Genomic DNA, 40,672 nt, shown 5'->3' on the forward strand with positions numbered 1-40,672 from the left:
CTTCTGGACGATGTAGATGAACTGCTGGGTGGGGTTGACGCTCTTGAGGACTTCGGCGCCGACGGCCTTGGCCTTGACGCGTTCGATGAAGTCCTTGACGATCTTGAAGTTGACGTCGGCCGAGAGGAGGGCGCGGCGGACTTCCTGGAGGCCCTCCTCGATGTTGCTTTCGGTCAGGCGCCCGCGGCCGGAGAGTTTCCGGAAAACGGCGCCGAGGGATTCCGTCAGGGATTCGAACATGGGGGCATTCTACGGACCGGAGGGGCGGAAGGCAAAGGCTGATCCGGCGCAACCGGGGGGCGCAGGGCGGGGTTGAATGGAAGGAGCGGGACGATCGGATGAATTGGAAAGGAGGAGGCGATGGGTCTTGGACGATGGGCCGGGGCGCTGGCCCTGGGGCTGGCGCTGGCGGTCGCGGCCGCGGCTCAGGAGGAGAAAAAGCAGGACAAGAAGCCCGGGCGTGCCTTGGGGCTTCCGACGCCGGCGGATCTGAAGGAGAAGGTTGCGTTCGACGACGAGCAGTGCAAGAAGGCGGACGAGGTTCTGGCCGGCTACAAGGACAAGATCGCCGAGCTTCAGAAGAAGATGAAGGAGACGCCGGAGGCGGACCGGAAGGCGGTGATGCAGGAGGTCAAGGCCCTGCGCGCCGAGGTTCTGGGGAAGCTCCGGGAGATCTGCAAGGACGACGAGCAGAAGAAGAAGTTCGACGAAGCGACGGCGCCGGTGAAGAAGAAGAAGGAAGGCGCCGGGTCGTAGCGGAAAACCGGGTCATCCGAAGGGCGCGCTCTCCGAACGCCGGGGGGCGCGCCTTTTTTTCTACACCGCCTCGCGGAAGGCGACGGGTTCCGGCTTGAGGTCCACGCGCTTGATGCGGGCGCCGAGGGCCGCCAGGCGCTTTTCGATCTGGTCGTAGCCGCGGTCGATGTGGTAGACGCGCTGAAGGAGCGTCTGTCCGCGGGCGGCCAGCGCCGCCACGAGAAGCCCTGCGCCGGCCCGGAGATCGCTCGCCATGACGGGAGCGCCGGAAAGTTCTTTGGGCGCGCCGATGACGATCGCGCTGGGACCTTCGCGGCGGATGTTGGCCCCCATGCGTCCGAGCTCGGGGACGTGGTTGAAGCGCTCGGGGTAGATGCGCTCGGTGATGATGGAGATGCCCTCGCCGCGGGTCATGAGGGCCATGAACTGGGCCTGCATGTCGGTGGGGAAGCCGGGGTAGGGGAGGGTGGCGACGCTGACGGGGCGGAAGAGGCCGTTTCCGATGACGCGGATCCAGTCGGGGCCGGTCTCGATGTGGACGCCGGCCTGGCGCATGCACTCGATGACGCACATGAGGTGGTCGGGGGTGCAGCGCTCGATCGAGACGTCTCCGCCGGTCATGGCGGCAGCGGCCATGAAGGTGCCGGCCTCGATGCGGTCGGGGATGACGTCCCAGACGGTTCCGTGGAGTTTGCGGACGCCGTGGACGGTGAGGCGGGGGCTTCCGATGCCGTCGATGCGGGCGCCCATGCGGACGAGGAGCCGGGCGAGTTCCTGGACTTCCGGCTCGCAGGCGGCGCATTCGATGACGGTGGTCCCGGGGGCCAGAACGGCGGCCATGAGGACGTTTTCGGTGCCGGTAACGGTGGAGCCGAAGGGGCCGCCGAGGTACATGGTGGCGCCCTGGAGGCGGCGGGCGGTGGCGATCACGTAGCCGTGTTCGACGGCGACGGAGGCGCCGAGGGCGGCCAGGCCCTTGAGGTGCAGGTCGATGGGGCGGTCGCCGATGGCGCATCCGCCGGGCATGGAGACTTCGGCGCGGCGGCGCTTGCCGACGAGGGGTCCCAGGACGCAGACGCTGGCGCGCATCTGCGAGACGAGCTCGTAAGGCGCGCGGCAGTTTTTCTCGCTGAGGACCTGAAGCGTCATCTCGTCCCCGCGGCGGTCCACGCGGACGCCGAGTTGCTGGAGGACGGAGACCATCGTCTTGATGTCGCGCAGGTCGGGAACGCGGCGAAGGACGAGTTTTCCGTCGGAAAGGAGCAGCGACGCCGCCATCATGGGGAGGGCGGCGTTTTTCGATCCGCGGACTTCCACGGAGCCGCGCAACGGGCGGCCCCCTTCGATGACGAAAGCGTCCATGAATGTCCCCCTCTCGCGTTCGTCATAATTTATAAATCATAAAATACAAAAAGCAAGGACCCTCGTCCGGATCTTCGCCCGGGGTCAGCGCGGAAGGCGCGCCTTCTGGGCGGAAGCGAGCGTCTTGAGTTCGGGGGTGGCTCCCGGGGCTCCGAGCGCCCGGTCGTACCACGCGGCGGCCGCCGCGGCGTCGCCCCGGCGGCGGTGGAGCTCGCCCACAAGGTACGCGGTTTCCGCGGCGGTTCGGGGGTCGAGCGCCCCCGATTCGAACGCGGCCGCGTAGGCGGCGCCCGCCTTCTCCTGGTAGGCGCGCTCCAGGGGAAGGGACGCGCGCAGGCGGGCGGCCGCCTGGGCCACCACGGAGTTTTCCGCCTCGTGCGGGGAAAGCGCCTCGAGCAGGCGCGCGGCGTCCGCGTTTTCCCCGTGGCGGCGGTAGAGCCAGGCGGCGAAGTAGAGCGCCAGCGCGCGCGGGGCGCCCACGGCTTTTCCGGCCCGGAGATCCGCCTCCAGCCGCGCGGCGGCCTCGAGCTCCAGCTCGGTCCGGTTGCGGCGGCCGACCTCGAGCGGCAGTCGGTGGAGCCCCGCGCGCTGGAGCAGGGCCTTCCACTCCTCGAAGTCGTCCAGGGCGGGGGCCCCCTGCTGCCGGGCGCTCCAGGAGGCGTAAAGGTACGCGCGCCCCACTTCGGCGGGCGGCGCCCCGCGGAGTCGAGCCGTCTGCGCCAGAAGATCGAACTTGACGTGGCCGGGGATCTCGTCCTGGCGCATCCCGCGCCGCAGCGGAACGGCCGGCTTGAGGCCCTCGCGAAGGCGCCGCCGCTCCTCGTCGGACAGCGCGGCCGAGAAATCCTTCTTGAGCCCCGCGAACCCGCAGGAGGGGCAGACCCAGGCCAGGAACTCCAGCGGCGTCGTCTTGAAGGCGTGCGGGCAGCCGTCCGCGTCGCGGCCGCCCCATGAATTGGTCGAGAGAATCTCCACCGCCGTGAACCGGAAACCGTCCACGGGGCAGAGCGCCTCGACCGATCGCTTTTCGTCCGCTCCGGCCGCTCCCAGGAGCGCCGCCGCGAGGATCGCCTTCATGCCCCGGCCTCCACGACCCGGTCGAACCCGTCGAGGTCCTTCAGTATATGGACGTCGCGGAAGCCGGAGCGTAAGGCGAGATCCGCGACGGCCGCGGTCTGATGGGGAGCGCACTCCACGAGGAGCCGCGGGGCGAAGGCGCGCGCTCCCGAGACGAGGCGCCGGAGGATCTCCATTCCGTCGGGTCCCCCGTCGAGGGCCAGGCGCGGCTCGTGCCGCACCTCGGGGGGAAGGGAGGCGAATTCCGGCGTCGCCACGTACGGCGGGTTGGAGATCACCAGGTCGTAGGACCCCGGCGCGAAAAGATCGGCCTGGACGAATTCGATCCGGTCGGCCACGCCGTGGCGGAGGGCGTTGCGGCGGGCGATCTCGAGGGCCCGCTCCGAGACGTCGGTGGCGACGCCGCGGGCGCCGCGGACGGCCAGGGTCACGGCCACGGCCCCGGATCCCGTGCCCACCTCGAGGAAGCGTCCGGGGACCCCGGCCGCCTCGGCCAGGGTTTCCGTGCTCGGGCGGGGGATGAGGACGGAGGGAGTGACTTCGAACTCCAGTCCGCAGAATTCCTCGGTGCCGACGATGTAGGCGACGGGCTCCCGCCGTTCGCCGCGTCGGGCGACCAGGCGCCGGAAGCGGGCTTCCTGTTCGCGGGTGAATTCAGGGGGCGGGGCGCCGAGCGCGGTTCGGAGCGGCCGCCCGGCGGCGAAAGCCGCCAGGAGCTTGACGTCGGGTTCGGGGTTCGCGATCCCCTGGTCGCGCAGGTATTTGGCCGCTTCGGTGAGAAGGTTCACGGTCCGGCGCGATCCGGTTCCGAGGGGGGTCCGGACGGCTTCTTGCCGAGGGCCTCCAGCTTCTTGCGGCGCTCGGCCTCCTGGAGTTTCCGGATCATCTCGTCCAGCTCTCCCTCCTTGAGGAAGGCGTCGAGCTGATGGACGGTGAAGCCGATCCGATGGTCGGTGATCCGGTTGTCGTGGAAGTTGTAGGTGCGGATCTTCTCGCTGCGGTCGCCGGTGCCCACCTGGGTGCGGCGGAGCTCGCGCCGCTCGCGGGCGCGCTGCTCCTCGTAGTGCTCGTAGAGGCGGGCCCGGAGCCAGCGCCAGGCCAGCTCCCGGTTACGCGTCTGGGAACGCTGATCCTGGCACTGCACGACGATCCCCGTGGGCAGGTGCGTCAGGCGCACGGCGCTCTGGGTCTTGTTGACGTGCTGGCCGCCGGGCCCGCCGGCCGAGTAGGTGTCCACGCGGACGTCTTCGGGCTTGATGTCGACTTCGACCTCTTCCGCCTCGGGGAGGACGGCCACCGTGGCGATCGAGGTATGGATGCGCCCGCTCGCCTCGGTTTTGGGCACGCGCTGGACGCGGTGGGCGCCGGTCTCGTACTTGAGGTGCTTGTAGACGTCCTCGCCCTCGATCGCGAGGGTTCCGTACTTGAGCCCCCCGAGGTCGGTGTGGACGACGTCCATGAGCTGGACCTGCCAGCCCTTGCGCTGGGCGTAGCGCATGTACATTTCGAGGAGCTCCCGGGCGAAGAGGCAGGCCTCCTCGCCTCCGACGCCGGGGCGGATTTCCACGATGACGCTCCGGGCGGCGTGCGGGTCGGCGGTGAGGGCGATCTCTTCGAGCTGGGCGATCAGTTCGGCCTCGCGCGTCTCGAGGGCGGCCACTTCGGCCCGGGCCTCGGCCTTGAGCTCCGGGTCTTCGAGGAGCGCCTGGGCCTCGCGCTTCTGTTTCTGGACCCGTTCCAGCTCGCGATAAGGGGCGACCACGCGCTGGAGCTGGCCGCGCTCCTTCATGAGGGCGGCGTAGCGGGCGGGCTGGGAGGCCACGGCGGGATCGGCGAGGAGTCGTTCGATTTCCTCGAAGCGGTCGACCTTCTGGCGGATCTGCTCAAGCATGGAGTATCCCCGGGGAGGGGAGAAGCGGGGTTACGGATTCCGGGCCGGCCCTTCCTGCGGGTTGGCGGGGGCGGGGCCGGCGGGTTTGGGGGTGCCGAGCGTGGCGGCGATCGTCTGTTGGGCGCGGGTGGCCTGCGTCTTGGCCGGCGCCGCGGGCTTCCGGGAGGCGGGCTTGGCGGCGGTTTCCTTGGCCTTCTGGGCGGCCTGGCCCTGCCATTTGCGCTGGAACTTCTCGACCATGCCGGCGGTGTCCACGAACTTCTGCTTGCCCGTGTAGAACGGATGGCAGTTCGAGCAGACCTCGACGGCGATACGCTCCTTGGTCGAGCGGGTCTTGAAGGTGTTCCCGCAGCCGCAGACGACGGTCGCCTCTTTGTATTCGGGGTGAATGCCCTTCTTCATGGGGTGGGGAAGATAGCACACGGCCCCGTCGAAATCAACAAAAAGGGCCCTGAAGCGCGGCCCCCGGGAGGGGGCCGCGCTCAGGGCGACCAGGGGAGGATCAGTGCGCGCGACGTACGCCGCGGACGATAAGGGACCGGGCCGGCGGCGGGAGGATCGTGGTTTTGCCGTCGTACTCGATCTGAACGCTTCCTCCGACCGTGAGGTCGGGCTCTACGATGCTTCCCGTGGAGACGAGGGAGCCCGGGGTATCGGTGGCGTTGACGGCCAGGAGGGCGCCCTGGAGCGTGTAGTTGCCGCGGGCCTCGATCTGCTCGTTGGCCAGGACGACGCCCTGGTACTGCACGGTGCCGGCCGAGCCCGTTCCACGCAGCCGGACGTCCCCGTTGGCGACGAGGAGCGTGTTGGAGGAATTGCCGTCGGGTTTCTTCCAGGGGACGAACTTGCTGTTGCCGCCCAGGTGGACGTGGCCATCCACGATCAGGGTCATTTCGTAGGGGGAGGAGCTTCCGGCTCCGGTCATTTTGAAATCGCCTTCGACGTAGTAGATGCGCGGCGGGACGGAGGCGCCGCCGCTGATCGTCCAGGTGTAGCGGCCGGTGGTGCCGTCCACCGAGCCGGTGAAGGGGTACGTGGCGTCGGTTGCGGCCACCCGGTTTCCCGCCGCGTCCACCCTGTAGAACCGGCCGTCGCGGCCCAGGATGACGACCCAGTCCCGGTATTCGTATTCGGCGGAGATGTAGTCGGTGACGTTGACGCGGTCGATCGGCAGAGCGGGCTGGTTGGAGCGGATGCCGCCGGGGGGCGGATTGCTCATCGTGATCGAGGCGGTGCCGCTGGCGGTGACGGACTGGGAGACTTCGGCCTGGGCGCTGCCGTTGCCCGTGACATTTTCGTTGGAATGGACCAGGCCCTTGGCTCCGCGGATCTTGAAGGCGCCCTGGAGGTTGATCGAGCCGTTCGAGAGGACCGCGCCGGGCGGCTCCGGGTCTTTGCGCGGGTACTCCACGGTCGCGGTGATCTGCCGCTGGGTGCCGTCGCGGAGCGTGGCGGTCACGGTGACGTGGACGGTCCGATCGCCGTCGATGGCGGGGTCCCGCTGAGCCTGGCCGGCGTCCTCGGGATTCTCGACTTCCCAGCGGTCTCCGTCGCCGTCCTCGTCCATCCCGTCGCCGTGCTCGTCGTCGTTGTCGATCATGACGACGTGGTAGGCGCCCTTGCCGAACGGGATGTTGACGGCCAGGAACTCCCGGAAGTCGGAGGGGATGAGGGTGTTGTCGGTGGAATCGGGGCTGTAGGATCGGAAGGCGGGATCTCTCTGGAGGTCTTCGAAGTACTCCTGCCGGACATGGGAAAGGCGGGTGAGCCTCCAGGGGTTGATGGGCGAGAGCCCGCCCTCGGAGAGAGCTCCGGAACCCGGTCCCGGAGCCTGTCCGGAAAGCTCTTCTTCGAGCTGGCGGCAGTAGGCCAGGGCGTCGTTCCAGGCGTCCGGGTTGGCGTTGCGCCAGTGGAGGAGGGCGCGTCGCGCCCGCTCGAAGCCGGCTTCGCAGATGAGGAGGGCCTCGTCCGCCTGGAGGGCCGCGTGCTGGGCGCGGGTCCGGAAGAGCGTCAGGGACAGGAAGGCGCCTCCGAGGCCCACGACGAGGACCACCACGATCGTCGAAGTCAGGAGAGCGCTCCCACGGATGCGCGCGTGCCGGTTGTTCGTCATCGCTGCCTCCTCTCGCGCGGGACCCGGGAGGCCGAACGGACCGGGGAGAACGGCGCTCGCCGGAGGGGTCGGAGAAAAACGTCCCGGCGGCGGGCGGCATCCCCCGCCTTCCCTCCTCAAGTCCTCTGTCTCTTGTATAACCCATTGTCAATGTAATCAGCGCAAAAATTTTGGGTTACCGGGCGGAGCGGAGGGGTGAAGGGACGCGGAGGAATTACTGTTCCTGCGACCGCTTCCACCAGTCGGACCAGCGCTCGTGGTCCAGGCCGATGGACTGTCCGGTGATGCCGCGGAGGGCCCGGCTGGCCGCCTGCTGCATGTTCGGATCGGGGTCGAGCAGCCAGTCGATGAGCACCGGAACCGCCTTGCGGAGCCTGAGGGTCTTGGCGGTTTCGGCGAGCTGAACCCTCGGCCAGTAATCGCGCTCGAGAGCCAGGCGCTCCACGATCTGGTCCTCGAGATCGCGCGCCTCGACCGTGGCCAGCCCCAGCGCCGCATGGGCCCGCACGAGAGGCTCCTCGGCCACGAGGAGCCTCGAGAAAAGCGGGGTCAACGTCTTGTTCGTGGACTTGGCCAGGGCGGCCACGAGATCCACGCGCGTTTCGCCGCGCGCGCGCTCCACGGCCTCGCCGAGGACGCGCAGGAGATCCTCGCCGCGGCCCTGCTTCTCGGCCAGGGTCGAAAGCGAGAGAATCGCCTGGCCTCGGACGGAACGGTCGGCGTCGAGACACAGCTCGGAGAGAGCGTCGAAGGCGTCCGGATCGTTGAGGCGTTCGAGGGCCGCGGCGGCGGCCGCGCGCACGCCCGGCTGGGCGTCCTTCAGGAGCGGCCGGACGAGGGCGGCGCGTCCGGGCTCGCCGAACTCGCCCAGAAGGCGCGCCGCCTCGGCGCGCACGTCCCCCGCGGGGTGGCGCAGGAGCTTCTCGAGCGCCGGAAGGGCCGCCTTGTCCTTCTTCTCGAGGAGGGCCGCCGAAACGGCGGGGCGGATCTCGGCGTCCGCGCGCGCCAGGAGGTCGGTCAGGAAGGCGGCCGGGTCGGCGCGGCCCTCGGCGGCCTGAAGGATCATCTCCTTCCGGCGCTCGGGCGTGGCGTCCTTGAGGCGGGCCTCGAAAGGATCGGTCTTGGCGGAGGAGCGGTTCGATGCTTCGGAGGAAGGATTTCCGGAGGGTTCGGAGGTCCGGGCGGCGGCCGGCGCCTCGCCGACCGGCGACGGCTTGGGGACGACCCGCGCGGGCTCGCCCAGGCTGCGGAGCTTGACGAATTCGATCCGCTCAATCTGATCCCGCCGAATGATCATCTCGCCGGCCGACATGCGCAGGACGATCTTGGAACCGTCCTGGCGGACGAGATGGCCGTCCAGGAAGTTCCCGTTGCGGAGATGGACCCGGTGGAAGCGGACGTCGTCCCTGGAGCCGTCCTGGCCGAGGGCGGGGCGCGCCAGGAGAACGAACGCGCCCACCAGGAATCCCGCGACGCCGGCGAAGGCGCCCCTCACTGGACCCTCCGGACGCTGCGGACGATGAGGGCGCGGGCCGGCGGCGGGAGGATCGTGCTCTTGCCGTCGTACGTGATCGTGACGCTGCCGCCCACGGTGAGATCCGGCTCGACGGTGCTTCCGGTGGAGACGAGCGAGCCCGGCGTGTCCGTGGCGTTGACGGCGATGAGCGAGCCCTCCAGCGTGTAGTTTCCGCGCGCTTCAACCTGTTCGTTGGCCAGGACGACCCCTTGGTACTGGACGGTGCCGGACGTGCCCGTTCCGCGAAGTTGGACGTCCCCATTGGCGATCACAAGCGTGTTTGAGGAGCTTCCGTCCGGCTTTTTCCACGGGGCGAATTTGCTGTTGCCGCCCAGATGGACGTGGCCGTCCACGATCAGCGTCATTTCGTAGGGCGAAGTATTGCCCTGGCCGGTCATCTTGAAATCGCCCTCGACGAAGTAGATCCGCGGAGGAACCGAGCCTCTGCCGCTGATCGTCCAGGTGGAGCGGCCGGTCTGGCTGTCGACGGATCGGGAAAACGGATAGGTCGCATCGGTGGCCGGGACGCGGTTGCCGGCGGCGTCGATTTTATAGAAGCCGCCGTTTCGGCCCAGGATGACGATGGCCGACCGATTTTCATACGTGGGGGAGAGGTAATAAGAGAGATCCACCCGATCGATCGGAATGGGGGGCTGATTGGAATTGATCCCGCCGGGAGGGCGATTGCTCATCGTGATCGAGGCGGTACCGCTGGCGTTGATGGATTGCTGAACCACCGCCTGGGCGCTTCCATTCCCTCGCACGTCCTCGTTGGCCTGAACCATTCCCTTCGCGCCGAGGATCTGAAAAGCTCCCTGGAGGTTGATCGTTCCGTTGGAGAGCACCGCGCCGGGCGGCACCGGGTTGGTCGACGGATATTCGACGAAAGAGACGATCTGCCGCTGGGTGCCGTCCCGGAGCGTGGCCGTGACGATCAGGAAGACCGAGCGGTCCCCGTCGATCGCGGGATCCCGGTTGGCGGCCGCCTGTTCCGCCGGGGTGTCCGGGTTCCAGCGATCTCCATCGCCGTCGTCGTCCACTCCGTTTCCGTGCACGTCGTCGTTGTCCACCATCACGATATGATAGGCCCCTTTGTTGAAGGGGAAATTCCGGCCGAGGAGATCCTTGTAGTTAGAGGGCACGACGGTGTTATTGGACGCGTCGGGGCTGTAGGTACGGAACCGGGAGTCTTTCTTGAGGGCCTCGAAGTATTCCTGCTTGATGTAGGGAAGGCTCGTGAGCTTCCAGCTCACGATGGGGGAAAGGGACGGGGAGGATCCGCCCCCGGGCCCCTGAAACGAACCTTGCATGGAAGACGTGGTGGTCTGGGAGGGATCGCTCACCGTTCCGGAGAGCTGCTGTTCCAGATCGCGGCAGTACTGGAGCAGCTCGTTCCATGCGGAAGCGTCGCGGTTGCGCCATTCGACCAGGGCCCGGCGGGCCATCTCGAGTCCCGCCTCGCACACGGTCATGGCCTCGTCCGCCAGGATGGCGGAATGCTGAGCCCGGGATCGAGAAAGGGTCAGAGAGAGAAAAGCGCCCCCGAGGCCCACGACAAGCACCACAATGATGGTGGAGGTGAGCAGGGCGCTGCCCCGGCGGCGTTCGCGCGCGTTTTTCCGCATGGTGTTCCTCCCCGATCGAGCGCTGTTTCTCATGGCTGATCGTTCCTGAAGTAGATCATTTCCGTAGCCCGCCGCACCATGAAGTTCTTGCCCGTGTCGTCCCACGTGCCGTGGTGGACGGTGACGCGGATTCCCGCGGAATTGGTTCCGGGCGTCGCGCTGGTGATGGTGGCTCCGCTTGCGTCCACGTAGCGGAAGAGCCAATCCCGGTCGGCCGGAGTCGCGGCCGAGCCGTCGAAGTCGCCGTTAAACCGGCCGGAGGAGGCGACCGCCAGCATCGCCTGATCGCTCAGGACGGACCGGCGTTCCACGAGTCCCGTGGCGGCCAGGACGTACTGAACGATCTTGCCCCGGACGAAGGTGTCGTTGCGGTCTCCGTCCCGGTTGACGTCGAGATTCGCGACGCGGGTCTGGAGCACCGGCAGGAGCGGGAGCCCCGCCGTATTGGTCGCCTGGGCCGTGATGGGGGCCGAGGAGCTTTCCCGGATGGCCAAATCCGCCTCGAACCGCAGGACGCAGGTTTTCCCCACGCCGGAGGGATCGTTGTAGCCGGAAGCGACCGAGTAACCGAACTGGACCTGGCCGGCGGCGTTCTGGCTGACGGGGATCTGGTACCGAAGAAGCGTATTGAAGGAGGAAAGGTCCGAAAAGCGCGCGGTCATGAACTGAGATTTGCAGAAGTCGATGAACGCACGCCCCCGCGTCTCGAGGTCGGACCCGATCGTCCCTTTGGCGGCCGTTCCGGAGGCGGCGATCATGACGCTGAGGGTCATGAGCACGACCAGCACGAGGATGATCGAAGCGATCGAGACCTCGAGAAGGCTCATCCCCGCCCGGCGGCGTCGCGGCGTTCGGCTCATGGCGAGTACATGCTCCTCATGGAGTACTGGGAGGGACCCCGGACGCCGACCCACTGGATCGTGACTTCGACGTCGATGAGGTTGGCGTTCGTCGGGACGCCGCCGGGGCCCAGGTTGCGGATCCGCGCCAGGCCGTGGCGCCCGCCGTTGGTCTTCGGAGGATTGAGTCCTTCGACGGTAAAGGGCTGATAAAGGGACGAGGAGGGGTTGGAGACCTCGGTCCAGGGCCGCACGCGGAGCTCCTCGAGCTTCGTGGCGGCGGCGTGTTTGGCCACGTCCAGCTCGCGCGTGTATTCCTTGGCCCGGACGGTGTGCAGGATCATGCTCACCGCGCCGAAAAGGGCGATCGCGACCACTCCGAGGGCGACCATGAGTTCCATCAGGGTCAGGCCCCGGCGGTGTCGGGGCGGGCGGAAGGTCGCGGCGGCCGGCTCGTTCATCAGAGTCATCTTCATTCGGGCTCCAGGATACTATAACCCATTTGCAATGGGATCAGCGGAGAAATCCGAGCGGACGGCGCGGAGGGCGGGCTACCGCTTGGGCTTGTTCTCTTCCCACCAGGTGCGCCAAGGGGCCGGATCGGCCCCCAGGTTCTGGCCGGTGATCGTCCGGAGCGCCCGGAGCGACGAGACCCGGACTTCGACGTCGGAGTCCTCCAGCCATTCGATGAGCGTCTCGGTCGCGTCGCGAAGGACGAGCTTCTGCACCGCCTGGGCCAGGGCGACCCGCACGGCGCGGTCCTGCTCGACGGGAAGGCGCGCCACAAGGGCCGGGCCCGAATCGCGTCCCCCGAGGGTTCCGAGGGCGGTGACGGCGGCCGCGCGCACGTCGGCGTCGTCGTGATCGAGGTATCGGACGAGCGTGGTCCAGACGCGCGGCTGCCCGGTGTGTCCCAGGGAGGCGAGGACGTCCAGAAGCGCGGCTCCTTGCGCGCGCTCCGCCGCCGTCTCCAAGGTCGTGCTCAAGAGATCTCCCATGTCGTGTCGCCGCGCCAGGTCGGCCAGGGCTCCGAGCGCGCGCGTGCGGACTTCCCGGTCGGGGTCCGCCGCCAGCGGGGCCAGCGCGTCGAACGCGTCGCGGTCGCCGATCGTCTGGAGGCCCGACACCGCCGCGGCGCGCACGGACGGATCCGGGTCCCGCAGGAGCAGCGTGAGACGCGGGGCGGCTTCCGCTCCGGCGATGGAGGTCACCAGATGGATCGCGTTCTGGCGGACGAGGGCGCTCGGGCTTTCAAGCTGCCGGTAAAGGACGGGGACGCTCCGCGGGTCCCGCAGGGACTCGAGCGCGTTGACGACATAGACGAGGATCTCGCGGTCCACCTTTTCCATGAGGCTTGCCAGATAGGGGGCGGTCTCGCCGCCGAGCTCCACGAGGCGCTGAACGATCGGGTCGCGCTGCTCCGGGTCGGACCGTTCGAGCTGACGGAGGAGAGGGTCCACCTGTTCGCGCGTCTCCGGGCGGGGGCTGAAGAGGGAGTCGGGCGTGCGGGGGCCCGCCGTTCGCGGGGGACCGGGGGGCGGCGTGGGCGGACGGGACGCCGGCGGGCGGGCAAAGGGGTCGCGGCGGCCGGCGGGATCGTCCTTGGGCGGCGGGGACGGACGACGGGGCGGCGTCAGCTCCTCGGCCTTCTCGCCGACGCTCCGGAGCTTGATGGCCTCGATGCGCTCGATCTGGTCTGCGGCGATGCGCATCTCGCCGAACTTCATCTTGAGGACCACTTCTCGGGAGGTCTGCTGGACGATGAGTCCGTCGAGGAAGTTGCCGTTCTTGAGGTGGACGCGCTGGAAGCGGACTTCGGTGCGGTCTTCCTGAGGGGAGGCGAGAGATCCGGAGAGGACCAGCCCGATCCAGAGCGCCCCGGTCTCGAACATGGTTCCGTCCTCCCTGGGAATCCCGACTTTTAAGGATAGCCTGCGTCCGGCGGGATCGCAAATCTTATCGGAGACGGCCGCGCCGGGCGGGTCCTTTCAAACTTTCCCGCCGATTTCCGGGAAAATCGTGTATCTATGAGACGAGGGTAGAAAGGGAAGGTGCGACCGTGCGGGTTCGACGCGGTTGGGGAGGGAGTTCCGGCCTCTCGCTGATCGAGGTCATGATCTCGATCACGGTGCTGGCGTTCGTCCTTCTGGCGTTCCTCGGGATCATGCACAGCTCCAGCCAGCTGAGCGCTTCTTCGGAAGAGATGCGGCTGGCGATCGTGGATCTCCAGGCGGCGATCGAGGACACGTTCGCCGAACCCTTCGGCGCGGCCTTTCTGACGAACTTTCCGAACGGCTACCCGCAGCCCGTCGTCGTGGGCGGCGAAACCCGGCCGAACCCGGCGACCCATCGTTTCGCCAAGTACTGGGATCACAGCGGCAATCGCCGGGTTCTGAGAAACGAGCGCGTCTGGATGGTGCATCGCGCCTGGGGAGGCAATACGGCGGCCGACCCCGACTGGCTGGAATACGAGATCGTGATGACCTTTACCAACCATAAAGGACTGCCCCAGCGCGAAAGCGTGGTTCTGCGGAGGTCCAAGTGAAGGCACGGCGGCGGGACGGGGGCTTTACGTTTCTGGAGGCGATCATCGTCCTGGCGATTACGGCGGTGGTCGTGGCCGGGACCTACGCGGTGATCGTGGCCACGGTGCGCGGGGACGAGAACCTTCGCGCCCGCATGAAGCTGCAGCTCGAAGCGATCCGCACGCTCCAGGAGCTGACCAGCCTTCTTAAGACATCGGGTCCGGCGGACTTGAACCGCAACGGCATCCGTGACGCGGACGAACCGCCGCTTTTCGTTCAGGACGGAAATCCGTGGTCGGGCTCTTTGTCCGCCCTGAACACGGATAATCCCGCCGTTGTTTATGGAAGTCCGGATCCCTACGGCTATGGAGGACGCAGCGTCGAGATGGCGTTCATGCTTCCCGGGCCGGCCGACCCGAGCGATCCGCGCGGTCGTCCCGTGGGGTCCGACGGGTTCACCCGGTGGGGATCCCAGGGGGTTCCGGGAAGGACGGACGTCTACGCCGTCGTGCTCGTTCCCGACCCGGAGGCGCGCACCGCCGCGCAGCGGCAGGATCCTGCGCGCAACGAGCTTCAGCTCCGGGAATACGATGCCTCCTCCCCGCGGACGCTCCTGCGGAGCCGAACCATGGCCCGAGGGGTCGAGCGGATCGTCTTCCAGTCGTCCGGCCCCGCGACCCAGCTTCTGACGGGGGCGTATCCCACCTCCCCCGAGTTCGCCAACGACCCGGAGCTCGGACAGCCCCTGGGTCTTCATCAGATCCGCGTCACGCTCTGGATGCGGAGCGTCGACATGCAGGGGCGGCTGCTCCGGATGCGGCAGTCCAGCACGGTGAATCTGCGGTCGATCGACCGATAGTTTTAAGGAGCGGATCCATGAGGTATCGCCGGCACGTCCGGGAACGCGGTCTGTCGCTGATCGCGATGCTCCTCATCGTCGTGCTCGTCGGCGGCGTCGCGTCGGCCTTCATGGTGATCAGCACGAACCAGTCGCGGGCCGTGACGGTGATGCGCGACAAGATGCGGGCCACCTACCTGGCCGAGGCCACCGTCGAGGAGGTGGTCAACATGCTCCGCACCGCGTATGCCAACGGCGTCTTCCGGGGCGCGGACAGCATGCAGAGCGCCACGTTCACGATCAACGGCCGCCAGGTGACGTACCGGCAGCTGCCGTCTCCGCCGCCGACCTCCTCCGGCGAGCCCGCGCGGCCGAGGTTCCAGATCCGTCCCTCCCGCCCTCAGGACCGCGTCTTCATCGGCGGCGTCCCCGGCGACTATGTGGCGACCAAATATAACGAGCTGCGGCCGCAAGGCGGAGCGACGTCCGAGGCGGAGGTCTATTTCGAGATCGAGTCGGAAGTGCGTCTCGGAAACTCGCTCGGCTACGTCATCCGCAACGTGGAGCTGGAGGCGATTTCGCTCTTCAACTTCCTGGTCTTCTACGGAAGCTCGAACATGGATCTCGAGTTCCTGCCCGGTCCCGCCTGGACGGGCACGGGCAAGATCCACACGAACGCGGATCTTTACATCGCGGCGGGCACGAGCATCGATCTCTACACCACGTCCGTTCAGGCGGCCGGGGAGATCTACCGGCATCGCAAGGACAACGGTTCGTACACACAGAACGGCGGCCCTGTTCGCATCCGCTCCATGGACGGCAGGACGAGCGTGACGTGGGGCACCAGTTTGGAAAGCGCGACCGACAACGGCGCGGCTCCCCCGACGGACAATCCGAATTGGCCCAACGACTCGGCCGCCCTTCAGGCCCTGGGCGTGAAGAGCCGCACCACGGGGGCCACGCGCCTGGAAATTCCCAGCCCGGGATCCATCCTTCCCCCGACGTCCTGGGAGCCCCAGGGAGGGCATTTCTACAGGGAGGCGGCCAACCCTTCGGCCGGCTCGAACGGGTTGGTGATCGTCACCGACAGCGCCGGAAGAACCCGCGCGCTCTTCAACGACGGCCGCGGGCAGCGGGACGTGACCTCGACCCTCGTCACGGCCGGCGCCTTGACGACGAGCGCGATCTCGGATACCCGTGAATCGAAGACGGCCCAGGTGCCCGTCACGGTCGTGGACATGCAGAAGCTCGTGCAATCCGGCTATTATCCGAGCAACGGGGTTCTGTACGCCTACCGCGAAAGGAACCCCCTGCCGCCCGGTCCCGACCAGCCCCCGACGCCGCCCGCCGTTCCCGAGGGAGTTCTGATCAAGAACGGCAAGGAGCTGGGCAACGGCGGCGTCACGATCGCCTCCAACGGCCCCGTCTACGTCCAGGGAGACTTCAACGCCCCCACGAATCCCGCCCGGAAGCAGCCGGCGGCCGTCATCGCCGACGCGGTAAACCTCCTTTCGAACGCCTGGGACAACAGCAAGCCCGTCAACGGCAGCCGGATTCCCACGGCGTCCGACACCACCTACAACATGGCCATCATCACAGGTCAGGTGCCTACGCCCGACGGGGGCGGAGCTTACAGCGGCGGGTGGGAGAACCTCCCCCGATTCCATGAGAACTGGAGCGGAAAGCGGTGCACCATCCGCGGGTCCTTCATCAACCTCTGGCGAAGCTACATCGCCGACGGCCTCTGGGGGCAGTCGGGCGTTTATGTGCCTCCCAACCGGGACTGGAACTTCGACACGGACTTCGCCGATCCGGAAAAGCCCAAGCCTCCGGGTTTCCTGAACGTGATCTCGACGGGACGCACCGTGTACGAGGAGATGTACCGCTTCGTGCGGACGGCGAGCGGCGGCTTGCCCTGACCCGCGCGTCTTCCGCGGCCCCGGCCGGCCCCTCGCCGGTCCGGGGCCGTTTTCCTTTGCGGACGTTTCCCGGGATATAATCTCCACCGGGGGCGCCCTTCCGGAGATCCGAAAGCGCATGGCGGAGCAGGATACCGCGTTCCGGCCCGGAGCCAGCCAGTTTCCCCAGACCGCGTGGACCCTGATCGCGCGTCTTCGGGATCCCCGCGACCCGCGCGCTCAGGCCTACCTGAACCGGATGGTGGAGCTGTACTGGCGGCCGGTGTACAAATACATCCGCATCGCCTGGCAGCGCTCCAACGAGGACGCCAAGGACCTCACCCAGGCGTTCTTCGTCCATCTCCTGGAGGGCAGCCTCCTCGAGCGCGCCGCTCCCGAGCGCGGCAACTTCCGCAAGCTGCTTTTGACTTCTCTTCGGAACTTCCTGGCCAACGACGCCCGCGCCGCCCACGCCGCCAAGCGCGGCGGCGGCCGCCTGCCGATCTCCCTGGACGCGGAAGACGGCGATCCCTCCTGGGCGTCCGATCCGGCCGATCCCCAGGCGGCCTTCGAAGCCCAGTGGGCGCGCGAGCTTCTCGAGCGCGCGATCGACGCCCTCCGCCGCTCGTGCCGCCCCCAGGTCTTCGCCGCCTTCCGCCGGTTCCACCTCGAGGACGCCTCCGTCCGTGAAATCGCCCGCGAGATGGGGGAAACCGAAACCCAGGTGGCCCATCACCTCCAGGATGCCCGCGCCGAGCTTCGCCGCATCGTCACCGAGGAGATCCGCCGCTACGTGGCCGACGAGGCGGAGATCGGCCGGGAGCTGGACGCCCTCTTCCGGGGATGGCGCTCATGAAGGTGGATCCGCGCGCCTTCCGCGGCCTCTCGCGGTTTCTCGCGCCGGCGGCCGGCGGACCTCTGGCCGATCGCGCGCTGGCCGAGGGCCGGATCACCCCCGCGCAGCTCGAGGAATGCATCCGCGAGCAGGACCGCACGGGCCGTCCGCTCGACGAGCTTCTGATCGAGCGCGGGTACCTCACCGCGGAGGAGGCGGCGCGGCTGCGGCAGCCGGCGCTGCCTCCGGAGGCGGCCCGCGCCGCGGAGGATCCGGCGCGGCTGGTGGGGCATTACATCCTGACGGAGGTCCTGGGCGCCGGCGGCATGGCGGAGGTCTGGAAAGCGTGGGACCGGTCGCTCGGCCGCTGGGTGGCGATCAAGTTCCTCAAGGACCACGTGGGCCATCAGACTCAGCGCCTGGAGCGGGAGGGCCGCATGGCCGGCCGTCTCTCGCACCCGGGAATCATCTCGATCTTCGAACGAGGCCGCCACGGGGACCGGGCCTATCTCGTGATGCCCTACGTCGAAGGGGCCCCGCCGCGGCCGCCGCTGGCGCCCCGCGAGGCCGCGCGCCTGGCCTGGGAGGTCGCTCAGGCCCTGGCGTATGCTCATGCGCAGGGGGTCATCCACCGGGACGTCAAGCCCGCCAACATCCTCGTCGAAAAGACCGGCCGCGCGGTCCTGGCCGATTTCGGACTGGCGATCGCCGGCGGATCGGGAGCCTCGCTCTGGGCCGTCTCGGGGACGCCCGAGTACGCCAGTCCGGAGCAGATCCGCGGCGAGGCGCTCGACGCCCGCACGGACGTCTATTCGCTGGGCGCGACGCTCTATCACCTGCTGACGGGGCGGCCGCCTTTTTCGGGGCGCGACGCGGACGAGATCGGCCGCAAGGTTTTGGAGGCGCGGCCGGCGCCGCTTCGCGGGGTGCCCGCGCGCCTCCGGCGGATCGTCGAACGGGCCATGGAGCGCGACCGGGCCCGGCGCTATCCGGGGATGGCCGAGATGGCCGGGGATCTGCGGCGGTACCTCGAGGGGGCGGATCGGTCCCGGCTCACGTGGAAGGCGTGGGCGGCGGTCCTGGCGGCGGGGATTCTCCCGTGGGCGGTGGCGGGGGGGATCCTCTGGCGGGGGCGCGCCGAGACGCGGGAAGCCGAAGTCCGTTCGATGCTCGACGAAGCCCGCGGCGAGCTGGCGCGGGTGGAGGCGCTCCTCGCCTCGGCGGAGACGGCGGACGCGGACCGGATCCGCAGCGCCGCGTACAGCGCGGCGGCGCTTTTCCGGTATGCGGCCAAAATCGCCGGGAGGGAGCTCCCGGAGGCGTCCGCCGGAATCGGTCGCTGCTACGAGCTGACGGGCCAGGAGTCCTTGGCGGAGGAGGAATACCGCAAGGCCGAGCGGGACGTGCCGGAGGGGGCAATCGGTCTGGCGCGGATCTGGCTGCGCCGTCACCTGGAGGGCCGCCGGGAGATGGACTGGCTGGGGATGGCCCGGGGGCGTCTGGAGCGCGCCCGTCCCGGCAAGGGAGATCCGGCGGAAGCGCTTCTCCTCTACGCCTCGGGACGCAAAGAAGAGGCGCTGCGGGCGGGTTCGGCGGCGCTTGCCAAGGCATCGGGGGACGATCTTCTGCTTCTCGTGCTGGGCGTCGCGGCGTGCGACCTGGGGCGGTGGGAGGAGGCGGCGGCGCGGCTGGGGCGGGCGGTCGAGCTTCGGCCGGGGCAGGCGATCCTCCGGTATTACCACGGTGTGGCGCTGGCCGGGAAGGGCGACCGCGCCGGGGCCCGCGAAGCCTTCGCGCAGGCGATCCAGGCGGCGCCGCCGGGATGGCTTCTTCTGGCCGAAGCGGAGCGCCGGCGGGCGGAGCTCGGCCGGTAGCTACAGGCGGGCGCGTTCGTACTCCAGAAGATCCGCCAGGGTGCGCCGAAGAGGGATTTCCGCTCTCCAGCCGGTCGCTTCCCGGAACTTCGCGGCGTTTCCGGAAAGAAGCGTGGGTTCTCCGTGCCGGCCGCGGACCCGCAGGCGGAGGCGGGCGAGCGAAAGAAAGATCCGGACGATCTCTTCCACGGAGAAGGCCCGGCCGCCCGTCACGTTGTAGATTTCGCCCGGTCGGGCGCGTTCGGCGGCCAGCCGGTAGGCGCGGACCATGTCCCGCACGTCGAAGAAATCCCGCCGCGGCGCCAGATCCTGCACTTCGAGGATCGGCGGCCGGCGGCCCGCCTCGGCCTGGGCGACTTGCCGGGCGATCCGGGGGCAGAGGTAATCGGGGGACTGGCCCGGTCCGGTGTGGTTGAAGGGGCGAAGGATGACGGCGTCCGGCCGCGCGGCGCGCGCCAGCGCCTCGGCGCAGAGCTTGCTCGCCGCGTAGGGGTTCGGAGGATGGAGGGGGGCCGACTCGTCCACGCGGCGGGGCGGGAAGCCGTAGACCTGGCAGGAGCTGGCCAGGATGAAGCGTTCGGCGCGGGCGTGGCGGGCCAGGCGCGCGGTGCCGACCGCGTTGGCCCGGTAGGTCTCGCCGGCGGCGCGCAGGGACGCCGCCGGGCGCGCGAATCCGGCCAGGTGGAAGACCGCCTCGACGCGCGGAAGGCGGCGCAGGGAGAGCGTCGCCAGGTCGCCCTGGACGTCGGCCGGACCGCGGCGGTCGAGCGTGTGGACCTTCCAGCCTTCTTCGCGAAGGGCGGCGACCAGCCAGCGGCCCACGAAGCCGCCGGCGCCGGTGACGAGGGCGGAACGGCTCAACGGCGCAGCCTCTCCAGATCCGCGTCCACCATCATGCGCACGAGTTCGGGAAAGGAGACTTCGGGCTTCCAGCCCAGCTTCCGGCGGGCCTTGGCGGGGTTGCTGAGGAGGGTATGGACGTCGGCGGGGCGCAAGAGGTCCTTGTCCACGACGACGTATTTTTTCCAGTCCAGCCCCACGTGATCGAAGGCGAGCTCGCAGAATTCCCGGACGGTATGGTTCTCGCCGGTGCCCACGACGAAGTCCTCGGGTTCGTCCTGCTGGAGCATGAGCCACATGGCGCGCACGTAGTCGCCGGCGAAGCCCCAGTCGCGCCGCGCCTCGAGGTTGCCCAGGCGCAGCTCCTTTTGCAGTCCCCGCTTGATGGCGGCGACCCCGTGGGAGATCTTGCGGGTGACGAATTCCATTCCGCGGCGGGGGGACTCATGGTTGAAGAGAATCCCGCTGACGGCGTAGAGACCGTAGGACTCGCGATAGTTCACCGTGATGAAGTGTCCGTAGACCTTGGCCACGCCGTAGGGGCTGCGCGGGTGGAACGGGGTCTTTTCCGTCTGGGGCGTTTCCTGCACCTTGCCGAACATTTCGCTCGAAGAGGCCTGGTAGAAGCGGATCTTCCGGTCCACGAGCCGGATCGCCTCGAGGACGCGCGTGACGCCCAGGGCGGTGAACTCTCCGGTGAGGACGGGCTGGACCCAGGAGGTCGGCACGAAGGATTGAGCGGCGAGGTTGTAGACCTCCTGCGGCCGGACCTCCTTGAGGAGCTCGATGAGGGAAAGCTGATCGAGCAGATCGGCCTGGTGGAGGCGGAGGCGGTCGCGGAGGTGAGCGATCCGCTCGAAATTCTCGGTGGAGGCCCGCCGGACCATGCCGTGGACCTCGTAGCCTTTCTCGAGGAGAAACTCCGCCAGATACGACCCGTCCTGGCCGGTGATGCCGGTGATGAGGGCTCGCTTCATGGGCGCGGATTATAGCGGCGCCCCTGGGGGCTCGGGAAACGAATTACGCGAAGTAGGCCTTGCCGGACTTGTAGACCACCCCCGGCAGGAAGAGCTCCGCGTCCTCGAGCTCCTCGATTTCCTGGATTTCGATGGTCGGCCGGAGCTTGGGGAAGGGGAAGTTATCCAGGAGGTAACGTTTGGCGGCCTCGGCGTCGCGTTCGATGACGTGGAAATTCTGGTAGAACTTGCGTCCGTCGTTGCCGGTCACGAGGATATTCCATTTCTTCATGGGATGGCGCGGCCTCCCTCCGTACGGTGGGGATTATAGCTCATGGGGACCGGAGCGTGCCGCGCCTTTTCCGGGCGCGGGGGACAGGGAGGTGAAAGTGGGCGCGAGAGGAGTCGAACCTCCACGGGTGTGACCCCACCAGGTCCTGAACCGGCGGACCTGGTGGGGGTCCCTAGTGGGCCGCGACCGATTGTCACACTTTTCGGCGCAGATTTTGTCACCACTTTTATGATTCGTAAAGTCTTTTTTTGTCAAAAAATTTTTTGAATTTTTCTTGATTCCGAGAAAAAATTTGCGTAAATTTTTGCTGGCGGCCCGGGGGTGCGGTTCCACCATATCCGGCCCTCGGGTCCGCCCGAAAACGGCATGGTGGAATCGGCCTTTGAAGCAGCGGCAAATGCGACCGATGACCTGGTCCCGGTGTATCCCCGCCGTGGATATCGTCGGTCCCGCACGCCGTCCGACGTCCACCCTTCCGCCGAAAAATTCAAAGCTTGTCAAACTCGGGAGCTGCGGGCCATGATCCCGGATCCCGATACGGGTGAGTACACCCTGCGGGCCGTGACGTGTTCTGGACGCCGTGGGGCCTGGCGTTGCACCCGGTGCCGCCGCCGGTGGCAGTACCGGACCTCCCGGGCCTTGGCGCGGGTGCTGGCGGACCTCCCGGGGGAATGGGTCTATCTCGTGGTCACCGCGGACCCGCTCCGGACCGGTACCGGCGCATGGTCGACGTGGATGACGTTCACCGACTCGGTGGCCGGGCTCGTCCGGGACCTCCGGCGGGTCTACGGTGACGTGGAATACGTCCGCGTATTCGCGCAAACTGAGAATGGCCTGCCCCACGCGGACATCTTGCTTCGGGCTCCGGAGGGGGGCTGGGTGGCCCGTCGGGCTCCCGTGGGCCGTGGCCGCCGCCGGGACACTGACCGCCGCGGGTTCGACGGCCTGGATGGCCTGGGCCGGGCAATCCAGGTTCTCCTCCAGAAGCACCGCCTGGGCCATCAGCACGCCATCCAGCCCGTACGCCACGGGACAGCGGACCGGCTTTCGGGATACCTAGTCAAGTCCGAGCAACTGCCGGTATCGTCCCCCCTCCCCGCGTGGCGGGTCCTGGACGGGTCCCGGGCTGTCCGCCGGGTCCTGGCCGCGGGACGCCGGGAGCTGGACGCCGCCCCCGCTCCCGAACCCGTCCCCGTCCCCGCTCTTGATAAGCTGTATATAAGCACGGTATCGCCATTTTCTTCCCTTCCCCTCTCTCCTGACAAAAACAAATTTGTAGAAAGTATCGATGACGCGAAGGCGAAGCCTGAGCGTCCGGGGGGGATCCGGGGGGTCTCCCCCCGGTCTCACAAACTGCACCGTGTGCAGTCCCTGCGGCTCCGACACGTGCTGGACCGTGCCGTCAACGCCACCGAGTCCGCCATCGGCATCCGGCTATCGGACCCGCTCCGGGACAAACTGCGCCGCCGCCTGCGCCGCCTGAAGTTTTTCAACCTCGAGACGGTGCAGGACATTGCCCGCCGGGCCGTGGACTTCGCGTGGGGCGACCCGGAACAGATTCTTCGTCCGCAATTCCCACCTCGCGGCCTGATCGTCCCGGAGTCTCCGCCGTGGGCTGATCCGCGCCGCCCGGGCTGGGGCCACTGGACCGCATGGGACCGGGCCGTTGTCGATTGGTTTTCCGAAGCCCTGGCGGCTTTGTGGAGCCGGGAACCTGCCTTCCTCGAAATTTTGGACTGGGTTCGCGAGAACGTTCTGCGAACTGCACAATGTGCAGTGAGGGGGACCAGATGACCAGAGCCGCATTGTACGCCCGCGTTTCCACCGCCGACCAAAACGCCGACATCCAGCTTGCCCGGCTCCGGGATTTTGCCGCCGCCCGCGGGTGGACCGCCGAAGAATTCGTCGACCGTGGAATTTCCGGCTCCCGCTCGAGCCGTCCCGCCCTGGACGCCATGATGGCCCGGGTCCGCCGCCGCGAATTCAGCGTCGTGGCCGTCGTGCGCCTGGACCGCCTGGGCCGCTCCCTCCGGCATCTTCTTGGCATCATCGAAGAACTTGAACGCCTGAAGGTCGACCTGGTGGCCACGGACCAACCCATCGACACCTCCTCCCCGACCGGGAAACTGCTCTTCTCCGTGGTCGGGGCGGTAGCGGAATTCGAACGCTCGCTTATCGCGGAACGCGTTTCGGCGGGTATGCGCCTGGCGCGGCAGAACGGAGTCCGCATCGGACGTCCGCCGGTCCCGCTTCCGGGGGCGGAAGTCCTCCGTTCCCGCCTGGAGGAGGGGGCGAGTCTCCGCGCCCTGGCGAAGGAATACCGGGTGTCGATTCCGACGCTGCGCCGGGCCATGAATGCCAGCTTCCCGGCCTGATAGGGAAGACCGAACCATGTTGCCACTGATGCCAGCTTCCCGGCCTGATAGGGAAGACAAGAGGGCGGACAGGCTCCGCCGAAAAGAAAAGTAGTCCTTTTTTCCCGGTTTCTTCCCGGCTTTTTTTCCGCTGGGGAATCCGACAAAATTTAGTCGGGCTTTTTTTTCTGCTAGATCCCTAAACCCATCCGAAGCTCAATGAACTCCCCCCGCTCAAGGTCAACGGGATCCCGCGCAACGCCGAACTCCCGCCGCAGGTAGTCCCGCGCCCGGGGCGACAACGTCCGGAAAACCAGCAGGACGTCGGTCACCGCCCAAAGCTCTTGGGCCGCATCCGCAACGTGCTGGGTCGTGAAGTAAAGGTCCACGCCAAGCGCCCGATGAATCCTCAACACGCGCCGGAGAGACTGCGGCATGCTGTGGGCCGACGCATACCAACGGCTTTCGTCGAGGACTACGACCAGGTTCCCGACCGACAGGATGGCCGCGAAGAGATTCTCCGCGCGGTCAGTTTCCACGGCGGCAAACGCGCCCCGAACGGCTTGGACGAACGCCTGGGCTTCGGAGTAGTGGGGAAGATTCGCAAGCGCCGGGGTTCTCCCGGGGTCCAGCGCCAGCAGTCCTACGCCGCGTTCATGCGCCCGCAGGGTTGCCCGGCGGACTAGTTCCGTCGTTTTGCCGCTGCCCGGACAGCCGATTGCCCCGACGATCATTTTTCCACCCGGCCCAAACCGCCATTCCCAACGCCAGCCCGTCGATGACCAGCGCCACCGTGACGGCGGTTTTCGGGTCCCCCTTGGTCCCGGTCAGCTTCTCAATCGTGGTCATTGTCTCGCGCGGGAATTGACGGAGAGTTTGCAAGACGAATTCGTTCGGAGCGGGTGCGCGAAAAGGCACGAATTCCGCCACCAGAGCACACGCCAAAGTGCGGAGTCCGATGTAGGCCTGGACCGCGGCTTCCCGTTCGTTTTCCGTCGGTTCCGTTGCCGTTTTTGCGGTTTCCGTTGGGGGAGAAATTGCGGGCGCGCCCTCGAGCCCAGTTTCCTGCGCAATTTTTACCGGATCCGGCGGTTTTTCCGCGCCTTGCCCGCCCGACGATTCCGCTGGGAAAACCGTCGTTTCCGTTGAATTTTCCGGCGGTTTCGTTGAATTTTCCGTCGGCGGCGTCAACATTTCCGCCAGTAGCGTCGATTTGTCGTCCCGAATCCACGCCCGAATCGTCGATTCCGATACGCGTTCTTCGCGCGCCACCCGGCGCAGGGGTTCTCCCGCCCGAACGCGCGCCAGAATCCGGTCCCGCTTGCGCGCCTGATAGGCCACTACCAGTCCTCCCGCGGGGGTTTTTCCCGCTTGGCCGCCGACGCCGCCCCGCCGATTTTGGCCGCGAGTTTCTTTTTCAGTTCGTCCACTTCTTCGCGCAGGACCTGGTAGCGCGCTTCGAGCCGCTCCAGCCGCTCGATTTCCGCCTGGGGTTGTTCGGGCTTCTTCTCTTCGGTCATGACGTCCCCCTGCAAAATTTCCTTGGTTGACGTTATAAGCAATGCTTATAAGTGAGTCAACAGTAATTGCGAAAGGGGATGAACGATGAAGTTTGCGCTCGCCGTTGCGGCTGGGGTTGCAGCCGCGAAGCTGGTAGCTCCGAAGGTGCAGAACGCCCTGGACGTCCCGGCTACGCAGGGGTTCGGCACCGATGACCTCATTGAGCTGGGAATTGCGGTCGGGGCCGCGTACCTGATCCGCTCGGTCCTCTAATCAGGAGAAAGAGCCGTGATTCGATTCGGATACGTCGTTGCGCGCAAATCCCTGGGAGCCGGGGCCGGGTCGGCTCTTTGGGCGCAGCAGGAACTTCCGTCCAAGAACCCGGTCTACGCCTTTCATATCGACATCACTGGGACCGGCAATGACCTTTCCGACATTGACCGGGTCCGGGTCCGCCGGAATTCCGTGGTCCACGTCGACGTGCAGATGACGCATCTTCTTGCGTTGATTGGCCGCTTCACGAAGAGGATCCCCGCCACGACCGCCACGCGGTTCACCATCCCGCTGTACCGGCTCACCAGCGCCGATCAGGTCGACGCCGTGGAATTTGCCGTTGGGCTCCTCCCCGGCAACCTGGAAGTCGAAGTCCGTACCAAGTCGACTTGGGCCGCGGGCGATATGGGAATCGCGTGGACCTTCGGGGAGGATGAGGATATCGCGCGAATCGTCGGTCAACCCTACATCATGCCCGCCTCGATGTCGACCGTGGCCACGAACCAGAACAATCAGCGCCTGGTCCTTGACCCGCCCGGCGTGCTGGGGGCTCTGTCTCTCCCGTCCCCGACGAACATGAAGCGGGTGCAGTATTCCGTCGGTGGCCGCGACATCGTCGATTCGTCGGGCGTCGGGCTCCTTGAGTCGCAGGAGATTCTCTCCGGCGGCGGGTCGGATCCGCTGGTCCTCCGGTTCGATGGTGAAGTTTCGGGCCGCGTGGAAGCGATTCTCGATACCGACGCGTCCTGGTCCGCGACCGATAAGGAACTGGTCTATTGGTCCGCCGCGTAGGAGGGCCGACTATGCGCGTGAGAATTTTCAGCGCGCCAACGGTCCGCGAGAAGGTCCGGATGAGCCGGGACGAACTCCGGGCCGCCCTGGCCGCCCGGAGGAACGCGCGCCGGGATTACTTCCGCGCACGAATCGCGGCTCACAAGGCACGTAAGCGGGGGATCGTATGAGTCTCCGGAAGAAAATTAAGCGCGTTGGACGCAAAGTCCTGAAAGTTGGGGAGAAGGTCGGATCCGTGGCGCTTCCCATCGTCGGAGGAATCTTCGGCGGAACCGCCGGGGCCGCCGCCGGAACGGCGCTTGCTTCGGGGCTTTCGCGATACGGCGGGGCCGCCGCCGCCCGGGCAAAGGGGAAGCGTGGACGCGAAGCGCGCGAGAAAGGACGCAAGGCCATGAAACGCTCGGCAATGATCGGCGCTGCAATCACCGGCGCTACGGGGCTGGCGTCCGGCCTTTTCGGGTCCGGCTCCCTCACGGAGGGGCTGGGCTCGATTGCGAAAGGGATTCTTGGCGGCGGCGGAGTCGGCACGCCCGGCGTGGTCCCCGGTGAAGTCCCCACTACGGATCCCGAAGTGGCCGCCGGTGAAGAGCCCATGGAGGAAGAGGAAGTGGTCCTGGATGAAGGGGGGAAGCCGGTGACGGTCAAGCCGGGGATCAATCCTGCTGTCGCAGCCGCGGCGGCTATCGGTGCGGCCCTGCTCCTTGCGAAGAAAGCGGGGTAGTTCATGAGCCGCGAACTGTTGGCCAAGATTTGGACGGAGCCGCCCCATCAGCCGGTAGTCGTTTCCGGCCCCAAGGCGTCCACGCAATACGCCCAGCAGAGGAAGTACACCGTCCCGACGGGACAAGCGATCCTCATTTTCGATGAAAACTCTAGAGCGCAGTATCGCCTTGTCCAGGTGACGGGCGCGGACGCTGCGAAATTGATTTTTGCGAACGTGGCGAAAACGTCCGACGATGGCCTGGTGCTTAACGCGGGTGACGCCTACGAAATGGCCAGCATTTTCGGCAACCTTTTCTTGGGGAAAATCTTTGCCATCGCAGCCGGGGCTTCGAACACCGAAGTGACGATTTTTGAAATCGGCAATGCGGGGGAGTAGGAAATGCCGCTCATTCGCGGGGGATTGCCTCAACCTATTCCGGTCAAAGAGCTTGCGTCCCTCCCGGCGGGTCAGGCAAACCGCACACTCTTCGCATGCGTACAGAAAGGGACGAAGGATGCCCAGCTTTACTCCGTGGCGCCTGACGGTTCTACTCAGATTCTTTCGCGATACGGAGACGTCACCGGAAACGATGTTGTTATCGGAAATGATGTCGGCAAACAGGTCGAAGAATCACTCGCCTTTGGCCAAGCATACGAAATCTTCGTGGCGGGGACGTGGTCGGTTTCGTCCGGGACGCTGAACGTAGACTTCGTTCCGACGCCGTTGCTTAACACGGCAGTAATCGGCGGCGTCCGGAGAATGACCAGGTCCAACGCGTCCGAAACTATCACGCTCCAGCCCGTGAACGTGGACTACCTGCGGGTCCTGGAACTTGTTTCGGGGACGGATCCGGCGTCCGGGGAATTCTTCGGGCGGATTTCCGTTTTCTACACGCTCCCGCACGATTTCGGGCCGAACTGGCCGCTGTCGTACTTCGAATCCAAATTCATCGGCGCGCGCAAGGCCGCCGGGGCCTATTCTACTACCGACTTCCTGTCCGAATCTTTCGGTCACCTATCGTTCAACGGTTTCGGCACAAATCCGCCCGACGTGCGCTTGCGCGTCACGGGGGGAGGAAGCATCGTCTTGCGTAGCATGCGTGTACGGAGAATCGCATGAACGAATGCGTGAGCCGGGCCGAAGCGCTTCTTGCGGAATCCCGCGAATCGCGGGAGCTTCGCGCGCGACGCCTCCAGGAATTCGCGCGCGAAGTTGGCCGGTCCCCGTACACGCCGCCGAACGCCGACAAACTCGCGCAGATGGACGCGGATGACAGGCGCGCGGCGTCCGAATGGATGGCCCGAATCCAGGATTTCCTGGGCGAATGCGGCCCGAAGCTGGACGCGTCCGGACGCCCGGACCTCGTTGATGCACTGGGCGCGGAATACGACACTTGGGCCGGCGTGACTTCGAACATCCTTCAGCAGGAGAAAAAACTCTCGCTTGCGGAGCAGGCGCTTGTCAAAGCCGGACAAATCGCACGGGGCGTTGAACGTGCCGGATCCGACGTCTTCAAATGGGTTCTGACGGTGCTTGGGATCCTTCTGGCCATCGAGTTTTTGCGAACGGTGCGGGAATGAGAGACGCTCTCGAGGACTTCGTCAAAACCGTGCTGGCCGGGATATCCATGGTCGGCCTGCCGCTGGCGCTTCCGATTTTCATTGCGGCTATGGCATCGTCTTGCGCCGGGAAGGTCAGGGCCGCGTGCACCCGGTACGCGGATGGGCGGATCGAATGCGGGATTGAGTATCACGCGGACGGACGGCATGACCGCCCGGTACGGCCCGAAGAGGAGAAGTCTAAATGACCGCGGAAGAAATCATCAAGCTTGTGGGTAACTTGGGCGTCCCCGCCGTCCTGGCGGGGTACGTCCTGGTCCGCCTGGACGCGTCCATGCGAGCCGTGGAACGGGCTCTCTCTCGCCTGATTGAACGCCTGGACCGGACCTCCCGGATTGATACCTAAAGCCTCTCCCTCCGTTCCCCCCGTCTTTGCCGTGGTCCTGGACGGGGGGACTTTTGGGCCGGGAAGGCGTGAAAAAAAGCCTAGGAAGCTTTTTTTTCCGGTCCGACGGGTCAAACACCGTGGGGAGCTAGGGGACGCCCCCCAAAAGTCATTTCCAGGGGCCGGGCTCCCAGGCGATATCCCGCGTAGTGGGCGTCTTCCACCTGGACGCCGTGGCCTGCCCATTTGGCGACTACGTGCGGGGCGACTCCGTTCAGCCTGGCGTGCGTGACGAACGTCCGCCGGAGCTTGGCCAGTGAAATGCCCATACTGCACAAGGTCCGGGAGACTTCCCCCCAGTTTCGGGGCGGGAAGACCGGTCCGCTTGTTGGGAGCTTTTCGAAGGTCGGCAGGGCCTGGTCCAGGATGGGGACCTCCCGTCGGACGTTCGTCTTGGGCGAGAGAATGACGATTTTCCTGGCCGTCAGGGAGATATCTTCCCCCCGAAGCGCCCGAAGCTCCGTGCGCCGAAGCCCGGTCCATAGTGCCACCTGGACGATGGGCTCCAGTTTGTGTCCGCGGATCCGGTCCAGGAGTTGGCGGATTTCTTCGGCGTCGTAGAAATCAATTTCCCGCGCGGGGACTTTGGGAGCTTTTAAGTCTTCGGCGGGGTTCTCCCCGATCATCTTCCGCTTCTTTGCCCACACGAAGAAAGACCGAAGCTCTACGACTTTCTGCTTGCGCGTCTTGGGAGCGTCCGCCGCCCGGGACGCCATGTAATCGTCCAGGTGCTTCGGCGTGACTTCTGCTACGGTTTCGGTTTTGATGAATTCAATGAAGTGGCGAAGACGATTGAGCACCAGGCGGACGTACGCTTCTGAGCCGCCGCCGGTCCGAAGGTGCTGCTCGTACTCGCGCATGGCGTCCGCCCACGTGACGGCGGGGACGTCCGCTTTGGACTCCTGCTGATGGAGAAGCTCCAGGACCGCTTCTCCCAGCGCCGGGAGGAACGTATGCGGATTTTGCAACGCCAATTCCAGCCGGAGGATTTTCGGGTCCCTCGCAAGCTCCGGGTGGCCGTTCGTCCAATGATGGACCATCCGCTTTTTTTGTTCTCGCGCGGCCTGCAAGATGGCGTCCCATTTGTCGCGGGTTTTGAGGGATGAACGCCGCCGATGGCCGCCGAAATACCAGTCCATGTACCACGTTCTCCCGCGCCGATAGATCGCCACGCCGTCACCGAGTCGCACGCGTTCCATGCCGTCCTCCCTGGCATGGCCGCGTCACACTTTTCGCCACCACTTTCGGCACAGTTCGGCCTGGTGGGGGCGTCCCCGCGCGCGTAAATCCTTGGTGGGCGCGGAGGGACTCGAACCCCCACCCTCTCGCGAGGACCAGGTCCTGAACCTGGCGCGTCTGCCAATTCCGCCACGCGCCCAAATCCAGGGGGCATTATAGTCGCGGCCCCGGGACTTTCAAGGGCGAAGCGGCGGCGGGACGCGAAGGATCTATTCCTCCTCGTAGAGGAAGTTCTTGCGCAGGGACGGGTCCAGCGACGGGCGCGGCTGGCCGGCCGCGATCATGCGGCAGACGTCCGCCACTCCTTCCGCGTCGAGGTGAAGGAACTTGAGCAGTTCCGTGCGGTCGGCATGCTGAAGGAACCGGTCGGGAATCGCGTGGATCTTCACGCGGGACGTGTCGGCGTTCCGGAGGGAAAGAGCCTCCAGGACCGCGCCCCCGAAGCCGCCGAGGGCCGCGTGGTCCTCGAGCGTCAGGACCCACGGGTACTCGCGCGCCAGCCGCTCGGCCAGGTCCACGTCGAGGGGCTTGGCGAACCGCGCGTTGGCCACGGCGACGTCCAGTCCCTCCCGAAGGAGCTTCTCCCGGGCCTCCAGAGCCTTCGCCGTCATGACCCCGTAGGCCAGGATCGCGCCGTGCCTGCCCGGGACCAGAAGCTCGCCCTTGCCCAGGGCGAGCGGCGAGGACGAGATCCGGTAGCGGCCGAGGTCCGGCGTCTGCTCGCGCGGGATGCGCAGCACGCTCGGCTGCCGGAGCGAAAGCGCCAGGGCCAGCATCTCGCGGAGTTCGCGGCCGTCCTTGGGCGCCATGAGGACGACGTTCGGGAGCGTCCGGCAGAAGGCGATGTCGAAGTTCCCGTGATGCGTGGGGCCGTCCTCGCCGGCGATCCCCGCCCGGTCGAGCACCAGGACCACGGGCAGGTTGTTGAGGCACAGCTCCTGGAAGATCATGTCGTAGGCGCGCTGGACGAAGGTCGAGTAAATGGCGCAGACCGGCCGTAGGCCCGCGTGCGCCAGGCCCGCCGCGAACGCCAGCGCGCACTGTTCGCTGATGCCCACGTCGTAGCAGCGGTCGGGGAAGCGCTTGCCGAACTCGAGGAGGCCCGTTCCGTCCGGCATCGCGGCGGTGATCGCCACGATCCTCAGATCGCGGGCGGCCAGGTCCGTGAGCGCCTCGACGAAGGCGTGCGTATAGGAGGGAGACTCCGCCGGCCGCGGGGCGCCGCCGGGTTCGAGCTTCGACTCGCGGATGTCGGTCCGCACGAAGGTGACCGGCTTGTGCAGGGCGAACTGATCGCGGTCCGCGTCGGGGTGTCCCTTGCCCTTCTTGGTGACGACGTGGAGGAGGACGGGTTTCTGCTGGTGGCGCACGTTCGAAAGCAGGTGCAGCAGGGCCTTGAGGTCATGCCCGTCCACCGGCCCGTAGTACTGCAGCCCGAGCGCGGTGAACATGTTCGGGAAGAGCGCCTGCTTGAGCCCGCGCCGCACGCTCTCCAGGAAGTGCTCCACCGGCTGGCCGAGCGGAACCTTGCTCAGCCAGGTATGAAGCTCCTTCTTGAATTCCTCGTAGAGCGGCGCCGTGCGCAGTTCGTTGAAGTACGTCGAAAGCGCCCCCACCGTCCGGGCGATCGAAAAGCCGTTGTCGTTGAGGATGACGAGGAGATCCCGCTTCGAGGCGCCGATGTTGTTGAGCGCCTCGAAGGCCACGCCGGAGGTGAGCGAGCCGTCCCCGACGACGCAGACGACCTTCCGGCGCCGTCCCAGGCGCTCGTCGGCGATCGCGCAGCCGAAGGCGGCCGCCAGGCCCGTGCCCACGTGGCCGAAGTTGAACGGATCGGTCTCGCTTTCGGGTTTCCACCCGAAGCCGCACAGCCCTCCGAACTGCCGGAGCGTCGGAAACTTCTCCTTGCGGCCGGTCAGGATCTTGTGCGTGTACGTCTGATAGCTTCCGTCCCAGACGATCAGATCGCGCTTGAGGTCGAAGGTGTAATGGAGCGCCAGGGTCAGTTCGACCACGCCGAGATTCGAGCCCAGATGGCCGCCCGTCCTGAGGACGACGTCGAGAATGAGGCGGCGGATCTCCTCGGCCAGGGCCGGGAGTTCCTCCGGGGACAGCCTGTGGATGTCGTTGGTGTCGCGGATGCGGGAAAGAAGGTCGCTCATGTCAGCGGTTCCGGTGGAGCACGAGTTCGGCGATCCGCTCGAGCCGGGAGGCCTTCGGTCCCAGGAAGGCGATCGCCGCGCGGGCGGCTTCCAGCTCGCGGGCGGCCCGCCGCCGGGCCGAGGCCGCGCCGTGCGCCCGCGCGAAATTGCGCCGGCCTCGTTCCGCGGCGTCGAGTATATCATCGACCAGTTGGAACGCAAGGCCGAGGTGCCGGCCGAAGCGGGCCAGGTCGCCTTCTCTCGGCGAGTAGGCCGCCAGCGCCCCCAGGCGGCACGAGGCCGAGAAAAGCGCGGCCGTTTTCATCGCGTGGATCGCCCGCAGGGAGGCGCGGCGCGAGAGATCGAGCTGCTGGCCTCCCACCATGCCGGCGGCCCCGGCGGCTTGCGCCAGGACGCGCACCATGGGGGCCACGAGCGCCGGATCCGGAGTCCGCGCCAGGGCTTCGAACGCCGCCGCCTGGAGGGCGTCGCCCGCCAGGATCGCGGTGGCCTCGCCGAAGACGCGATGGTTGGAGGGCTTGCCGCGGCGGACGTCGTCGTCGTCCATGGCGGGCAGGTCGTCGTGGATGAGCGAATAGGTGTGGATGTATTCCACGGCGCAGGCGGCCGGCAGGGCCATCCGCGTCCGGCCCCCCAGCGCGCGGCAGGTTTCCAGAACCAGCGTCGGACGGATCCGCTTGCCGCCGCTCAGGAGGGTGTAGCGCATGGCCTCCCTCAGGCGGGGAGGGACGCCCTTCCGGGGAAGGAACCGCTCGAGCGCCGTTTCCAGAAGGCTCTTCACTCCGGCTTCTTCCGGGACGGGCGCTCTTCGGCGGGGTCGAAGTCGCGGGCGGCCAGGGTTCCGTCCTTCTCCTTGATGAGGATCTGGATCTTCCGCTCCGCCTGCTCCAGGATCGCGTAGCACTGCCGGAGCGCCTTGACGCCCACCTCGTACTTCTCGATCGACTCCTCCAGGCCCAGCTTTCCCCCTTCCAGCGCCTTGACGGCGTCCTCGACCTGCTTGAGGTAGTCCTCGAACCGCTCCTTCCGGGGAGAGGGCTTTTCGCTCATGGCGGGCATTCTATCCCGGAGGATTCGGAGTGTCCACTTCCCGTTCGCCGGGAGGGCGGGGGACCCGTTCCCCCTCGGGAGGGCGCGTCTCCTCCACGCGCGAGACGACCCGGCCGTCGTGGAGAATCGAGAGAATCCGGTCGCCGGGCCGCAGCCGGCGCGCGTCTCGGAGCACTTCGCCCGAAGGCTCCCGGCGCGTGATGGAGTAGCCGCGCGCCAGAATCCCCAGGGGGGAAAGAGCCTCGAGCCGGCCCGCCGCCTCGCGCCAGGCGGAGCGCGCCTTCTCGAGGGCGCGCGTCGCGTGCGAGCGCAGGAGGTCGGCCAGGTGATCCGCCTGGCGGCGCGCCAGTCCCGGCCGCTGCGCGACGCTCGCCGCCAGCGTCTGCGCCAGCGCCTCCAGGTGCTCGCGCAGATAGTACGGCGCCTGCCCGGCGGCCACGTCCAGCCGCTCGGAAAGCTCGTCCAGCCGCTGGCCCAGATAGACGCACAGCTCTTCCAGTCGCCCGAACGCCCGGCCGTTCCGCAGGCCGTCCAGCGCGGCCCGCACGAGGTCCGCCCGCGCGCGCAGGGCCCGCCGGAGCTTCGCGTCGAGATCGTCCAGCTGGCCCACGACGTCGTCCAGGCGCGGCACGGCCTTCACCGCGCCGTCCGTGGGCGTCAGGGCGCGCACGTCGGCCACGAAGTCGGCGATCGTCGTGTCCGTTTCGTGGCCCACGGCGCTGATGACCGGGATGCGCGAAGCGAAAATCGCCCGCGCCACGACTTCCTCGTTGAACGCCCAGAGGTCCTCGATGGACCCGCCGCCGCGGCCCACGATCAGGACGTCGAGGTCCGGCATCGCCAGGTTCAGGTGTCCGATCGCCGCCGCGATCTCCTCCGCGGACCCCTCGCCCTGGACGCGCACCGGGTAGACATACACCTGGGTCACCGGGCAGCGGGTGCGGATCGTGCGGACCATGTCCTGGACGGCCGCGCCCACGGGGCTGGTGACGAGCGCGATCTTGAGCGGCAGCCGGGGCAGCGGGCGCTTGCGCGCCGGATCGAAGAGACCCTCCTTGGCCAGCTTCTCCTTGAGCTGCTCGAAGCGGATCTGGAGCGCCCCCACGCCCCGCGGCTCCATCTGCTCCACGAGGAACTGGTACCGGCCGTACGGCACGTACACGTCCACGCGGCCGTAGGCCAGGACCTCCATGCCGTCCTCGGGGCGGAACCGGAGGCGGGAGACGAACATGCGCCAGAGGGCGCAAGGGATCTGCGACTCCTGGTCCTTGAGCGTGAAGTAGAGGTGTCCGCTCGGGCCGGCGGGCCGGAGATTGGAGATCTCGCCGGAAACCCAGACGTATCCCAGGCCGTCCTCGATGCGGCGCTTGATGCGGCGCGTCAGGTCGGCCACGCTCAGGACCGTCCGCTCGGAGGGCTGAAGCGTCTCCGCGGGAAGGGCCATGGCAAAGTTCAGTTTAGGGGATGCGGCCGGCGGTGTCGAACGAAAACGCGCGCGTCCGGGCCGCCGAAGGCGTGTTAACATGCCGGGCGGAAACGGGAGCGGAAAGGAGGATCGTCATGGCGCGCCGGGCGGTGTGGGCGGGTGTTCTGGCGGCGTGCCTCGGAGGCTGCGGAGGCGCTCCGGAAGCGCGTCCGGGGACGGGCCGCGTGAACTTCCTTGTCCTGATCGCCGACGATCAGGGGGAAGGGGACCTGGGATGCTACGGCCATCCCGTCCTGCGCACGCCGCACATCGACCGGATCGCGCGGGAGGGCGTCCGCTTCGACCGGGCGTTCTTGACGATCTCCTCGTGCAGCCCGAGCCGCGCGAGCCTGCTGACGGGCCGGTATCCCCACAGCACGGGCGCGGGGGATCTGCATCAGCCCCTTCCGGCCGATCAGAAGACCGTCGCGCGGTATCTTCGGGCGGCGGGCTATTACTGCATGGCCGCCGGCAAGTGGCATCTGGGCGACGCGGAGCGGGCGGCGTGGGACCGGATCGTCGAGTGTCCGGGAGCGCGGACGGCCGAAGTCGCCTTGCAGCTCCTGGCGCAACGGCCCCGCGGCAAGCCCTTCTTCTTCTGGGTCGCTTCCGTCGATCCGCACCGGCCCTACGGCGAGGAGGACGTGCCGGTGCGGTACGATCCGGCGCGGGTGGTCGTTCCGCCGTATCTGCCGGACCATCCGGAGATCCGCAAGGAGCTGGCGCGGTACTACGAGGAGATTTCCCGTTTCGACGCCCACGTGGGGCGGATCCTCGAGGCGCTCGAACGGGAGGGCGAGCTCGACCGGACGTGCGTGATCTATCTTTCGGACAACGGCATGCCGTTTCCGCGCGCGAAGACCACGCTTTACGATTCCGGGATCCGCACGCCGCTCCTCGTGCGGTATCCGCCCCGGGTGCCGCCGGGGGGCGTCCGGCGGGGTCTGGTGAGCGGGGTGGATGTGGCGCCGACGATTCTGGATCTGGCCGGGATCGCGCCGGATTCGATGCAGGGCCGGAGCTTCGCGGCGATGCTGAGTTCCTCCGAGGCGCCCGGGCGGGACGCGGTCTTCGCGGAGGCCAACTGGCACGATTACGCCCAGTTCAGCCGCGCCGTGCGCACGGAGCGCTTCCTTCTCGTGCGCAACTACTACTGGGACAAGCCGCTCTGGAACAGCGTGGACTCGATTCAGTCGCCCACGTGGACGGCGCTTCGGGAACTGGAGCGCGCGGGGCGTCTCGCGGCCGCCCAGCGGTTCCTTTTCGTCGAGCCGAGGCCGTTCGAGGAGCTTTACGACCTCGAGGCGGACCCCGCGTCGCTTGTGAACGTGGTGGACGATCCGCGCTTTCGGGAAGAGCTCTGGCGGCTGCGGGCGCGGCTCGACCATTGGCGGGTGGAGACGGGCGACGTCATGCCGGCGGTCCGGCGGCCGGACGGATGGACGCGCGAAGGGGTGCCGCTCCCGCACAACCAGCCCTGGTACGACGAGTGGCGCCGCCGCGGAGCGTCCAGTCTCGAAGTCATCAAGTAGCCGCCCGGCCGTAACTCCCGTCGGGGATCCGGCTCTCTATGGGGAGAGGTCGTCTTCCGGAGAGGAGGGTTCCATGATGCTGAAGAGCATGGCGGTGGCGGCGGCTCTGGCGGCGCTCGCGTGGATGTTCCAGGAAGGAGGCCGGCCGCAGCCGGGGCGCGGAATCGTCGCGGTTCAGGCGGACGAGGTGAAGTGGGAGCGCGTGGAGGGAATGCCGGCGGGGGTCCAGGCCGCTCACGCGGCCGGCGAGGGGGAGCAGGCTCATGTCACGCTCCTGAAATTCGCCGCGGGCACGCGGCTTGCGCTGCATCGGCACACGCCCGATCTCGTCGTGACGGTGCTTCGCGGATCGATCCTTCTGGGAACCGAAGGGCGGCCGGACCCGGCGCGCGGGACGCGGGTGGGAGCGGGGGGCTACTTCAAGATCCGGGGCGGCGCGCCGCACTGGACGATCGCGCCCGAGGAGGCGATTCTCGTCGTCAGCTCCCAGGGGCCGCTGGACACGAAGTGGGAGGAGCCGGAGCCGCCGCGCGACTAAGCGGAGGCCCCGTCGGCGCGGATCACCACGCGGCGGATGTCGAGGGCTCGGCCGGATTCCGAGTCCACCGTGGCCAGGGCTCCGCAGAGGCGGACGTCGCCGGTGGCGACCTCGAAATGGGCGGGCAGGCCGGTGGTGAACCGGTGGAGCACGCGGTCGATCCGGCGGCCGATGACGCTCTCGTAGGGGCCGGTCATGCCGCAGTCGGTGATGTAGGCGGTGCCCTGGGGGAGCACCCGCTCGTCGGCGGTCTGGATGTGCGTGTGGGTGCCGAAGACGAAGCTGGCCTGGCCGTCCAGCCACCAGCCCATCGCGATCTTCTCGCTGGTGGCCTCGGCGTGCATGTCCACGACGACGACCGGGGTGCGCGCGCGCAGCTCCTCCACGAGACGGCGGGCCGTGCGGAACGGGCAGTCCGCGGGGGTGTTCATGAAGACGCGGCCCTGGACGTGGACGACGCCGACCTTCACGCCGCCGCGGGTTTCGAAGACGGTGTGCCCGCGTCCGGGCTGATCGGCGGGATAATTGGCCGGCCGGAGCAGCCGGGGCGTGCGGTCGATGTAGGGGATGATTTCCTTCTTGGCCCAGATGTGGTCGCCGCCGGTGATGACGTCGACGCCGGCCTTGAACAGCTCCTCGGCCTCGGGAGGGGTCAGGCCGCTTCCGCCGGCGAGGTTTTCCCCGTTGGCGATCACCGCGTCGACGAGCTCCTTTTCGCAGAAGGGGCGGAGGCGCTCGGCGATGACGGAGCGACCGGGCTTCCCGACGACGTCTCCGATGGCGAGGATCCGAACCTTCATGGCGTCCCCCGTCAACGGGCGTATTCCACGAACCGGGTTTCGCGCATGACGGTGACCCGGATCTCGCCCGGATAGGTCATCTGCTCTTCGATGGACTTGGCGATGTCCCGCGCGAGGATCACGGCCTGGGCGTCGTTCACCTTGTCGCTGTCCACGAGAACCCGGACCTCCCGTCCCGCCTGGATGGCGTAGACGCCGGTCACGCCCGGCTGGGACTTGGCGATTTTTTCGAGCTGCTCGATGCGCTTGACGTAACGCTCGAGGGATTCGCTGCGCGCTCCGGGGCGCGAGGCGGAAATGGCGTCCGCCGCGGCCGCGAGCACCGTGTAGAGGTAGTTGGCGTCGGGGTCGTTGTGGTGGTTGGCCGCCGCGTCCACCACCTCCTTGGGTTCGTCGAACCGCTTGAGGAGCTCCCCGCCGATGACGGGGTGGGAGCCTTCGAACTCCTGGTCCACGGCCTTGCCGATGTCGTGGAACAGGCCGCAGCGGCGGGCCAGGCGGACGTCGAGCTTGAGCTCCGCGGCCATCACGGCGCAGAGGTGCGCCACCTCGCGGATGTGCTGGAGCACGTTCTGTCCGTAGCTCGTGCGGTACTTGAGCCGCCCGAGAAGCGTGACGAGCTTCGGGTGGACGTTGAGGATGTCCTGCTCCCGCAGGAATTCCTTGCCTACGTTGTTGATGTGCTCCTCCATCTCGCGCTTGGTCTGCTCGGTGATCTCCTCGATGCGCGTGGGGTGGATGCGGCCGTCCAGGATGAGCTTCTCCATGGACCGGCGGGCCATCTCGCGCCGCACGCCGTCGAAGGCGGAAAGGACGATGACTCCGGGGGTGTCGTCCACGATGACGTCCACGCCCGTGGCGCGCTCGAAGGCGCGGATGTTGCGGCCCTCGCGGCCGATGATCCGACCCTTCATCTCCTCGTTGGGCAGATCCACCACGGTCACCACGCTGTCGGCCGTGTGGGAGGCGGCGAAGCGCTGGATCGCCATGGAGATGATCCGGCGGGCCTCCGATTCGGCGCTCTCCTTGGCCGCGTCGAGGCGCTTGCGGATGAGGTCGGCCTTCTCCCGCTCCAGCTCCGGCTCGAGCTTGTCCAGGAGGAGCTTCACCGCTTCCTCCTTGGTGAGCTGGGCGATGCGGTGGAGCGTGGCCTTTTCTTCCTGGACGACGCGTTCGACTTCCTGCTCCTTGGAGGCCAGCTCGCGCTCCTTGCGCTCGACGTCCTTGGACTTCTGCTCGACCAGCCGCTCTTTCTGCTGGAGCGCGTCCACGCGCTTGTCGAGCATGTCCTCCTTCTTGGCCAGGCGGCCTTCGTACTGGCGCAGTTCGTTGCGCTCCTCGCGGATCTGGCGCTCGGCGTCGTCGCGCAGGCGGGCGGCCTCCGCCCGGGAGTCGGCCACGATCTTTTCGGCCCGGGCCGTGGCCTCGGCCACGATCTTCTCGGCCTCGATGGCGGCCTTGGTCCTGCGGGACCGGGCCAGAAGCGCGTACCCCGCCGCGAAGCCCGCGCCCGAGCCCGCCAGCAGGCCCAGGGCGATCCAGAGCAGTTCGGCCATGGCGAAAAGCCCTCCAGGGGTTCATCACGGCCGGCGGGCGGCAGGCGCCGGGAGGCGCCGGGGCCTTCGCGGGAAGGCGTGGCGGCAAGAACGGGCGGGGCGCAGGAGGACAGGTTTAACGGCTCCGGTCGCTGCCTCTCGGTCGGCCCCTGCCGGGAAGTATGTCCTTGGTCCTTCGACCGTGTTCTTGCGTAAGGCGGACTGCCGTCATGTCGGCCATCTATCTAAACCCTCCGCGCGTCAGGATCCTTCGGGCGAAGGGGGACTCTTCATGATTGTATAGGCCCGCCGCGTCGAGTCAAGCCGCAGATGAAAGCGCATTGCGCTTGCCGTACGTCAAATCCGTAGTAGTATAAATTCCAATCGGAGGGGGTAAGGGGCGAGTCCCGGCGTCCGCAAGACATGCCGAAACTCATCATCCGGCTCCAGAATGAAGAGTGGACCGTGGACCTCCAGGACGGGTCCCACGTCATCGGTCGCGCCTCCCAGTGCGCCATCGCCTTGAAAGACCCCAGCCTCTCCCGGCAGCACTGCGAGATCCAGGTCCAGGGAGGGGTGGCCACGCTCGTGGACCGCGGCAGCATGAACGGCACGCTCGTCAACGGCCGCCGCGCCTCCACCCACCGGCTCCTGCCCGGCGACAAGATCCAGATCGGCCAGGCGATCCTCTGGTATGAGCGCAAGAACGTGGCGACCGAGGCTTTGCCTCCGGCGCCCGTTTCGGAGATTCCCACCCCACCGCCCACCAGCCCGACCCGCCGCTCCGTGGTTCCCGCGGATCCCGAAGCGGAGCGTTCGCTGCGGGATTATGTGCTCCGGTCCCGGGGCGGCCGCCGGTGGGGGCGCGTCGCCGCCGGCGCGGCCGCTCTGGCGGCGCTCGGACTGGCGGCGTTCCTGGCGCGCCATGTCCTTTCCGGCGCCGCCCGCCCGGCCGAGACGGATCCGGACAATCTGGTCGCGCGCGACCCTTCGTTCAACGCCTCCGCCGCGGGACGCCCCGAATTCTGGGCCCTCCGCCTCTCCGGAGGCGAACGGCCGTCGAGCGCGCTGAGCATCGATCCGGTCCAGGGGCGCCAGGGGACCGGCGGCCTGGTTCTCGAGAAAGCCGGCTCGGCGGGCGACTTCGTGGTCGAAGCCGTCTATCGGGACGACCTGCCCCTGGGAACTCGCGGGGCGCTCCACGTTTCCGCGTGGGCGCGCGCGGCCGGGTTCGGGGGCCTGGCCGCCCTCCGCGTGGACTGGCTGGCTCGGCCCCGCGGACCGGTGGTGGCCGAAGAGGCGTCCCCCCCGGCGGCCGTGACCGACGCCTGGACGCCGCTGCGCTGGACGTTCGTCCGCCCGCCGGGCGCGGGGGCCGCCCGGCTGGCCCTGGCCGCGGCGGGTCCCGGAGGGAGGCTCTGTTTCGACGACATCTCCGCGCGCCTGGCCCCGGCGCCCTCCGAGGGGGCGGCGCTGGAACGGCGGCGC

42 protein-coding genes and 1 tRNA gene are annotated in these 40,672 nt (G+C 67.6%); 17 read left to right on the forward strand and 26 right to left on the reverse strand.

Features of this window, described 5'->3' with window-relative positions; genetic code table 11:
* On the reverse strand, positions 1–240 hold a 240-nt coding region (locus VNO22_02730; GenBank protein ID HXG60267.1), incomplete at its 3' end, for a signal recognition particle receptor subunit alpha.
* Positions 241–360: 120 nt separating this feature from the next.
* On the opposite strand from VNO22_02730, the gene VNO22_02735 reads away from it, so the two are divergent.
* Positions 361–756: a hypothetical protein gene (locus VNO22_02735; GenBank protein ID HXG60268.1), complete on the forward strand. Its 396-nt coding sequence runs from the start codon at positions 361–363 to the stop codon at positions 754–756.
* A 60-nt stretch (positions 757–816) separates the two neighbouring features.
* Here VNO22_02735 and murA read toward each other — a convergent pair whose 3' ends face one another.
* The 11 genes from murA to VNO22_02790 all read right to left on the reverse strand — a co-directional run bounded on the left by murA (position 817) and on the right by VNO22_02790 (position 13,071).
* Positions 817–2,118, reverse strand: coding sequence for a UDP-N-acetylglucosamine 1-carboxyvinyltransferase (gene murA, locus VNO22_02740; protein HXG60269.1), 1,302 nt, complete (start codon positions 2,116–2,118; stop codon positions 817–819).
* Positions 2,119–2,202: 84 nt separating this feature from the next.
* On the reverse strand, positions 2,203–3,195 hold the full coding sequence (locus VNO22_02745; GenBank protein ID HXG60270.1) for a DUF2225 domain-containing protein: 993 nt from the start codon (positions 3,193–3,195) through the stop codon (positions 2,203–2,205).
* Positions 3,192–3,983, reverse strand: coding sequence for a peptide chain release factor N(5)-glutamine methyltransferase (gene prmC / locus VNO22_02750; protein ID HXG60271.1), 792 nt, complete (start codon positions 3,981–3,983; stop codon positions 3,192–3,194). Before prmC ends, VNO22_02745 begins: the two co-directional genes overlap by 4 nt.
* Positions 3,980–5,086, reverse strand: a complete 1,107-nt coding sequence (gene prfA / locus VNO22_02755; GenBank protein HXG60272.1) for a peptide chain release factor 1 — start codon at positions 5,084–5,086, stop codon at positions 3,980–3,982. Before prfA ends, prmC begins: the two co-directional genes overlap by 4 nt.
* A 30-nt stretch (positions 5,087–5,116) precedes the next feature.
* Complete coding sequence (rpmE, locus tag VNO22_02760; GenBank protein HXG60273.1) at positions 5,117–5,509, reverse strand: 50S ribosomal protein L31; 393 nt, start codon at positions 5,507–5,509, stop codon at positions 5,117–5,119.
* A 79-nt stretch (positions 5,510–5,588) separates the two neighbouring features.
* Positions 5,589–7,199, reverse strand: coding sequence for a hypothetical protein (locus VNO22_02765; protein HXG60274.1), 1,611 nt, complete (start codon positions 7,197–7,199; stop codon positions 5,589–5,591).
* Positions 7,200–7,413: 214 nt separating this feature from the next.
* A complete protein-coding gene (locus VNO22_02770; GenBank protein ID HXG60275.1) occupies positions 7,414–8,694 on the reverse strand; it encodes a HEAT repeat domain-containing protein in 1,281 nt (426 codons plus the stop codon).
* Positions 8,691–10,340: a hypothetical protein gene (locus tag VNO22_02775; protein ID HXG60276.1), complete on the reverse strand. Its 1,650-nt coding sequence runs from the start codon at positions 10,338–10,340 to the stop codon at positions 8,691–8,693. The genes VNO22_02770 and VNO22_02775 overlap by 4 nt, the downstream gene beginning before the upstream one ends.
* Positions 10,341–10,369: 29 nt before the next feature.
* Positions 10,370–11,200: a hypothetical protein gene (locus tag VNO22_02780; GenBank protein HXG60277.1), complete on the reverse strand. Its 831-nt coding sequence runs from the start codon at positions 11,198–11,200 to the stop codon at positions 10,370–10,372.
* Complete coding sequence (locus VNO22_02785; GenBank protein ID HXG60278.1) at positions 11,197–11,655, reverse strand: prepilin-type N-terminal cleavage/methylation domain-containing protein; 459 nt, start codon at positions 11,653–11,655, stop codon at positions 11,197–11,199. The genes VNO22_02780 and VNO22_02785 overlap by 4 nt, the downstream gene beginning before the upstream one ends.
* Before the next feature lie 75 nt (positions 11,656–11,730).
* Positions 11,731–13,071: a HEAT repeat domain-containing protein gene (locus VNO22_02790; protein ID HXG60279.1), complete on the reverse strand. Its 1,341-nt coding sequence runs from the start codon at positions 13,069–13,071 to the stop codon at positions 11,731–11,733.
* 167 nt (positions 13,072–13,238) lie between these two features.
* Here VNO22_02790 and VNO22_02795 point away from each other — a divergent pair, with 167 nt between their 5' ends.
* The 5 genes from VNO22_02795 to VNO22_02815 all read left to right on the forward strand — a co-directional run bounded on the left by VNO22_02795 (position 13,239) and on the right by VNO22_02815 (position 19,149).
* Entirely contained in the window at positions 13,239–13,724 is a 486-nt protein-coding gene (locus VNO22_02795; protein HXG60280.1) for a prepilin-type N-terminal cleavage/methylation domain-containing protein, read from the forward strand.
* The gene (locus VNO22_02800; GenBank protein ID HXG60281.1) at positions 13,721–14,563 is read left to right on the forward strand and encodes a prepilin-type N-terminal cleavage/methylation domain-containing protein; all 843 of its coding nucleotides are present in this window, start codon (positions 13,721–13,723) and stop codon (positions 14,561–14,563) included. The genes VNO22_02795 and VNO22_02800 overlap by 4 nt, the downstream gene beginning before the upstream one ends.
* Positions 14,564–14,580: 17 nt before the next feature.
* Positions 14,581–16,461 carry a hypothetical protein gene (locus VNO22_02805; protein ID HXG60282.1) on the forward strand — a complete coding sequence of 627 codons (1,881 nt, stop codon included), beginning with the start codon at positions 14,581–14,583 and terminating at the stop codon, positions 16,459–16,461.
* Positions 16,462–16,579: 118 nt separating this feature from the next.
* Positions 16,580–17,296: a sigma-70 family RNA polymerase sigma factor gene (locus VNO22_02810; GenBank protein ID HXG60283.1), complete on the forward strand. Its 717-nt coding sequence runs from the start codon at positions 16,580–16,582 to the stop codon at positions 17,294–17,296.
* On the forward strand, positions 17,293–19,149 hold the full coding sequence (locus VNO22_02815) for a protein kinase (GenBank protein HXG60284.1): 1,857 nt from the start codon (positions 17,293–17,295) through the stop codon (positions 19,147–19,149). Before VNO22_02810 ends, VNO22_02815 begins: the two co-directional genes overlap by 4 nt.
* On the opposite strand, the gene VNO22_02820 is transcribed toward VNO22_02815, so the two are convergent.
* Genes VNO22_02820 through VNO22_02830 form a run of 3 tightly spaced genes read right to left on the reverse strand, consistent with a single transcriptional unit; the run spans position 19,150 to position 21,237 of the window.
* Positions 19,150–20,010, reverse strand: coding sequence for an NAD-dependent epimerase/dehydratase family protein (locus VNO22_02820; protein ID HXG60285.1), 861 nt, complete (start codon positions 20,008–20,010; stop codon positions 19,150–19,152).
* A complete protein-coding gene (gene gmd / locus VNO22_02825; protein ID HXG60286.1) occupies positions 20,007–20,966 on the reverse strand; it encodes a GDP-mannose 4,6-dehydratase in 960 nt (319 codons plus the stop codon). Before gmd ends, VNO22_02820 begins: the two co-directional genes overlap by 4 nt.
* A gap of 43 nt (positions 20,967–21,009) precedes the next feature.
* Positions 21,010–21,237, reverse strand: coding sequence for a hypothetical protein (locus tag VNO22_02830; protein ID HXG60287.1), 228 nt, complete (start codon positions 21,235–21,237; stop codon positions 21,010–21,012).
* A 1,386-nt stretch (positions 21,238–22,623) separates the two neighbouring features.
* On the opposite strand from VNO22_02830, the gene VNO22_02835 reads away from it, so the two are divergent.
* Positions 22,624–23,031, forward strand: coding sequence for a hypothetical protein (locus VNO22_02835; GenBank protein HXG60288.1), 408 nt, complete (start codon positions 22,624–22,626; stop codon positions 23,029–23,031).
* Positions 23,028–23,612: a recombinase family protein gene (locus tag VNO22_02840; protein HXG60289.1), complete on the forward strand. Its 585-nt coding sequence runs from the start codon at positions 23,028–23,030 to the stop codon at positions 23,610–23,612. The genes VNO22_02835 and VNO22_02840 overlap by 4 nt, the downstream gene beginning before the upstream one ends.
* 170 nt (positions 23,613–23,782) lie before the next feature.
* On the opposite strand, the gene VNO22_02845 is transcribed toward VNO22_02840, so the two are convergent.
* From VNO22_02845 to VNO22_02855, 3 genes are all read right to left on the reverse strand, one after another.
* Positions 23,783–24,130 carry a hypothetical protein gene (locus VNO22_02845; protein HXG60290.1) on the reverse strand — a complete coding sequence of 116 codons (348 nt, stop codon included), beginning with the start codon at positions 24,128–24,130 and terminating at the stop codon, positions 23,783–23,785.
* Between the two features lie 115 nt (positions 24,131–24,245).
* Complete coding sequence (locus tag VNO22_02850) at positions 24,246–24,932, reverse strand: helix-turn-helix domain-containing protein (GenBank protein ID HXG60291.1); 687 nt, start codon at positions 24,930–24,932, stop codon at positions 24,246–24,248.
* Positions 24,932–25,111, reverse strand: coding sequence for a hypothetical protein (locus tag VNO22_02855; GenBank protein ID HXG60292.1), 180 nt, complete (start codon positions 25,109–25,111; stop codon positions 24,932–24,934). The genes VNO22_02850 and VNO22_02855 overlap by 1 nt, the downstream gene beginning before the upstream one ends.
* A gap of 85 nt (positions 25,112–25,196) precedes the next feature.
* Here VNO22_02855 and VNO22_02860 point away from each other — a divergent pair, with 85 nt between their 5' ends.
* The 6 genes from VNO22_02860 (at position 25,197) to VNO22_02885 (ending at position 28,439) form a co-directional block, all read left to right on the forward strand.
* The gene (locus VNO22_02860; GenBank protein ID HXG60293.1) at positions 25,197–25,364 is read left to right on the forward strand and encodes a hypothetical protein; all 168 of its coding nucleotides are present in this window, start codon (positions 25,197–25,199) and stop codon (positions 25,362–25,364) included.
* A 15-nt stretch (positions 25,365–25,379) separates the two neighbouring features.
* Positions 25,380–26,156, forward strand: coding sequence for a hypothetical protein (locus VNO22_02865; protein ID HXG60294.1), 777 nt, complete (start codon positions 25,380–25,382; stop codon positions 26,154–26,156).
* A 166-nt stretch (positions 26,157–26,322) separates the two neighbouring features.
* A complete protein-coding gene (locus VNO22_02870) occupies positions 26,323–26,877 on the forward strand; it encodes a hypothetical protein (protein ID HXG60295.1) in 555 nt (184 codons plus the stop codon).
* A gap of 3 nt (positions 26,878–26,880) precedes the next feature.
* On the forward strand, positions 26,881–27,255 hold the full coding sequence (locus tag VNO22_02875) for a hypothetical protein (protein ID HXG60296.1): 375 nt from the start codon (positions 26,881–26,883) through the stop codon (positions 27,253–27,255).
* Between the two features lie 3 nt (positions 27,256–27,258).
* Positions 27,259–27,978 carry a hypothetical protein gene (locus VNO22_02880; protein HXG60297.1) on the forward strand — a complete coding sequence of 240 codons (720 nt, stop codon included), beginning with the start codon at positions 27,259–27,261 and terminating at the stop codon, positions 27,976–27,978.
* Entirely contained in the window at positions 27,975–28,439 is a 465-nt protein-coding gene (locus tag VNO22_02885) for a hypothetical protein (GenBank protein ID HXG60298.1), read from the forward strand. Before VNO22_02880 ends, VNO22_02885 begins: the two co-directional genes overlap by 4 nt.
* A 495-nt stretch (positions 28,440–28,934) precedes the next feature.
* Here VNO22_02885 and VNO22_02890 read toward each other — a convergent pair whose 3' ends face one another.
* The 6 genes from VNO22_02890 to xseA form a co-directional block, all read right to left on the reverse strand.
* The gene (locus tag VNO22_02890) at positions 28,935–30,062 is read right to left on the reverse strand and encodes a tyrosine-type recombinase/integrase (GenBank protein ID HXG60299.1); all 1,128 of its coding nucleotides are present in this window, start codon (positions 30,060–30,062) and stop codon (positions 28,935–28,937) included.
* Positions 30,063–30,154: 92 nt separating this feature from the next.
* Positions 30,155–30,241, reverse strand: a tRNA-Leu gene (locus VNO22_02895).
* A gap of 70 nt (positions 30,242–30,311) precedes the next feature.
* Positions 30,312–32,264: a 1-deoxy-D-xylulose-5-phosphate synthase gene (gene dxs / locus VNO22_02900; GenBank protein ID HXG60300.1), complete on the reverse strand. Its 1,953-nt coding sequence runs from the start codon at positions 32,262–32,264 to the stop codon at positions 30,312–30,314.
* 1 nt (position 32,265) lies between these two features.
* Positions 32,266–33,045 carry a polyprenyl synthetase family protein gene (locus tag VNO22_02905; protein HXG60301.1) on the reverse strand — a complete coding sequence of 260 codons (780 nt, stop codon included), beginning with the start codon at positions 33,043–33,045 and terminating at the stop codon, positions 32,266–32,268.
* Entirely contained in the window at positions 33,042–33,314 is a 273-nt protein-coding gene (gene xseB, locus VNO22_02910; GenBank protein HXG60302.1) for an exodeoxyribonuclease VII small subunit, read from the reverse strand. The genes VNO22_02905 and xseB overlap by 4 nt, the downstream gene beginning before the upstream one ends.
* Before the next feature lie 10 nt (positions 33,315–33,324).
* Positions 33,325–34,758 carry an exodeoxyribonuclease VII large subunit gene (xseA, locus tag VNO22_02915; protein HXG60303.1) on the reverse strand — a complete coding sequence of 478 codons (1,434 nt, stop codon included), beginning with the start codon at positions 34,756–34,758 and terminating at the stop codon, positions 33,325–33,327.
* A 116-nt stretch (positions 34,759–34,874) separates the two neighbouring features.
* Here xseA and VNO22_02920 point away from each other — a divergent pair, with 116 nt between their 5' ends.
* Positions 34,875–36,311 (forward strand): sulfatase, encoded by a 1,437-nt coding sequence (locus VNO22_02920; GenBank protein HXG60304.1) that lies wholly within the window; start codon positions 34,875–34,877, stop codon positions 36,309–36,311.
* Positions 36,312–36,384: 73 nt separating this feature from the next.
* Positions 36,385–36,849 carry a hypothetical protein gene (locus VNO22_02925; GenBank protein HXG60305.1) on the forward strand — a complete coding sequence of 155 codons (465 nt, stop codon included), beginning with the start codon at positions 36,385–36,387 and terminating at the stop codon, positions 36,847–36,849.
* Here the strand turns inward: VNO22_02925 and VNO22_02930 are convergent.
* Together VNO22_02930 and rny are read right to left on the reverse strand one after the other, a co-directional pair.
* The gene (locus tag VNO22_02930) at positions 36,846–37,649 is read right to left on the reverse strand and encodes a TIGR00282 family metallophosphoesterase (protein HXG60306.1); all 804 of its coding nucleotides are present in this window, start codon (positions 37,647–37,649) and stop codon (positions 36,846–36,848) included. The genes VNO22_02925 and VNO22_02930 overlap by 4 nt on opposite strands.
* 11 nt (positions 37,650–37,660) lie before the next feature.
* Positions 37,661–39,205: a ribonuclease Y gene (gene rny, locus VNO22_02935; protein HXG60307.1), complete on the reverse strand. Its 1,545-nt coding sequence runs from the start codon at positions 39,203–39,205 to the stop codon at positions 37,661–37,663.
* A gap of 402 nt (positions 39,206–39,607) precedes the next feature.
* Between rny and VNO22_02940 the strand changes: the two genes are divergently transcribed.
* Positions 39,608–40,672 (forward strand): FHA domain-containing protein (locus tag VNO22_02940; GenBank protein ID HXG60308.1); only part of this gene is annotated, 1,065 nt, incomplete at its 3' end.

The organism is Planctomycetota bacterium, assembly GCA_035574235.1.
In the GTDB taxonomy this organism is placed as follows: Bacteria; Planctomycetota; MHYJ01; order MHYJ01; family JACPRB01; genus DATLZA01.

What these genes read in the sequence shown, in the direction of transcription:
- VNO22_02735 (HXG60268.1), top strand. Translation starts at nt 361, where the DNA reads ATGGGTCTTGGACGATGGGCCGGGGCGCTGGCCCTGGGGCTGGCGCTG.
- prfA (HXG60272.1), bottom strand. Translation starts at nt 5,086, where the DNA reads ATGCTTGAGCAGATCCGCCAGAAGGTCGACCGCTTCGAGGAAATCGAA.
- murA (HXG60269.1), bottom strand. Translation starts at nt 2,118, where the DNA reads ATGGACGCTTTCGTCATCGAAGGGGGCCGCCCGTTGCGCGGCTCCGTG.
- dxs (HXG60300.1), bottom strand. Translation starts at nt 32,264, where the DNA reads ATGAGCGACCTTCTTTCCCGCATCCGCGACACCAACGACATCCACAGG.
- VNO22_02830 (HXG60287.1), bottom strand. Translation starts at nt 21,237, where the DNA reads ATGAAGAAATGGAATATCCTCGTGACCGGCAACGACGGACGCAAGTTC.
- VNO22_02815 (HXG60284.1), top strand. Translation starts at nt 17,293, where the DNA reads ATGAAGGTGGATCCGCGCGCCTTCCGCGGCCTCTCGCGGTTTCTCGCG.
- VNO22_02920 (HXG60304.1), top strand. Translation starts at nt 34,875, where the DNA reads ATGGCGCGCCGGGCGGTGTGGGCGGGTGTTCTGGCGGCGTGCCTCGGA.
- VNO22_02890 (HXG60299.1), bottom strand. Translation starts at nt 30,062, where the DNA reads ATGGAACGCGTGCGACTCGGTGACGGCGTGGCGATCTATCGGCGCGGG.
- VNO22_02885 (HXG60298.1), top strand. Translation starts at nt 27,975, where the DNA reads ATGAACGAATGCGTGAGCCGGGCCGAAGCGCTTCTTGCGGAATCCCGC.
- xseB (HXG60302.1), bottom strand. Translation starts at nt 33,314, where the DNA reads ATGAGCGAAAAGCCCTCTCCCCGGAAGGAGCGGTTCGAGGACTACCTC.
- VNO22_02765 (HXG60274.1), bottom strand. Translation starts at nt 7,199, where the DNA reads ATGACGAACAACCGGCACGCGCGCATCCGTGGGAGCGCTCTCCTGACT.
- VNO22_02785 (HXG60278.1), bottom strand. Translation starts at nt 11,655, where the DNA reads ATGAAGATGACTCTGATGAACGAGCCGGCCGCCGCGACCTTCCGCCCG.
- VNO22_02775 (HXG60276.1), bottom strand. Translation starts at nt 10,340, where the DNA reads ATGCGGAAAAACGCGCGCGAACGCCGCCGGGGCAGCGCCCTGCTCACC.
- VNO22_02805 (HXG60282.1), top strand. Translation starts at nt 14,581, where the DNA reads ATGAGGTATCGCCGGCACGTCCGGGAACGCGGTCTGTCGCTGATCGCG.
- VNO22_02810 (HXG60283.1), top strand. Translation starts at nt 16,580, where the DNA reads ATGGCGGAGCAGGATACCGCGTTCCGGCCCGGAGCCAGCCAGTTTCCC.
- VNO22_02745 (HXG60270.1), bottom strand. Translation starts at nt 3,195, where the DNA reads ATGAAGGCGATCCTCGCGGCGGCGCTCCTGGGAGCGGCCGGAGCGGAC.
- VNO22_02840 (HXG60289.1), top strand. Translation starts at nt 23,028, where the DNA reads ATGACCAGAGCCGCATTGTACGCCCGCGTTTCCACCGCCGACCAAAAC.
- VNO22_02930 (HXG60306.1), bottom strand. Translation starts at nt 37,649, where the DNA reads ATGAAGGTTCGGATCCTCGCCATCGGAGACGTCGTCGGGAAGCCCGGT.
- VNO22_02790 (HXG60279.1), bottom strand. Translation starts at nt 13,071, where the DNA reads ATGTTCGAGACCGGGGCGCTCTGGATCGGGCTGGTCCTCTCCGGATCT.
- VNO22_02870 (HXG60295.1), top strand. Translation starts at nt 26,323, where the DNA reads ATGAGTCTCCGGAAGAAAATTAAGCGCGTTGGACGCAAAGTCCTGAAA.
- VNO22_02875 (HXG60296.1), top strand. Translation starts at nt 26,881, where the DNA reads ATGAGCCGCGAACTGTTGGCCAAGATTTGGACGGAGCCGCCCCATCAG.
- xseA (HXG60303.1), bottom strand. Translation starts at nt 34,758, where the DNA reads ATGGCCCTTCCCGCGGAGACGCTTCAGCCCTCCGAGCGGACGGTCCTG.
- VNO22_02925 (HXG60305.1), top strand. Translation starts at nt 36,385, where the DNA reads ATGATGCTGAAGAGCATGGCGGTGGCGGCGGCTCTGGCGGCGCTCGCG.
- VNO22_02855 (HXG60292.1), bottom strand. Translation starts at nt 25,111, where the DNA reads ATGACCGAAGAGAAGAAGCCCGAACAACCCCAGGCGGAAATCGAGCGG.
- VNO22_02860 (HXG60293.1), top strand. Translation starts at nt 25,197, where the DNA reads ATGAAGTTTGCGCTCGCCGTTGCGGCTGGGGTTGCAGCCGCGAAGCTG.
- rny (HXG60307.1), bottom strand. Translation starts at nt 39,205, where the DNA reads ATGGCCGAACTGCTCTGGATCGCCCTGGGCCTGCTGGCGGGCTCGGGC.
- VNO22_02780 (HXG60277.1), bottom strand. Translation starts at nt 11,200, where the DNA reads ATGAGCCGAACGCCGCGACGCCGCCGGGCGGGGATGAGCCTTCTCGAG.
- gmd (HXG60286.1), bottom strand. Translation starts at nt 20,966, where the DNA reads ATGAAGCGAGCCCTCATCACCGGCATCACCGGCCAGGACGGGTCGTAT.
- VNO22_02880 (HXG60297.1), top strand. Translation starts at nt 27,259, where the DNA reads ATGCCGCTCATTCGCGGGGGATTGCCTCAACCTATTCCGGTCAAAGAG.